Below are 47,460 nucleotides of genomic sequence, written 5' to 3' on the forward strand. Positions count from 1 at the left end.
GCGACAAGCTGGAAGGGCGCTGGTACCGCAACCATGAGCTGGAACTGGCCAAAGCGCAGCGCGCCCGAAAGAAAAAACGGGTCAAGGCGATCCACGCCAAGATCAAAAATCAGCGTAAAGACGCGCTGCACAAATTCAGCACCGAGATGGTGCGACAAAACGCCGCCATCTTCGTGGGCGACGTGGCCAGCGCCAAGCTGGTCAAGACCACCATGGCCAAAAGCACGTTGGACGCGGGCTGGGCCATGCTGAAAACCATGTTGGAACAAAAGAGCCATCAGGCCGGTGTGGTGTTCGAGGTCGTGAACGAAGCGTATTCAACCCAGACTTGCTCGTGCTGCGGGGCTATCCCCGCCAGCAGTCCGAAAGGTAGGGCGGGTTTGCGAATAAGGGAATGGACGTGCAGCGAATGCGGAGCGGTACACGACCGCGACGTGAACGCGGCCAAAAACATTCTCGCGGCGGGGCATCGCCGTCTGGCAGCAGGAATCCCCGTCCTTTAGGGCGGGGAGGATGTCAACTGTCCCTACCCATTACAATACTGTTTTTGGAGCCCACACATGCGCCTAATCGGTAAAGCGCTCACCTTCGACGACGTGTTGCTGGTGCCAGCGTACTCCCAGGTCCTGCCCAAGGACACTTCCCTCGCGACCCAGTTCACGCGCGACATCACCCTGAACCTGCCACTCGTGTCCGCCGCCATGGACACCGTCACCGAGGCGCGTCTGGCCATTGCCATCGCGCAAGAGGGCGGCATTGGCATCGTGCACAAGAACCTGACCGCGCAAGAACAGGCCGCCCAGGTGGCCAAGGTCAAGCGCTACGAGTCAGGCCTGCTGCGCGACCCCGTCGTCATCACCCCCGAGACCAGCATCTACCAGGTGATGCAGCTGTCCGAGGAGCTGGGCGTCTCCGGCTTCCCGGTGGTGGAGGGCGGCAAGGTGGTCGGCATCGTCACCGGGCGCGACCTGCGCTTCGAGACCCGCTACGACCTGCCGGTGCGCGAGATCATGACGCCGCAGCACCGCCTGGTCACGGTGCCCGATGGCACCACGCCCGAGGCGGCCAAGGCGCTGCTCAACAAGCACAAGCTCGAGCGCCTGCTGGTGGTCAACGAGAGCTTCGAGCTCAAGGGCCTGATCACGGTCAAGGACATCACCAAGCAGCTCAACTTTCCCAACGCCGCGCGCGACAGCTCGGGCCGCCTGCGCGTGGGCGCAGCGGTGGGCGTGGGCGCCGGTACCGAGGAACGCGTGGAACTGCTGGTCAAGGCCGGTGTGGACGCAATTGTGGTGGACACCGCCCACGGCCACAGCAAGGGCGTGATCGACCGCGTGCGCTGGGTCAAGCAGAACTACCCGCAGGTGCAGGTGATTGGCGGCAACATCGCCACCGGCTCGGCGGCGCTGGCGCTGGTCGAGGCCGGCGCCGATGGCGTCAAGGTCGGCATTGGCCCGGGTTCCATCTGCACCACCCGCATCGTTGCCGGTGTCGGCGTGCCGCAGATCATGGCCATCGACAGCGTGGCCACCGCGCTCAAGGGCACCGGCGTGCCGCTGATTGGCGACGGCGGCATCCGCTATTCGGGCGACATTGCCAAGGCCCTGGCCGCAGGCGCCAGCACGGTGATGATGGGCGGCATGTTCGCTGGCACCGAAGAGGCGCCGGGCGAGATCGTGCTGTTCCAGGGCCGCAGCTACAAGAGCTACCGTGGCATGGGCTCGATCGGTGCCATGCAGCAGGGCAGCGCCGACCGCTACTTCCAGGAATCCAGCACCGGCAACCCCAATGCCGACAAGCTGGTGCCCGAAGGCATTGAAGGCCGCGTGCCTTACAAGGGTTCGGTGGTGTCGATCATCTTCCAGATGGCCGGCGGCATCCGTGCCTCCATGGGCTACTGCGGCTGTGCCACCATTGCCGAGATGCACGACAAGGCCGAGTTTGTCGAGATCACCTCGGCCGGCATCCGCGAAAGCCATGTGCACGACGTGCAGATCACCAAGGAAGCACCAAACTACCGCGCCGACTGATTCCGCGTCAACCTTTTTGGCCTAAAAAAACCTCCGTCTGATGTCATCGGCGGAGGTTTCCTCGTTTTTATGATCGACTCTCAAAACTTTCGCACATTGCTGGTTCACTTGGGCTTTGAGCAGGATCACAGCTCCGTGACCACGCTGTGGCGCAAGCGGCTGGGGCCAGACGGCGCGCTGGCGCTGGCGGTTGATTTTGGCAAGGAAGAAATCATTTACGCCGAGGCGCAGGGCCTGAACGTCCACCAGCGCCAGACCTGCAATTTTGCCGCCGCTGAAAACGCGGTGGTGTTCGAGTGTGTGTACCGCCTGTTGGACAAAGGCTACAAACCCGAGCACATTGAGCTCGAACCTGAATGGTCGCTGGGGCACGGCAGCAAAAGCGGACGGGCCGATATTCTGGTGCGTGACCAGCAAGGCGCGGCGCTGCTCATCATCGAGTGCAAGACCACAGGCCGCGAATTTAACAAGGCCTGGAAAGACACCCTGGCCGACGGCGCACAACTGTTCAGCTACGTGGAGCAGGAAAAAGCCACCCAGTTCATCTGCCTGTACGCCAGCGAATGGGATGCCAAAGCTGGAACACTGCACACCTTCCAGGAGATAGTATCGGTCAAGGACAACCCGCAAATTTTGCAAGACAACCCTGGTGCATTGTCGTTTGCTGCCGCCAGCAATGCCCGAGAACGTTTCAAGGTTTGGAAAGAGACCTACGCCCAAGAATCGACCCAAACCGGTATTTTTGAAGGCAACATCCTGCCTTACCAGATTGGCAAGAACAAGTACACGCTGGCCAACGACACCAAACCGCTCAAAGCCATCGATATCAAGGGCGCCTACCACCGCTTCCGTACCGTCCTGCGCAAGCACAACGTCTCGCGGCGCGAGAACGCCTTTGAGGTTCTCGTCAATTTGTTCGTCTGCAAAATTGTCGATGAAACCGAAAACCCGAACGACCTCAAGTTCTACTGGAAAGGCATTGCCTACGACAACTATTTCGATCTGGTCGATCGCTTGCAGTCGCTCTACAAGACGGGCATGAGCCGTTTTCTGGGGCAGGACATTGTCTATGTCAGCAACGACGACATCGAAAACGCCTTCTGGCCGGTCAAGAACCAGCGCAGCGCCGTCCGGGAAGAAATCCGGCGCCTGTTCCGGCAACTCAAGTTTTTCAAGGGGCTGGATTTTGAATTCATCAAGGTCTTCAACCAGACCTATTTTGACAAGAACGCCAAGATCCTGATCGAAATCATCCAGATGTGGCAAGGCTTGCGCCTGACGGGCAGCAGCCAGAACCAGTTTCTGGGCGACATGTTCGAGTATTTCCTCGACAACGGCATCAAGCAAAGCGAAGGTCAGTTTTTTACCCCGGTGCCGATTTGCAAGTTCATTGTGTCGGCCTTGCCGCTGGAACGGCTCATCGCCGACAGCCACGAACCCTTGCGCGCGATCGACTACGCCTGTGGTTCCGGGCATTTTTTGACCGAATACGCGGCCCAGTTGCCCGCATTGCTGCACAGCGTCAAGCAACAAGACGATGCCCGGCCCTGGTTCAGCCAGATCTACGGCATTGAAAAAGAAGACCGACTGGCCAAGGTGGCCAAGGTCTCGGCGTTCATGTACGGCTTCAACGACGTTCACATTCTGGACGCCGACGCGCTGGTGCAACACCCCGACATTGCCGAGGAAGGCCACGATGTGCTGGTGGCCAACCCGCCGTTTGCGGTGGAAGATTTTCTGCAAACCGTGCCGGAACAGGAACGCCAACGCTACACGCTGCTGGACAGCGTGAACGACCTGGGCAACAAGAACGTGCAGTGCTTCTTTCTGGAACGCGCGCAGCAGTTGCTCAAGCCCAGCGGGGTGGTGGGCGTGATTGTGCCCAGCTCCATCTTGAGCAACACCGACGGCATGCACGTGGCCACGCGCCAGATCCTGCTCCAGTATTTTGATTTTGTGGCCATCACCGAGCTGGGCGGCAGCACGTTTGGCAAGACCGGCACCAACACGGTGGTGCTGTTCCTGCGCCGCAAGCCGCAACGCCCGGAACCGGCGCTGCACTTCAGCAACCGCAGCCTGGACTTTTTTGACGACTGGGCCAGGGAGCTGGCGCAAGAACACAGCGGCGAATACCTGGACTTGAACGACGTGCGCCACTACTGCGCCCACGTGGGGCTGGAGTTTGAAGCCTACCAAGGCCTGCTGCGCAACGCCCCCGAGGTGGCCTTGCTGGACACCGAACCTTTCAAGGACTACCGGCGCGCCTTTGACGAGAGCAACCACACCAAGAAACTGCGCGCCAGCAAGGACTTTGGCAAAAAGCCCGCGCCGGAACAAGAGGCCGAATTGCACACGCGGTTCGTGGCCTATTGCCGCCAGCAGGAACAGACCAAGCTGTACTACTACCTGCTGGCGCACCGCAACCCCACGCCGGTGCTGCTGATCAAGGGGCCGAGCGACAACAAGGAACAGCAGCAGTTTCTGGGCTACGAATGGAGTGGGGCCAAGGGGCAGGAAGGCATACGTTACGCGGGCGGCGATTCGGTGCACAACATTGTGACCCCGCTGTTTGACCCCCAGAGCCGCGACAACACCGAAAAACTCAGCTACCTGGTGCGGCAGAATTTTGACGGCCAGCCGGTGGTGGTGCCCGACAGCCTGCAAGCCTATGTCACACAGACGCGGCTGGTGGATTTGCTGGAATTTGGGCGGGTGGAGTTTGATGCAGCCATCTCTTTGAGTTCAAAAAATTCATCTATTTCTGTTGAAACTCAATGGCCGCTGATCAAGATAGGAGATATTTTTGAAACTGCTTCCGGTGGAACTCCACTATCTACAGAGAGTCAATTCTACAAAGATGGAAAGATTCCTTGGGTCAACAGTGGAGAAGTTCGATCAGGTTTAATTATTAGCACGGAAAACCACATTACAGAACTTGGGCTTAAAAATTCATCTGCAAAAATATTTCCAAAAAACACTGTTTTGGTTGCCATGTATGGTGCCACAGCAGGTCAGGTTGGAATTCTTGGCATCGAGGCATCAACCAATCAAGCTGTTTGCGGAATTTTTCCGAACGAAAAGGTTTACTCAGTATATCTGTTTAATTTTTTATCAACTCAACTAGACCAACTTCTTGGACTAAGATCAGGTATTGCTCGATTAAATTTATCTCAAGAAAAAATTCGGAATTTTAGAATTCCCGTTCCTCCACTGAACATTCAGCAACAAATCGTCGCTGAATGCGAGGCCGTGGACAAGGCGGTCGAACAGGCCCAGACCGACATCCAGAACGCCCAACAGGCCATTGCCGACGCATTCGCCACAGCGGCACAGGCCGCGCACCGCGAAGTGCGGCTAGCCAATGTGGAGCTGTTCGACATTTTCATTGGCAAGCGTGTCCTCAAAAGCCAGATCACCAGCGACACCTCGGCCACGCCGGTGTACAGCGCCAACGTGCTTAGCCCGTTTGGTTACACCCACAACCGCTTGATCGAAGACTTTTCCCGTGCGTCGGTGCTGTGGGGCATTGATGGCGACTGGATGGTCAACCTGATCCCGGCCAACGCACCGTTTTACCCCACCGACCACTGTGGCGTGGTGCGCGTCAAAGCCGGGGCCGATATTCACCCGCGCTACCTGGCCATGGCGCTGGAGCAGGAAGGCCGTCGGGTACGGTTCAGCCGCAGCAACCGCGCCAAGACCGAAGCCATCAGGAGCCTGAAACTGCTGATCCCCGATCTGGATTTGCAGCAAAATCTTGACACCGTGGCCACCCAGGCCGAAGCCGCCATCGCAGCGGCCCAGACTATCATCGACGCCGCACCGGCCCAGAAACAGGCCATCCTCCAGAACTACCTTTAACTGCTCGCAACACACCCATGAACCACCAGAAAATCCTCATCCTCGATTTCGGCTCCCAGGTCACGCAACTGATTGCACGCCGTGTGCGCGAAGCCCATGTGTACTGCGAAGTGCATCCGTGCGACGTGACCAGCGACTGGGTGCGCGACTACGCTGCCGATGGCCAGCTCAAGGGCGTGATTTTGTCGGGCAGCCACGCCAGTGTGTACGAGGTGGACGACCGTGCGCCCGATGCCGTGTTCGAGCTGGGCGTGCCAGTGCTGGGCATCTGTTACGGCATGCAGACCATGGCCACGCAGCTGGGCGGCAAGGTGGAAGGCTCGCACACGCGCGAGTTCGGTTACGCCGAAGTGCGTGCCCACGGCCAGAGCGGCTTGCTGGATGGCATTGTGGACTTCCACACGCCCGAAGGCGACAACATGCTCAAGGTGTGGATGAGCCACGGCGACAAAGTGACCGCACTGCCGCCGGGCTTTGAAGTGATGGCCTCCACCCCCAGCTGCCCGATTGCGGGCATGGCCGACGAAGCGCGCAAGTTCTACGCGGTGCAGTTCCACCCCGAAGTCACGCACACCGTCAAGGGCCGCGAGCTGCTGGAACGCTTTGTGCTGGACATCTGCGGCACGCGCGCCGACTGGGTGATGCGCGACCACATCGAAGAGGCCGTGGCCAAGATCCGCGAGCAGGTGGGCGAGGAGGAAGTGATCCTCGGTTTGTCCGGCGGTGTGGATTCGTCGGTGGCTGCGGCGCTGATCCACCGCGCCATTGGCGAGCAGCTGACCTGCGTGTTTGTGGACCATGGCCTGCTGCGCCTCAACGAAGGCGACATGGTGATGGACATGTTCGCGGGCAAGCTCAACGCCAAGGTGATCCGCGTCGACGCCAGCGAGCTGTTCCTCGGTCAGCTGGCCGGCGTCACCGACCCGGAGAAGAAGCGCAAGATCATCGGCGGCCTGTTCGTTGATGTCTTCAAGGCCGAGGCCGCCAAGCTCAAGGCCGCCGGCAATGGCGCCAAGGGTGCCACCTTCCTGGCCCAGGGCACAATCTACCCGGATGTGATCGAGTCGGGCGGCGCCAAGAGCAAGAAGGCCGTCACCATCAAGAGCCACCACAACGTCGGCGGTCTGCCCGAACAGCTCGGCCTCAAGCTGCTGGAGCCGCTGCGCGACCTGTTCAAGGACGAGGTGCGCGAGCTGGGCGTTGCGCTGGGCCTGCCGCACGACATGGTGTACCGCCATCCCTTCCCGGGTCCGGGCCTGGGCGTGCGCATTTTGGGCGAGGTCAAGCCCGAGTACGCCAAGCTGCTGCAGCGTGCCGACGCGATCTTCATCGAGGAGCTGCGCTCCACCATCGACCCGGTCAGCGGCAAGAGCTGGTACGACCTGACCAGCCAGGCCTTCACGGTGTTCCTGCCGGTCAAGAGCGTGGGCGTGATGGGCGATGGCCGTACCTACGATTATGTGGTGGCACTGCGCGCGGTCTGCACCAGCGACTTCATGACCGCCGACTGGGCCGAGCTGCCGTACAGCCTGCTCAAGCGTGTGTCGGGCCGCATCATCAACGAGGTGCGTGGCATCAACCGCGTGACCTACGATGTGAGCTCCAAGCCGCCAGCGACGATCGAGTGGGAATGATTTGAGCCCAGACGATGTCTGGATGCGGCTGGCGCTGGAACAGGCGCGCCAGGCGCAGCAACGCGGTGAGGTGCCCGTGGGCGCGGTGCTGGTGCGGGGTGGCGAGGCGCTGGCGCTGGGCCACAACCAGCCCATTGCCAGCCACGACCCCACTGCCCACGCCGAGATGCTGGCCTTGCGCGCCGGAGCGCAGCGGCTGGGCAACTACCGACTGGAGGATTGCGAACTGTACGTGACGCTGGAGCCGTGCGCCATGTGTGCGCAAGCCATGCTGCACGCGCGCTTGAAGCGGGTGGTGTTTGGTGCCACCGAGCCCAAAACCGGTGCCGCTGGTTCGGTGCTGGACCTATTCGCCTTGCCCCAACTCAACCACCAGACGGCGGTGCAGGGCGGGGTGTTGGCCGATGAATGCACGGCGGTACTGCAAGGTTTTTTCAGGGAACGACGCCAGCAGGCGCAGCAGCAGGCCCAGCCCTTGCGTCAGGATGCCTTGCGCACGCCCGAGGCACGCTTTGCGCCGGTGTGGGAAGCGTGGCCCCATTGGCAGCCGCACCGCCAGTACCAGCACAGCTTGCCCGCGCTGGAGGGCTTGCGCTGGCACACGCTGGACATACCCCCCTGCGCACAAGGGGATCATGGCGTCGGCACGCCAGCGGTGCCGGTGTGGCTGGCGCTGCACAGCCCGGACGGCTGGTGGCCACAATGCGCGGTCTGGGCACAACAGCAAACCCAAGCCGGTAGCCGGGTGCTGCTGCCGGATCTGATCGGCTTTGGCCAGAGCGACAAGCCCAAGAAATGGCGCTGGCACACGCTGGAACGCCACGCCCACATTCTGGTGCAGTGGTTGCAGCAACTCGGGCTGGACACTCCCGGCGCGGTGCGCTTGGCGGTGGCACCCGGACAGTGGCAATTGGCGCGTACCTTGCAGGCGCTGTTGCCTAACAGCATCGCCGGGGCGGTGGCCATCCCTACCCGGCAACTGTGGCAGGGTTGCCCGCCAGCGTGGCACCACCTGCCGTACCCCGACGCCGGGCACCGTGCGGCCCAGCGCGCCTGGCAGCTGGCAGGGTGGGGCACCGATGCGCCCACTGGTCAATAATCCATCCATGGCACACATTTACATTTATTCGCCCAGCGGTGCTGTGCGCGACAAGGCGGGCTTCAAGCGCGGCGTCAAACGCCTGCAAGCGTTGGGGCACGAGGTGGAAATCGACCCCGATGCGCTGGCCAGCCACACCCGCTTTGCGGGCGACGACGCTACGCGCCTGGCCGCCATCGAGCGCGCAGCCCGCAGCGGTGCCGATTTGGCCATGACCAGCCGGGGCGGCTATGGCCTGACGCGCCTGCTGCCGCAGCTGCCCTATGCCGCGCTGGACACTGCGGTCAAGCATGGCACCCAGTTCATTGGCCTGAGCGATTTCACCGCGCTGCAGCTGGCGCTGCTGGCTCAGACCGGCACGGCCACCTGGGCCGGCCCCGCGTTGCTGGAAGACTTTGCCTGCCCGGCAGATGAAGAACCCGACGAGATCATGCAAGCGTGCCTGGACGACCTGCTGCAAGGCGTGGGCGAGGGCACGGGCTGGCGCCTGCCGCTGTCGGACTTGCGCGCACACCCGCAGCTGGTGCAGGAGGAGGGCTGGAGCATCGACCAGGCCACGCTGTGGGGGGGCAACCTGTCGGTGCTATGCGCGCTGCTGGGCACGCCGTATTTTCCGCAGATCGAGGGTGGCATCCTGTTTGTGGAGGACGTGAACGAGCACCCCTACCGCATCGAGCGCATGCTGACCCAGTTGCTGTACGCGGGCGTGCTGGCGCGGCAGCAGGCAATTGTGCTGGGCCAGTTCAACCGCTACCAGCTCACGCCGCACGACAAGGGCTACAAGCTGGCCACGGTGGTGGACTGGCTGCGCAGCCAGCTCGACATTCCAGTGCTGACCGGCTTGCCATTTGGCCACGTGCCGACCAAGGTGGTGCTGCCCGTGGGCCTGCCGGTGCAACTGCTGGTGCAAGGGCGCGACGCGCTGGTGTTCTGGGGCGACTGAAGCCGCCCCCCTTTGAAAACGTCCGTCAGGCGGCTGGCGCTGGGGTACTGGCCGCTTCGCTTGCTGCCACTGCCACTTGGGCCTGGATGTGCGCCAGCGACTCGTCCACCTGGTCGATCAGCAGCAGGCACAAGTCGCCCGGTTGCAGGCGCGCCAGCGCGTGGTCGATGGCGGCAAACTCGCCCCGGATCTCGCTGACGCGCTGGATTCTGGGGGCGCCTTGCAGGCCTTCGCGCAGCAGTTGCAGCACTTCGCCGTCGCTGCGGCCACGCTGGCAGGCGTCCTGGTACAGCACCACTTCGTCAAACACCTGGCCCAGGATGCGGGTCTGTTCGCGGATGTCCTCGTCACGGCGGTCACCGGCACCGCTGATGACGGCCACGCGCTGGCGTGCGGGCATGCGCTGCACTGCGTCGCTCAGGGCCTGGATGGCGTCGGGGTTGTGGCCGTAGTCGGCGATCAGTGTCGCGCTCCGGTACTGGAACAGGTTGAAGCGCCCGGGCACCGCCTGCATGTCGCTCACGAAGGCCTGCAAGCCGTCACGGATGACGTGCCACGGCAGGTCCAGTGCCCACACCGCGCCAATGGCGGCCATGGCGTTGTCCACCTGGAAGCCGACGGCACCGTTGTGCGTCAGCGGGATGTACTTGAGCGCAATCCGCACTTCCATATCACCTTCAGCGGCCACCACGTCGCCGTTGTCCACGAACACCACGCGCTGGCCTAGCGCACGGTGGGTGGTGATGACGGGGTGGCAGGCGTCCTGGCCAAAGTAGGTGATGCGCCCGGGGCAGTGCGCCGCCATTTTCACGACTTCGGGGTCGGTGGCGTTGAGCACCGCCATGCCGCTGGGCGCGACGTTGGTGACGACCACGCGCTTGAGCACGGTCAGGTCTTCCAGCGTGGTGATGTAGTTCAGGCCCAGGTGGTCACCGCTGCCGACGTTGGTGACGACGGCCACCTGGCAGCGGTCGTAGGCCAGGCCTTCGCGCAGCAGGCCGCCGCGTGCGGTCTCGAACACGGCAGCGTCCACGTCCGGGTGCAGCAGCACGTTGCGCGCGCTGCGCGGGCCGCTGCAGTCGCCGCTGTCGGTCTGGCGGCCATTGACGTACACACCGTCGGTGTTGGTCATGCCCACGCGCAGGCCTTGCTGGCGCAGCAGGTGCGCAATCAGGCGCACGGTGGTGGTCTTGCCGTTGGTGCCGGTGACTGCCACGACGGGGATGCGCCCATCGTCGCCCGCCGGGAACATGTGCTGGATCACGGCCTCGCCCACCGCGCGGCCCTTGCCGAACGACGGGCTGATGTGCATGCGCAGGCCCGGTGCGGCGTTGACTTCGACAATGCCACCTTGTTGCGATTCCAGCGACTGGATCACGTTGTCGCACACCACGTCCACGCCGCAGATGTCCAGGCCGACCATTTGCGCGGCGGCCACGGCGCGCGCCGCCACGTCGGGGTGGACGTCGTCGGTCACGTCGGTGGCGCTGCCGCCGGTGGACAGGTTGGCGTTGTTGCGCAGCACCACGCGCTGGCCCTTGGCGGGCACGTCGTCGGGCATGAGGCCTTGCTCACGCAGGCGTTCCAGCGCAATGTCGTCGATGCGGATGCGCGTCATGGGGGTGGCATGGCCATCGCCCCGGCGCGGGTCGGTGTTGACCTGGGCCACCAGTTCCGCCACGGTGTGCTGGCCATCGCCCATCACCAGCGGCGGGTCGCGCCGGGCGGCGGCCACCAGTTGCTGGCCCACCACCAGCAGGCGGTAGTCGGTGCCGGGCAGGTAGCGTTCCACCATCACCTCGTCGCGGAACTCCAGCGCGGTGTGGTAGGCGGCCGCCACCTGTTCCTGCGTCTGGATGTTGACGGTGACGCCCTTGCCCTGGTTTCCGTCGCGCGGCTTGACCACCACGGCGCCACCGATTTCCTGCGCAGCGGCCCAGGCGTCGTCGGCGCTGTGTACCGGGCGGCCCAGTGGCACCGGCACCCCGGCGGCGTGCAGCAGTTTCTTGGTCAGCTCCTTGTCCTGGGCGATGCCTTCGGCAATGGCGCTGGTGGTGTCGCACTCGGCGGCCTGGATGCGGCGCTGCTTGCTGCCCCAGCCAAACTGCACCAGGCTGCCCTGGGTCAGGCGCCGGTAGGGGATGTTGCGCGCCACGGCGGCTTCCACGATCGCGCCGGTGGAGGGGCCCAGGCGCACGTCTTCGTCCAGTTCGTGCAGCTGGGCCACGGCGGCGGTCACGTCAAAGCTGCCCCCATCAGTTACGGCTTGTAACAATTGGGTGGCCAGCTGCAGCGCCAGGCGCCCGACGTCTTCCTCGGAGTATTCAACCACCACCTGGAACACACCGTTCTCGGGCGCGGCGGTGGTGCGGCTGAAGCTGACCAGGCAGCCGGCCTGGATCTGCAACGCCAGCGTCACCAGCTCCAGCGCGTGCGCCAAACTGTGGATGCTCTGGCCTTGCCGCAGGGGCAGGGCGCCCAGCTCAGGGAACACCGCGTACAGCCGTTCGTTGAAGCTGGGGTCGTGCGCCAGCAAATCACATTCGGCGGGGGCGCACACCACCACCGCTTCCACGGCGGTGTGGCGCGACCACAGGTTGGGGCCCCGAAGGGCGCGGATGCGGGAAACGTCCATGATGAGACGGAGCCTTGATAAAGGGGTGAACAAAAAACGGGGGTCAGACCGACGGAAACACCAGCGCAGCGGTTTCCATGCCGGCGCGCACCAGCGGCAGCGCAACGTCCAGCGCCAGTGCAGCGGCCACGGCGGCCAGCACGGCGGGCAGCGGTGCGTGGTGCTGCAGCAGGCTGCTGATCATGGGGTGTTGCAAGTCCAGCACCGAGGTGATGGTCTGCTCCTGCCGCAGCACCACTTGTTGCTGGTGGACGCAGACCATGCGCTGGCCGTTGTCGTGCCAGACACCGGTGGTCTGGTCATGCTGGCTGTAGTGGATCACGTCGCCATCGCACAGCTCGGCCAGACCCAGGCAGATGGGGTCGTCGGCGTTGAGCACCGCGCAGCCATCGGGCAGCACCACATCCACCTGGGTGCGCAGCACGTTGCGCATCTGCTCCTGGGTCAGGATGTGGTGATCCTCCAGGCCGGCTGGCGCTGGCACGCCGGTCACGACGCCCACGCGGCAGCGGTCGTAGGCCAGGCCGGTGTCCAGGATGGTGCGGGCGGAGTTCTCCAGCACCACGGTGTGGACGCTGCGGTTCATCAGCATGCGCTGGCCCGCTTCCCATTCCGAGGTGCGGCCGGTTGGCAGACGCTGCATGTGCAGGAAGGTACCGTTCTGGCACGCCACCCCGGTGTGGCGCCCTGCGCGGTGCAGCAGCCAGCCCAGCAGCATGGCGGTGGCCGCCGTGTGCTCGCCACCGGTGATGCCCACCACCGGGATGCGGCCATCGTCGCTGGGCCCCAGCAGGTGTTCCACAATCGCCTCGCCCACTGGACGCGGCTGGCCCACGGCGGGCTTGAGGTGCATCAGCAGGCCCGGCCCGGCGTTGATTTCTACAATGGCGCCACCCTGGGCGTGCAGGGGCTTGGAAATGTCGCACGCCACCAGATCGACCCCGGCAATGTCCAGCCCCACCACGCGGGTGGCCAGCGCGGCCATTTCAGCCACCTCGGGGTGGACTTCGTCGGTGATGTCGTGCGTCATCACGCCAGTGCGCTGCACCAGCACCTGGCGCCCGGCATCGGGGACGCTGTCCTGGGTCAGACCCTGGCGTTGCAGTTCCAGCATCACCAGTGCGTTTTCGGGCAGGCGGATGGTATCGAGCGGGAATTCCTCTTCCTCGCCCCGGCGCGGGTCGGTGTTGAGGTCGCGCTCGATCAGCGCCATCACGGTGTGGACGCCATCGCCGGTGATGAAGGCTTGCTCGCCGCGCGCGGCCGCTACCAGCTTGCCTCCCACCATCAGCAGGCGGTGTTCCTGGCCTGGGATGAAGCGTTCCACCATCACCTCCGAGCCTTCGCTGTCGGCCAGGGTGTAGGCGGCTTCCACGGCGGCCTGGGTCTTGAGGTCGAGCGACACGCCCCGGCCATGGTTGGCGTCGCTGGGCTTGACCGCCACCGGCAGGCCGACCTCCTGCGCCACTTCCCAGGCCTGGCTGGCGCTGGTGACCACCTGGCCCTCCGGCACCGGTACGCCGCAGGCGGCCAGCAGGCGCTTGGTCAGATCCTTGTCGCGCGAGATGCTCTCGGCAATGGCGCTGGTGCGGTCGGTCTCGGCGGTCCAGATGCGGCGCTGCTTGGCGCCATAGCCCAGCTGCACCAGGTTGCCGCTGGTCAGGCGGATGGCGGGCACGCGGCGCTGTGCGGCGGCGGCCACGATGCTGGCGGTGCTAGGGCCCAGCGCGTGGGTGTCGATCAGCGCCTTGAGCCGCTGCACGCAGGCCGTCACGTCAAAAGCCTCGTCGCGGATGGCGGCCATCACCAAGTCGCGCGCGCTGTGCAGCGCCTGGCGGCCCACTTCTTCCTGCTGGGTGCGGATCACCACCTTGTACACGCCGCGCTGCTCGGTCGAGCGCGCTTTGCCAAAGCCCAGCGGCATGCCCGCCTGGGTCTGCAGCTCCAGCGCCACGTGTTCCATGATGTGTCCAGGCCAGGTGCCGTCGCACAACCGCTCCACAAAGCCGCCCCGGTAGCCCACACCGCAGTGGTGTTCCACCAGGCCTGGCAGCCAGGCCAGCAGGCGCTCGTTGAAGCCGGGCAGGGTGTGCGACGGGCAGTCCTCCAGCGCACCAATGTCGATCAGTGCCTCCACCGCCGGGCGGTACGTCCAGATATTGGGCCCCCGCAGGTAATTCATGCGCAGAATGTGGATATCGTGGTGGCTCATGGACGGAGGAACGGAAGTGGGGTGAGGCTCAAAAGTACAATGACCGCGACCTGCAACGGTGGCGTGATTTTCCCCCCAGTTATTTGTTGCCATTTCGCACCGACTGAAAATATTTGCAACATGTTGTCAACACACACAACGGCCATCTGGCCGGATGGCTTTCCCCAGGTCTGGCAAACCAGCTTGCTCAAGGCTTGGGCCAACACCTCGGTGCGGGGCAAGGTGCAGGCGTGGCTGGAACTCGACCTCAACGCCGAGCTGTATTTCCAGCCCGGCCTGCTGGTGCTGACCGACACCCACCTGTGGGCGTGGCATGAGCACAATGCGCGCCCGGAGTGCTGGCCGCTCGATGGCCCGGGCCTGCACCTGCACAGCAGCGACCACAACGGCGTGGGGACGTTGGAGCTGCTGCAAGGCCAGGAACGCCTGGGCGTGTGGCGTTACACGCTGGGCCAGCACATCCAGGCTGGGCGGCTGCTGGAGCAGTTCGAGAACCGGCGCGAGCACCTGATCGACGGTGCGCCGTTGCAGCTGGCCTCGGTGGCGCTGTGCCCGCAGTGCAAGGCGCCGCTCGATCCCGACAGCGACGAGTGCGAGACCTGCGCCGCCACCGTGCACCGGCCGCCTTCCACCTGGACGCTGTTGCGCCTGTGGCGCTTTGCCCACCCGTACCGCTGGCAGCTGCTGGCAGGTTTTCTGCTGACGCTGGCCTCGACCGCCGCCACACTGGTGCCGCCGTACCTGACCATGCCGTTGATGGACGAGGTGCTGATCCCGTACCAGAACGGGCAGGCCATCGACACCGACCTGGTGGCCTGGCTGCTGGCGGGCCTGCTGGGCTCGGCGCTGGTGGCTTGGAGCCTGGGTTGGGCCAAGACCTACCTGCTGGCGCTGGTGTCCGAGCGCATTGGCGCCGACCTGCGCACCAGCACCTATGAACACCTGCTCAAGCTGTCGCTGGAATACTTTGGTGGTCGCCGCACCGGCGACCTGATGGCGCGCATCGGCTCCGAGACCGACCGCATCAACGTGTTCCTGTCACTTCATCTGCTGGACTTTGCCACCGATGTCATCATGATCGCGATGACGGCGGCGATCCTGTTCTCCATCAACCCCACGCTGGCGCTTGCCACGCTGGTGCCGCTGCCGTTCATTGCCTGGCTGATCCATGTGGTGCGCGACCGGCTGCGCACCGGCTTCGAGAAAATCGACCGCGTGTGGTCGGAAGTCACCAGCGTGCTGGCCGACACCATCCCTGGCATCCGCGTCGTCAAGGCCTTTGCGCAGGAAGCGCGCGAGGCACAGCGTTTCCGTGCCGCCAACCAGCACAACCTGGAGGTCAACGACCGCCTCAACCGCCTGTGGTCGCTGTTTTCGCCCACGGTGTCGCTGCTGACCGAGATTGGCCTGCTGGTGGTGTGGGCGTTTGGCATCTGGCTGGTGTCCAAGGGCAACATCAGCGTGGGTGTGCTGACGGCGTTTCTGGCCTACATCGGGCGCTTCTACAGCCGACTCGATTCCATGAGCCGCATTGTGTCGGTGACGCAAAAAGCCGCTTCGGGCGCAAAGCGCATTTTTGACATCCTGGACCACGTGTCCAGCGTACCCGAAGCCGCCAATCCGGTGCCCGTGCCCAAGATCACCGGCCATATCGAGATCCGCCACGCGGGCTTCCGCTATGGCAACCGCGCCGTCATCAAGGACTTGAGCCTGACCATCCAGCCCGGCGAAATGGTGGGCTTGGTGGGCCACAGCGGTTCAGGAAAAAGCACTCTGGTCAACCTGATGTGCCGTTTCTACGATATAGCCGAGGGCGCTATCCTGGTCGATGGCGTGGACATCCGCCAGATGGCGGTGTCGGACTACCGCCGCCATATCGGCCTGGTGTTGCAGGAGCCATTCCTGTTTTTCGGCACCATTGCCGAGAACATTGCCTACGGCAAGCCCGACGCCACGCGCGAGGAAATCGTGGCCGCAGCACGGGCCGCCCACGCGCACGAATTCATCCTGCGTCTGCCGCAGGGCTACGACTCACTGGTGGGCGAGCGCGGGCAGGGCTTGTCGGGCGGGGAGCGCCAGCGCATTTCAATTGCGCGTGCGTTGCTGATCGACCCGCGCATTCTGATCCTGGACGAAGCCACCTCCAGCGTGGATACCGAGACGGAAAAAGAGATCCAGAAGGCGCTGGACAACCTGGTCAAGGGTCGTACCACGATTGCGATCGCGCACCGCTTGTCCACGCTGCGCAAGGCCAACCGGCTGGTGGTGATGGACAAGGGCCACAAGGTGGAAGAGGGCAGCCACACCGAGCTGATGGCGCGTGAAGGCGCGTACTGGCGCTTGTACCAGGCGCAACAGCGGCAGGCTGAGACCGATCACAATCTGTTGGCAGAAGAGGAGAGCAGATCATGAGCGTGCAACGTCTCGTCAAGACACCTCGGGGCTTGCTGGCCTTGTGGACTGAGGATGGTTCTCATTACGAAAATGTGATACCTGTACGAGCTTTTCCCATCCAGGCACCGGACGATGGCGGCATTTCGCTGGTCAGCGATGATGGCCATGAACGGGCCTGGATTCCGAAGCTGTCTGACTTGCCGGTGGAAGAGCGTTTTCTGGTTGAAGAGGCCTTGAATGCGCGCGAGTTCATGCCGGTGATCCAGCAGCTGCTGGGGGTATCTTCGTTTGCAACGCCGAGCACTTGGCACGTGTTGACAAACCGGGGCCAAGCGCATTTCATCCTGAAAGGTGAAGAAGACATCAAGCGGCTGAATGCCAATACCTTGTTGGTACTGGATTCACACGGCGTGCAGTTCCTGATCACGGATCTGCACAACTTCGACAAGCAAAGCCGCAAATTGTTGGATAGGTTTCTCTGATTGTGAAATGCCCTTTTGGGCTTGGATAAAAATTCAACATAATATACATCGTAGAATTAAATGAATGGGTGCAGTATCACGCTAAAACCGCCTGTATCTGAGCGGGTTACGGTGTCTTACCAAGCGCCCTTGGGCAGTCTGGCCACAATGGCGCGTTGCAGTTGCTGCACATCGCGGTCGCGCCCTGCTTCGCGGGCAAAGTCCAGTGCCGTCAAGCCTTGCTGGTTTTTCAGTTGAGGATCGGCGCCCGCTTGCAGCAGCAGCGTCACCGCATCGGACAAGCCGTAGCGCGCCGCCATCATCAGGGGCGTGGTGCCGTTGGGCGATTCGGCGTCGATGTAGGCGGAATGTTCCAGCAGTAGGCCGATGATGGCCAGGGCCGCGTCGCCGGTGTGGGAGGCGGCGTAGTGCAGCGCAGTCCAGCCGGGACGGTTGGGCTGGGCGCCCTGCTCCAGCAAGGTCTGCACCAGTGCGGTGTGGCCACGCACCGCGGCCAGCATCAACGGGGTTTCGCCACGGGTATTGGCTTGCTCCAGGTTGATGCCGGGCTGGCGCACCAGCCAGGTGGCGATGTGCAGCGCGTCGTGCTGGATGGCCAGGCACAGCACGGGGTTGCGCTGGGCGTCGTGGGCGTTGGCGGAAAAGCCTTGCCGCACCAGTTGCTGTACCTGCGGCAGATGATCCACCCGCAGGGCTTGCAGGAAGTCGTCCAGCGGTGCGGCGTTGGCAGGCGGCATGGCAACCACCGCCAGCGCCAGCGCCAGCCAGACGCTGGTACAGCCAATGCGCCAGCGGTACCGCACCCGCTCACCCATTGGGAGCGACAGCACAGGCGTTGTGCCCATCATGCAGCAGGCTCCAGCGGGGTGTTCATGCCACTGAACAGCTGCAGGGTGTTGGCGTAGGTGGCGTGGGCCACCTCTTGCAGCGGCAGGCCCTTGAGTTCGGCCAGGTGTTGCGCCACGTGCGGCACCCAGGCCGGGGTGTTGGTCTTGCCACGGTGCGGCACAGGGGCCAGGTAGGGGCTGTCGGTTTCGATCAGGATTCGGTCCAGCGGCACCATTTTGGCCACTTCTTTCAGTTCCACAGCATTGCGGAAGGTCAGGATGCCGGAAAAAGAGATGTAGAAGCCCAGATCGAGCGCGGCGCGGGCCACGGCGGCGCTTTCGGTGAAGCAGTGGAACACGCCACGGGCCACAGCGCCCTGCCCTGCGCCGCCGCTCTGGCTGCCAAAGCCGCCCGCCTCGCGCAGGATGGCCAGCGTATCGTCGGACGCGCTGCGGGTGTGGATGACCAGTGGCAGGTCGGTGGCGCGGGCGGCGGCAATATGCACACGGAAGCGTTCGCGCTGCCACGCCATGTCGGCCACGGTGCGCTCGCCCAGGCGGTAGTAGTCGAGGCCGGTTTCGCCGATGCCGACAATGCGCGGGCGTTGCGCCAGGGTGATGAGTTCGTCCACCGTAGGCTCGCGCACGCCTTCGTTGTCGGGGTGGACGCCGACGGTGGCCCACAGGTGGGGATGCTGATCGGCCAGGGCATAGACCTGCTCAAAGTCTTCCAGCGTGGTGCTGATGCACAGGGCGCGCTCGACATGGGCGGCGCGCATGGCGGCCAGGATCTCGGGCAGCTGGGATTGCAGCTCGGGGAAGTTGAGGTGGCAGTGGGAATCGATGAATGGCATACAAAAAACGGTATCAGACGGTTTGGGTGGGACGGTCGGACGTGAGGTGGGCGCCCAGGGTTTCCTCGATGCGCAGCTTGAGCTGGCGCGACTTGTCGTCGGACGGGAAGCGCACGCCTATGCCCTGGGTGCGCGCGCCGGTGGCCCCAGCCGGGGTGATCCATGCGACTTTACCGGCAATGGGGTAGCGTTGCGGGTCGTCGGGCAGGGTCAGCAGCACGTACACGTCCATGCCCAGGCGGTAATCGCGCGCCGAGGGTACGAAGATGCCGCCTTCGGCAAACAGCGGGATGTAGGCGGCGTAGAGCGCGCTTTTTTCCTTGATGGAGAGCTGGATGACGGTGGGGCGCGCTGGGGCCGCCATGGACGGCGGCGCGGACAGGCTGGGGCCGTTGAGGTCGGGGGGCAACAGGGTCATCGCCATGCGGATGGAAGCGGAATCAGCCGGGAGTGTGCCAGAGCTGGGCGGTGCGGCTGGCCCAGGCTTCCTGCATCAGGGCGGCGCTGAAGGGGTGTTCCAGCGTGCTGGCGGCCTGGCGCAGCCACTGCACCCACGCCAGCAAGGCGGGCCACGGCGGCGCGGTGGGCAGGTCGGCAGCGTCAAAGAAGCGCGGCGCAGCGCCCGCGCGCGCACACATCAGGTCGTGGCAGAGTTTTTGCAGCACGTCCATCTGGCGCGCTGGCCCCCAGGTCTGCATGGCCGAGAAATCACCCCCAGCCAGGGCGCGCGGCAGCTGGTGCCAAAGCTGCGCGGGCAGGTTGAGCTCTAGCCACTGCCAGGCGGCGTCGGGGCGGTGGCCAGCGGCCTGCCACCAGATGGCGATGTCGCCGCTGCGTTGCGGGGCCTGGCTGGCGGCGAGCCAGTGCAAGGCTTCGGCGGTGTCGGGCCAGTGCAGGGTGTGGCTCAGACAACGGCTGCGGATGGTGGGCAACAGGCTGTGCGTGGCCTCGGTGGCGAGGATGAAGCGCACCTCACCCGGCGGCTCCTCCAGCGTCTTGAGCAGGGTGTTGGCGGATTCGAGGTTGAGGGCCTCCGCCGGGTACACCAGTACCACCTTGGTGTTGCCGCGCGAGCGCGTGGTCTGGGTGAAGGCCACGGCCTGGCGGGTGGCATCGACGCGGATTTGCTTGCTGGCCTTGATTTCCTTCTTGTCGATCTTGTCTTGCGTGCGCTCGTCCAGCGGCCAGCCGAGTTCCAGCGCCAGCACCTCGGGCATAAGCACATGCAGGTCGGGGTGGGTGCGCACGTCGATGGCGTGGCAGCTGGGGCAGTGGCCGCAAGCGCCCTGTTCGCTGGGTTGCTCGCACAGCCAGGCGCGGGCCAGCGCCAGCGCCAGCGGGTATTGGCCCAATCCGGCCGGCCCCGCCAGCAGCAGGGCATGGCCGCGCTGTTGCAGCAGTTGCGCAAGCTGGCGTTGCAGCCAGGGGGCCAGCGGTGCGTCGGTCATGCCAGCCACCCGCTGCGTTGGCAGGCTTGTTGCACTTGAGCCCATACGTCGGGCAGGGGCAGTTGGGCGTTGATGCGGGCAAAACGGCCAGGGTCGGCTTGCAGGCGGGCTGCGTACCCAGCGGCAACGCGGGCAAAGAATTCGGTCGGCAGGGCCTCGAACTTGTCGGGATCGCGCGCACCGGCCAGGCGGGCGGCGGCCACCGCCGGCGGCACATCAAACCACAGCGTCAGGTCGGGCTGGCGCACGGTGGCGCAGGCGGGCACGGTTTGCACCCATTGCTCCAGTGTGGCCAGCGTACCCAGGTCAAAGCCACGGCCATGGCCCTGGTAGGCAAAGGTGGCGTCGGTGAAGCGGTCGCACAGCACCACGTCGCCACGGGCCAAGGCAGGTTCGATGACTTGCAGCAGGTGGTCGCGCCGCGCGGCGAACATCAGCAGGGCCTCGCTGAGGGGGTCCATGGCGTCGTGCAGCAGCAGGGTGCGCAGTTGCTCGGCCAGCGGGGTGCCGCCGGGCTCGCGCGTCAGGGTGACGCTGCGGCCTTGGGCGCGCCACAAGTCGGCCAGGGCACCAATGTGGCTGGATTTGCCCGCGCCGTCTATGCCTTCAAAAGTGATGAAAATTCCGGTCGGTGCAGCTGTTGTTGTGGTCATGGGTTGTCGGGTCAATCAGGAGGCTGCGCCCTCAACGGCGCAGGATGTAGCGTTGCACCGCCGCATTGTGTTCTTCCAGCGTGGCGCTGAAGTGGCTGGTGCCGTCACCACGCGCCACAAAGTACAGCGCCTTGGTGTCGGGGGCGGGTTGTACCGCCGCCTTCAGGGCCGCCGCACCGGGCATGGCAATGGGCGTGGGCGGCAGGCCGGCACGGGTGTAGCTGTTGTAGGGGGTGTCGGTCTGCAAGTCCGTCTTGCGCAGGTTGCCATCGAAGCGTGCGCCCAGGCCGTAGATGACAGTCGGGTCGGTCTGCAGGCGCATGCCGATGCGCAGGCGGTTGACGAACACGGCCGCAATCTGGGCGCGGTCGCCGGGGTGGCCGGTTTCCTTTTCGATGATGCTGGCCAGGATCAGCGCCTGCTCGGGCGTTTGCAGCGGCAGGCCGGGCTGGCGCTGCTCCCATGCGGCTTGCAGGCGCTTGTCCATCGCGGCAGCGGCCTGGCGCAGTATGGCCGAGGCGTTGCCGCCTTGGGTGTAGAGGTAGGTGTCCGGGAAGAAGCGCCCTTCCGGGTGCCCCGCCGGGCGGTCGATGGCGGCCAGCCACTGCTGCGGGTCGTCGGGCAGATCGAAGCGCAGGTGCGGCGCCTGGCGCAGGGCGCGCTGCACCTGTCGGATATTCCAGCCTTCAATCAGCGTCACGCGGTAGCGGATCTGGTCGCCACGCGCCAGCTTGTCCAGCAGCTCAGGGGGCGTGATGCCGGGCTTGAGTGCATAGGTGCCTGGCTTGATGGATCCCGACCGGCCCGAGAACAGCAGCCAGAAGTACAGCAGCGTCTCGGGCGCCTGCACCCCGTCCTGGCGCAGCGCACGCACCACGCCACGCACCGAGCTTTTGGGCGGGATCTGCACCTCCAGCACGTCCTGGCGCTCGGGCAACGCCAGCGCCAGCGGCTGCTGCGGCCACCAGTACACCCCTGCAGCCGCGCACAGCACACCCAGCAGCGCCAGCGCGCCCACCCATTTGATCACTCCACGCCACACGGTTATACGTCTCTGAGAAAATAAAACCGACGATCATAATGGAGCTGCCATGCCCGACCACACATCCCCCACGCCCGACACCCCCACCCCTGCCCCCCTGCCCCACGGTGTTGCCCGGCTGACGCACTGCGGCGTGATCCGCGCCCAGGGCGCCGATGCCGCCACCTTCCTGCACGGACAACTGACGCAGGACTTTGCCCTGCTGGGCGACGACGAGGCGCGCCTGGCCGCCTTTTGCAGCGCCAAGGGCCGCATGCAGGCCAGCTTCATCGGCCTGAAACACGCGCCGGACGACATCTGGCTGCTGTGCCCGATGGATGTGTTGGCTCCCACACTCAAGCGGCTGCAGATGTTCGTGCTGCGCGCCAAGGTCAAGCTCAGCGACGCCACCGCGCAGACCGTGGTGTACGGTGCGGTGGGCGATGCCGTGCCCGCTGATCTGTCCACCAGCGCCAGCTGGAGCCGCCACGAGGCCGCGCCGTGGCACTGGGTACGCCTGCCGGACGCCGAACAGCTGCCCCGCGCACTGGCCATCGCCTGCACCGACCCCGGTGAAGACCTGCCCGCCCCCGCTGGCCCAACCCTGACCGCCGACTGGTGGCACTGGCTGGACGTGCGCAGCGGCGTGGGCAGCGTGGGCACCGCCGTGGCCGACCACCTGGTGCCGCAGATGCTCAACTACGAATCGGTGGGCGGGGTCAACTTCAAGAAAGGTTGCTACCCGGGCCAAGAGGTGGTGGCACGCAGCCAGTACCGGGGCATTCTGAAGCGCCGCGCCTATCTGGCCCACAGCGCCGCGCCGCTCAACGTGGGCGATGAAGTCTTCCACGCCAGCGACCGCGAGCAGCCGTGCGGCATCGTCGTCAACGCCGCGGCGCATCCGCTGGGCCACGGTTTTGATGCCATCGTGTCGATGCAGACCAGCGCCAGCGACGGCCAGCCCCTGACCCTAGCCAGCCCCGACGGCCCCACACTGCAACTGCAAACCCTGCCCTACGCCCTGCTGGCCGATATCTGAATTTTTGACCTGACCCCATGCTGCCCCACCAACTCGAACTGCTCTCCCCCGCACGCGATGCCGACATCGGCATAGAAGCCGTGAACCACGGTGCCGATGCCATCTACATCGGCGGCCCCTCGTTTGGGGCCCGCGCCAGCGCGGAGAACTCGGTGCAGGACATTGCCCGGCTGGTGCGCCACGCCCACCGCTACCACAGCCGGGTTTTCGTGACGCTCAACACCATCTTGCGCGACGATGAACTCGAACCCGCCCGCAAGCTCATCCACCAACTGTACGACGCAGGGGCCGACGCGCTCATCGTCCAGGACATGGGGCTGCTGGAGCTGGACTTGCCGCCGATCCAACTGCACGCCAGCACGCAGACCGACATCCGCAGCCCAGAGAAAGCGCGTTTTTTGCAAGACGTGGGCCTGAGCCAGATGGTGTTGGCGCGTGAACTGACACTGCCACAGATCGCCGCCATCCGCGCCGCCACCGACCCGGCACGCTGCAACCTGGAATTCTTTGTCCACGGCGCTTTGTGCGTGGCGTACAGCGGCCAGTGCTACATCAGCCACGCCCACACCGGGCGCAGCGCCAACCGGGGCGATTGCAGCCAAGCCTGCCGCCTGCCCTACGAAGTCAAGGACAGCCAAGGCCGTATCGTGGCACACGACAAACATGTGCTGAGCATGAAGGACAACAACCAGAGCGACAACCTGCGGGCGCTGATCGACGCTGGCGTGCGCAGCTTCAAGATCGAAGGCCGCTACAAGGACATGGGCTATGTGAAAAACATCACCGCCCACTACCGCGTGCTGCTGGACGAAATCCTGGAAGAACGCCCCGAACTGGCGCGGGCTTCCAGTGGCGAATGCACCTTCTTCTTCCAGCCCGACCCGAACCAGAACTTCAACCGCGAATTCACCGACTACTTTGTGCAAGGCCGCAAGGAAGACATTGGCGCGTTTGACTCCCCCAAAAACCCCGGCCAAGCCATAGGCTGGGTGACCAAAGTCCACCCCGACAGCGTGGAATTGGAACTGCACGACGCCAGCACCGTGCTGCACAACGGCGATGGTCTGTGCTATTACGACCTGCACAAAGAGCTGGTCGGCCTGCAAACCAACCGCGTCGAAGCCCTCAAAGGCCAAGGCCGCTGGCGCATCTTCCCCAAAGACCCGATGGCGGGCTTCAAGGACTTGCGCGCGGGCGTGGAAGTCAACCGCAACCGCAGCATGGAATGGGTGCGCACACTGGAAAAGAAATCCGCTGAACGCCGCATGGGCGTGTGGATGAAATTGCACGAAAACAACCCTAACAGCTTGACCCTGCAACTGACCGACGAAGACGGCCACAGCGCGCAAGCCAGTGTGAGCGTGGTACTGCAAGCCGCCAAAGACCCCAGTCAAGCCGACACCAAACTGCGCGAACAACTGGGGCGATTGGGCGACACCTTGTTCCAGCCGCTGGACATTGCACTCGAACTGTCGCAACCGTGGTTTGTGCCCGCATCGGTGCTGAACCAACTGCGGCGCGAGGCGGTGGAAGGGCTCGAAACGGCCCGTGCTGCTGCCCTGCCCCGTCTGCCACGCGCACAGCCCGTAGAGCCCCCAGCACCCTACCCCGAGGACACCCTGAGCTACCTGGCCAACGTGTACAACCACAAGGCGCGCGACTTCTACGCCAAACACGGCGTGCAGGTGGTAGCCGCCGCCTACGAAAGCCAGGAAGAGGAAGGCGAAGTCAGCCTGATGATCACCAAGCACTGCGTGCGCTACTCCTTGAGCCTGTGCCCCAAGCAAGCCAAGGGCGTGACGGGCGTGCAAGGCACGGTACGCGCCGAGCCGCTGCAACTCATCAACGGCAAGGAAAAGCTGACCTTGCGCTTTGACTGCAAACCGTGCGAAATGCACGTGGTGGGCAAGATCAAGCGCAGTGTGCTCAATCAGACCCCGGCGGTGCCGATGCAGTTCTACAAGACGCGGCCCACCGCACAGACCACAACCGTGGCATAACGCCGCGCGCCAGCTGGGCTGGTGGCTGATTGCCCCCAAATGGCACAAAAAAAGGGCTGGTTAACACCAGCCCTTGTGCTTTAGGCCCTAAATTTAGACCCTAAATCAACCCACCCACTTGCGGGCGTTGCGCCAGATGCGCATCCAGGGGCTGAGCGCATCGATGCCGCCGCTTTGGGCGTAGTCCGTCCAGCTCATCTGGATGTTGCGGAACACACGCTCGGGGTGCGGCATCATGGCGGTGAAGCGCCCGTCGGCGGTGGTGACGCTGGTCAGGCCACCGGCGCTGCCGTTGGGGTTGAACGGGTATTGCTCGGTCGGCAGGCCGAAGTTGTCCACGTAGCGCATGGCGGCAATGGCCTTGGTGGCATCGCCACGGTGCTTGAAGTTGGCGTAACCTTCGCCGTGCGCCACCGCAATCGGCAAGCGGCTGCCCGCCATGCCTTGCAGGAACAAGCTGGGCGAATCCAGCACTTCCACCATGCTCAGACGGGCCTCAAAGCGTTCGCTCTGGTTGGTGGTGAAGCGCGGCCAGTCCTGCGCGCCGGGGATGATGTCGGCCAATTCGGCAAACATCTGGCAGCCGTTGCACACGCCCAGGCCGAAGGTGTCCTGACGGGCAAAGAAGCCCTGAAATTGCTCGGACAGCACCGGGTTGAAGGTGATGCTGCGTGCCCAGCCGATGCCAGCGCCCAGCGTGTCGCCGTAGCTGAAACCACCACAGGCCACCACGCCCTTGAAGTCTTGCAACTGGGCGCGGCCCGTTTGCAGGTCGGTCATGTGAACGTCGTAGGCCTCAAAACCGGCTTCGGTGAAGGCGTAGGCCATCTCAACGTGTGAGTTGACCCCTTGCTCGCGCAAAATAGCCACCTTGGGCCGCGACAGGTTGAGGAACGGCGCGGCCACGTTGTCCGCCGGGTCGAAGGTCAGGGCCACGTGCATGCCGGGGTCGTTGGGCACACCGGCGGCGGCGTGTTCGGCATCGGCACAGGCCGGGTTGTCGCGCTGCTGGTTGATTTTCCAGCTCACGCTGTCCCACACCTGGTGCAAATCGAACAGGGTGGCACCAAACAGCTTCTTGGCATCGCGCCACACTTGCAGTTCGCCCTTGCCCACGTCGATGCTGGAGCTCAGCGGGCGGGTCTTGCCCACGAAGTGGCTGTGCGCGCTCAGGCCGTGCTCGCGCAGGGTCTGCATCACGTCGTTGCGCTCAGAGGTGCGCACTTGCAGCACCACACCGAGTTCTTCGTTGAACAGGGCCTTGAGGGTCAGTTCCTCACGGCGGGCGCTGACCTGCTGCGCCCAGTTCTTGGCATCGCCCGTGTCCATGCGGCTGTCGCTGATGCCGTCGCCTTCGGTTACCAGCATGTCCACGTTCAGGCTCACGCCCACGTGGCCGGCAAAGGCCATCTCGGCGGCAGTGGCCAGCAGGCCACCGTCGCTGCGGTCGTGGTAGGCCAAGATGCGGCCCTGCGCGCGCAGGGTGTTGACGGCGTTGACCAGGTTCTTGAGGTCTTGCGCGTCGTCCAAATCGGGCACACGACCACCGGGCTGGTTGAGCGTTTGCGCCAGGATGGAGCCGCCCATGCGTTTTTCGCCCTTGCCCAAGTCGATGAGCACCAGCGTGGTGTCGTCCTCTTGCGCGTTGAGCTGCGGGGTCAAGGTGCCGCGCACATCGCTCAGGGTGGCAAAGGCGGAAATGATCAGACTGACCGGAGAGGTGACTTTTTGGGTCTGGCCGTCGTGCTGCCATTGGGTACGCATGGACAGCGAGTCCTTGCCCACCGGAATGCTGATGCCCAGCGCCGGGCACAATTCCATGCCCACGGTCTTGACCGTGTCGTACAGCGCCGCATCTTCACCGGCTTCGCCGCAAGCGGCCATCCAGTTGGCGCTCAGCTTGACGCGCTCCAGCTCAATGGGCGCGGCCAGCAGGTTGGTGATGGCTTCGGCCACGGCCATGCGGCCCGAGGCGGGCGCGTCAATGGCGGCCAAGGGCGTGCGCTCGCCCATGCTCATGGCCTCACCGGCAAAACCTTGGTAGTCGGCCAGCGTCACCGCCACGTCGGCCACCGGCACTTGCCACGGGCCAACCATCTGGTCGCGGTGGCTCAAACCGCCCACGGCGCGGTCGCCAATGGTAACAAGGAAGCGCTTGGAAGCCACCGTGGGGTGGCTCAACACGTTGATGACGGCCTGTTGCAGTTCCACGCCGCTCACGTCCAGCTCAGGCACGTTGCGCGGCACGCGCTGCACGTTGCGGTGCATTTTGGGCGGTTTGCCCAGCAGCACGTCCATCGGCATATCGACCGGGCTTTCAGCGCCCTGGTCTTCCAGCACCAGTTGGCGTTCTTCGGTGGCGACACCCACCACGGCAAACGGACAACGCTCGCGTTCGCAGAAGGCCTGGAATTGCTCCAGCGACTCGGGCGCAATCGCCAGCACGTAGCGTTCTTGGCTTTCGTTGGACCAAATTTCCTTCGGGCACAGGCCGGACTCTTCCAGCGGCACGGCACGCAAATCGAAGCGTGCGCCCCGGCCCGCGTCGTTGGTCAGCTCGGGGAAGGCGTTGGACAAGCCGCCCGCACCCACATCATGGATGGCCAGAATGGGGTTGGCCGCGCCTTGCTGCCAGCAGTGGTTGATGACTTCCTGGGCGCGGCGCTCGATTTCGGGGTTGCCACGTTGCACCGAGTCAAAGTCCAGATTGGCCGCGTTCACGCCAGTGGCCATGGAACTGGCCGCGCCACCGCCCATGCCAATGCGCATGCCGGGGCCGCCCAACTGGATCAGCAGCGTACCCGCCGGGAATTCGATTTTCTTCGTCTGTTGCGCGTCAATACCGCCCAAGCCGCCCGCGATCATGATGGGCTTGTGGTAGCCGCGCTGCACGGTGTCCACGTCGCTGGTGATGGTCTGCTCGTACTCGCGGAAGTAACCCACCAAGTTGGGACGACCAAATTCGTTGTTGAAAGCCGCGCCACCCAGTGGGCCTTCGGTCATGATCTGCAACGGGCTGGCAATGTGCTCAGGCTTGCCACCGGGTTGATCCGACCAGCCGCCCCAGAGTTTGGACACGGTAAAGCCGGTCATGCCCGCCTTGGGCTTGGAGCCGCGCCCGGTGGCACCTTCGTCGCGTATTTCACCGCCCGCGCCAGTCGAGGCACCGGGGAACGGCGAGATGGCGGTCGGGTGGTTGTGGGTTTCCACCTTCATCAGCACGTGTTGCAACGCCTGTTCCTTGGTGTAGGCCGGGCTGGCAGCGCCAGCGGCCTTGGCCACAAAGCGTTCAATCGGGTTGCCTTCCATTACCGAGGCGTTGTCGGAGTACGCCACCACCGTGTGCTGGGGGGCCAGCTGGTGCGTGTTGCGGATCATGGCAAACAGGCTCTTGTCTTGCGCCACGCCGTCGATGGTGAACTCGGCGTTGAAGATCTTGTGGCGGCAGTGTTCGCTGTTGGCCTGCGCGAACATCATCAGTTCCACGTCGGTGGGGTTGCGGCCCAAGCCTGTGAAAGCGTTGACGAGGTAGTCGATCTCGTCGTCGGCCAGCGCCAGCCCCCAGTCGCGGTTGGCTTGTTCCAACGCGGCACGGCCACCGGCCAGCACGTCCACGTGCGCCATCGCGGCCGGGGTCAGCTCGTTGAACAGGTGGTGGGCGTCGGCGCGGCTGGCGACGGCGTTTTCCGTCATGCGGTCGTGCAGCAGCGCGGCCACTTGCTGCCATTGCTCGGCGGTGAGCGTGGGCTTGCCGCTGAAGATGTCGGTCAGATGGTCCTTGAGCCGGATGTGGTACTCGACCAGGCGCTCAACGCGGTGGACGCTGAGGCCACAGTTGTGCGCGATGTCGGTGGCCTTGGAAGCCCAGGGCGACACAGTGCCAAAACGCGGCGTGACCACCACCCGGACGCTGGTGCTGTTGCAACCCTCTTCCAGATACGGCTCGCCATACGTCAGCAGTGCCGCCAGTTTGGCGCGATCGGATTCGCTGGGGTCGGTATCCGAAGCCACCAGATGCACGTAGCGGGCAAAGATCGCGTCGATACGGTCGTGAATAGCTTGCAAACGGGGCAAGAGCTGCTGGACGCGGAACGCGCTGATGGCATTGCTGCCTTCAAACTGGGTGATGTGCTGGGTCACGGTGTGGCCTGAAGTGGGAGGGAGGAAAAAATAGCCCTGATTTTAAGGCCGGGCTCAGTGCAAGGCGCGGTAAATGGCCTCGGCCAGTTCGCTGGAAATGCCTTCGATGCTGCACAAATCGGCCACGCTGGCGTTGGCCACACCGCGCACGCTGCCAAAGCGTTGCAGCAAGCGGGCACGTTTTTTGGGGCCGATGCCGGCAATGTCCTCCAGACGGCTGCCGCCAGTGCGGGCCTGGGCACGGCGCGCCCGCATGCCGGTGATGGCAAAGCGGTGCGCCTCGTCGCGGATCTGCGCCACCAACATCAGCGCGGCGGAGTCGGCCCCGAGGTACACCTTGTCGCGGCCATCGGCAAACACCAGTTCCTCCAGCCCCACTTTGCGGCCCTCGCCTTTTTCCACCCCCACCAAGCGTTCCAGCCCCAAGCCCAGCGCCTCGAACACCTCGCGCGCCACGTTGACCTGGCCTTGGCCGCCGTCGATCAGCACCACATCCGGCCAACGGGCACCAGCGCCAGCGGTGGTATCGGCCTGCGCCAACTTGCCATAGCGGCGTTGCAGCACTTGGCGCATGGCGGCGTAGTCGTCGCCGGGGGTGATGCCGTCGATGTTGTAGCGCCGGTATTGCGCGCTTTGCATCTTGTGGCCCTCAAACACCACGCAGGAGGCCACCGTGGCCTCGCCAGCGGTGTGCGAGATGTCGAAACACTCAATGCGCAGTTGCTCCAGCGCGTCGTCGGGCAGATCGAGCGCCTGCGCCAAGGCACGGGTACGCGCCTGTTGCGAGCCTTCCTCCGCCAGCAGGCGCGCCAGTTGCAAGCTGGCGTTGTGCTGGGCCATCTCCAGCCACGACCGGCGGTGTTCGCGCGGGTGGAACACCGGGTGGAGCTTCATGCCGCTTTGCTCGCCCAGCAGCGCCAGCAAGGCGGCATCGACCGGCGCACCCAACACCAGCACCGGCGGCGGGGCCGACTGGGTGTAGTGTTGCGCCATGAAGGCCTCCAGCACGCGCTGTGCCACCGGCACCGGCGGGGTGTCAAGATTGGCCAGTGTGGCACCATCTTCGACCTGCGCCGGAAAATACGCCCGGTCGCCCAGATGCCGCCCGCCGCGCACCATCGCCAAATTGACACAGGCGCGCCCGCCCTGCACTTGCACCGCCAGAATGTCCACGTCCTGGTCGCCCGTGTTGTCCATCGCCTGTTGCTGCCACACCTGCGACAGCGCGCTGATCTGGTTGCGCACTTCGGCTGCGCGCTCGAACTCCAGCCGCTCGGCGTGGGCCAGCATGCGGGTTTCCAGCTCGGTCAGCACGGTGGGGCTGTCGCCGCGCAAAAAGGCCGCCGCCTGGCGCACGTCGGTGGCGTAGTCGGCGGGGCTGATGAGATCGACACACGGGCCGGAGCAGCGTTTGATCTGGTACAGCAGGCACGGGCGGCTGCGGTGGTTGAACACGCTGTCCTCGCACGTGCGCAGCCTAAACACCTTTTGCAGCAACTGCACCGCCTCTTTGACCGCCCACGCACTGGGGTAAGGGCCGAAGTACTGGTGTTTTTTCTCCACCGCGCCCCGGTAGTAGCTGATGCGGGGCCACTCGCCCGCGCTCAGGCGCAGGTAGGGGTAGCTTTTGTCGTCGCGGAACAGGATGTTGTAGCGCGGGTGCAGCGTCTTGATGAGGTTGTTTTCCAGCAGCAGCGCCTCGGCCTCGGAGCGCACCACCGTGGTTTCGAGCCGCACGATCTTGCCGACCATGTGCCCGATGCGGGTGCCGTCGTGGTTCTTCTGGAAATAGCTGGACACGCGCCGCTTGAGGTCGCGCGCCTTGCCCACATAGAGCAAACCGCCATCGGCGGCAAAGTAGCGGTACACCCCCGGCAAAGCAGGCAAGGCGGCCACGGCTTGCAGGAGTTCGGGCGGGTGGCTGGCGGTGTTCGTCGTCATCGTGCCCTCCCTTTGGGGGCAATGGTGTCTGCCACCGCCTCGAACCGCTGAAAAAAAGCCTCGAAGCTGGGCAGGGTACGCAGTGCCTCCCAGTCGGTGGGGTGATCGCTGCACCAATCGGCCAGTTGAGCCGCACTCTGGCGGCTGCCAAAAAAATCTTCCAATTGCGCCTTGGCCGATTGCGGCGAGTCGTCGTTGCCCGAAATGTCCTCCAGCCGCGCGTGGGAATGCCGCCCGGTTTGCGTGGCGCACAACAACCACGCTTCCGATTTGGGCTTGGGCAGCATGGGCACACCGCCCTCGAACGCGGCGGCGGCAAACCCGCTTTCCATGCTGCTCCACTTGGTTTGCCACTGCTGACCCGGTGCGCTGCGGGTGCCATCGGCATCGCGGAACAGCACCGCCATGACCGGCGTACCATCTTGCGCGGCCAACTCCAGCGCCAGCAAGCCCAAATGCAAGGCGTTGTTGAAATACAACCCGGTTTCCATCGCCTGCTTTTTGCCGCGCAAGGGCTGCATGCGCTTGCCCGCTGCATTGAGCTTGGCGCGCTGGTTGAGGGCGGTTTCGCTCACATACACCACCGCACCGGGCGTTTCCAGCAAGTTGTAGTGCAGCCGCTCCTGCCACAACCGTGCCAGCCAGACCGCCATCGGGCCGGGGTTGAAGTCCTCACCCTCGCATTGGCCCTGCGCGTTGTTGCACGCGCCCAGGTCAGAGGGGCCTTCACCGCTGATGAGCAGCTTCATGCCGCCCCCTTGGCACCGCTGGCCTCTTCCTCCTGACGGTCCAGCGCCATGCACTCCTGTGTCAGCAGCTTGAGATCGGTGTCCACAAACGCATCGCCCGGCCCCATGCCTTGCAGTTTGGTTGCCATGCGCGGCACGTCAAAAAAGCGCCGGATACGGGTTTCGCCCGCTGGGGTCTTGTACGCCAGCAGCACCGCGCGGCGGGCCACATCGTCGGGCAGGTAATTCAGCAGCAACGGGCTGTGGGTGGTGACGAGCAGTTGCTGCGGGCTTTGCAACAGGGTGTCCACCAGCGTTTCCACCATTTCTTGGTTGATGCCGTTTTCCAGTTCGTCCAACAACAGCATGGAACGGCCCGCATCGGCCTGCGTCAACACGGCCAGAATGCGCAACAAGCCATCGTTGAGGTGCAAGGCTTCGGTTTCCAGCCGCTGCTCGCCAAACTGTTCAAACACGGAGAGCTTTTTCCAGCCCGAACGCTGCGAGGTAATTTTGAAATCGGCCAGCGCCGGGTAGAACTTTTGCAGCAACGCCACCAGCCGGGTCTTGGCTTCGCCCTTGATGTTGTCGAGGTAGGCGGAAAGCTTTTCGCCCCCGGCACCGATGTCGTGCTCGCTGGCGCGGGCGGTCTTGCGCAACAGGTGGGGCGAGAGCAACTCCAGCGAACGCACGCTGCGCAAGGCGTTACGCAATTCCAGCAACGGTTCGGACAGTTCAGCGTCCTTTAGCGCAGACAGGATAGAACCCTCATAGGCAAAGGCAATGTGCTGCTTAGGCCCATCCCCAAGAGAAAACTCATCCCCGTTTAAGCGCAACGGAAAGTGAATATGGACACTATTTTTATTTGATTCCAAATACTTAAAATATTCATAATGGCATATTAATTCATTTCGATTAAATATCCCACTCCATTGCAACAACGCGCCAGTGCTGGTACGAAAGTCCACCCGCAAACTGATATTACGCCCCTTGCGCAGCTTGCAATTCAAATCGCTGGCTTTCCACTGGCGGCGCTCCAGCCAGCCAGACACATCACCGCGCATGAGCTGCGACAGAAAATCCAGCGCCTGCAACACCGTGCTTTTGCCCGCACCGTTCATGCCCACCAAGCAGTTGAACTGGCCCAGCGGGATGTGAACCTCGGCGAGCGACTTGAAGTTGGTGATGCTCACGAATTCAATCATGGTTTTTGACCCCAGCGACGGTGGTAGAAGGCGCAGCGGCGTGGCCGCGTTCGAGGTTCAGCGCCAGCAGACGCTTGAGGATGTCGTCGTCGGGCGTGGCGGGGGTGTAGTCGGGCCAGCCGTAGGCGGCGGCGACGGCTTTGTCCAGCGCCTGATGGGCCATCGTCAACCACGCTGGGCGGGCGTTGTAGAGGTTGGTGAGGGTGCGTTTTTTCAGGTCGGCCTCAAAGCCGGGTTTGGCCACGGGGCGGGCGGGGAAGCCGGCCTGTTGCTCCTGCGGCGTGATGACCCATTCGACCCACTCGGGCGGATTGAGCCAGTTGTCGCGCAGTTGGTGCAGGTGGCGGGCGGCTTGGGCGATCTGTTGGGCGTGGGCGTGCTCAACAGCGCCAGCGGGCGGGCCGTCTGGCCCCCAGCCTTCTTGGGTGTCGCGCGGGGTCAGGCCAGCGGGGAACGGGAAGGTTTCAAAGCAGGTGGTGGGGGTGTAGCGCGGGTCGTTGCCCACACCGAGCCACGTACACATGCGCAGCGACCAGAGTTCGTGGAAACGGGAATGGAGGGTGCCGAAGGTGGTGTCGTCGGCACGAGCGATGACAACACACAGGTTTTCTGGTATCTGCTTCTCGTGCATCCAAACAAACATCCGGTGTTTGGCCACCATTGCAGTGGCAATAAAGCGCCCCAGGCCCTTGACCGATTTCTTGAGTGCTGGGCGTGGATCGCCAAAACACCACCAATGGGTACGGTGCCAGTCCCTTCGCACCTCCAAACGGGTCGGCTTGACGTGGGTTTGCACATGCTCGAACGGCAGTTCAAACAAGGAGGCTTCGGCTTCGCTCATCTTGTTGAAATCCACCACCCAAGTGTCTGACGGGCGGCGAGTCACGTCCAGGCCATTGGCCCACGGGCGCACCACTTCGCTGTTCGGCTTGCTGTTCGGGTTGGGCAAAAGCAGCCACGCACGGGCCGTATCACCGGGAATATCGAAGGGGCCGTTCTTCTGCGTACCGATAAACGAGGCGTTTGCGTTTTCTGGCAAACGCACGGCCTGCGTCAAGTCGAGGTGGTTGTCTGCACTGGTGGCAGCGGTCAAGTCGGCATTGATGCGGTGAACCTGCTGTCCATCCAAGAAAATCGGCTCGTCTGCGACAGGCTTGGCAAACGCGATCAGCGAAACCCGCACCGCTGCGCCATCGTTGACCCAAGGCTGATCACTCCACGCATTGACAATCGCGAGTGTCTCCGCAATGTCATCCAGCACCTTGCGGTTCGCGCCGCCACGAATGCTGTTGGTGGACACCAGCCCTGCACGTTGCAGTTTGCCCGCCAAAATCTGCTGCTGGGCCTTGTGGAACCAATAACACACCAAGTCGGCCCCACCCGGAACGCGGTTGGCGTAGAGTTTGCGCAGACGGTTGGTGTAATCCTCGCCCAGTTCCCGAATCATTTTGCGGTCGCCCAAAAACGGCGGGTTGCCCACAATCACGTCCGCAGCGGGCCAAGCGGATTCCGTGCCGTCGGGGTTGAGCAGTGCGTCGCGGTGGGCAATGCCGTCCAGCGGTTTCAGGATGGGGTCGATGGCGTGCGGGTAGCCGTTGCGGCGGCACCACTGGATGTCGCCAATCCAGACGGTAACGCGCGCCAGTTCGGCGGCAAATTCGTTGATTTCCAGCCCCAAAATGTTGTGCGGGCCGGTCTGCATGGTCAGCTCGGCGGGCAGGCCCAGCTCCGTCGCCTCCAGGTGGGCGCGTTTTTCGATGTTGCGCAGCGCCTCCAGCGCCAAATACAAAAAGTTGCCCGATCCGCAAGCGGGGTCCAGCACGCGGAACTGGTTGAGCCGCTGCAAGAAGGCGTAAAACAGCTCTTGCGCCTTTTTGAGCGCGTCGTTGGGGCGGGTCTTGCCCTTGCCGCGTGCGGCCAGCGTAGAAAATTTGGGGGCCAACTCGGCCATCTGGGCGTACACGGCCTGCCATTCGCGGCTCAGGGGTTCCGTCACCAGCGGCGTGATGAGTTTGGCAATGGTGCTGGTGTCGGTGTAGTGCGCACCCAAAGGCGCACGGGCGGCGGGGTCGAGGCCGCGCTCGAACAGGGTGCCGAAGATGGTGGGGTCAATCGCACGCCAGTCCATGCCCGCCGACGACTGGTGCAGCGCCTGCACGTCGGCCAGCGTCAGGGCGGGCACGGCAATGGTCTTGAACAAGCCGCCGTTGAACCACGGGATGTCAAAGTCGCCGTACTCGCCCCCGCGCTTTTGCATGGCAATGAAGAGTTTTTCGATACGGCGCGTGGCCTTGGCCGGGTCGCTGCGGACGTTGGTCAGCAAGTTGGTGAAGATGCTGTCGGGCAGCAGTTGTTCGTCTTCGGCAAACATGCAAAACAGGCACTGCACCAGAAAATGTGCGACCGCCTGCCCGTCCAGCCCCCGGCGGCGCATGGCATCGGCCATCTGGGCAAAACGGCCAGCGGCTTCGGCGGTGATGGCGGCGTTGGATTTTTCGGGCCGCAGCTTGAGCGGGTCGGTGAACACCCAGCGCAGCCACTGGCGCTTGTGGGGGTCGGCCAGTTCGTCGATGCGGATTTCGCGCGGTTCATCCGGGTAGCCCGTGAAGGCGGTGTGGATGACGATGCGCTCGCGGTCGCACACCACCAGCAGCGGCGGGTTGTCCAGTTGCAGCGCGTAGTCGGTCAGTTGCTTGAGCGCGGCGTTGAGGTCGCGCCCCGGCTTTTTGTTTTCCCAACCAAAGTGGCCGCGCTTCCACACGTCGGCCCAACCATCACCACCGCCGGTTTTTTTGGCTCCGCGCTCAAAACAGTAGTTGTCGGGGTCGCGCGGTTTGGGCACGCCCAGCAGGTCGCACAAGTCGTCAAAGTGGGCCTGTGCGCCGGCGCGCTCGGTGAGCGGGTTGTTTTTCCAGGTGGCGATGAATTGTTCGGGGGTCATGGAGTGGGATGGTAGCGAAAGACCGCGCTCACATTTATGTAGTTACAATAAAATTCATGGACATCGAATTCGACCCAGACAAGCGCAACAAGACACTGGCCGAGCGGGGGCTGGATTTCGCACGGGCAGCGGAGGTCTTTGCAGGTCGGCACTTCACGGCACAAGACCAGCGCGAAGACTACAGCGAGCCACGCTACATCACCGCAGGCACACTGGATAGCCGCATGGTGGTCATGGTGTGGACACCGCGCGGCGAGGCACGCCGCATCATCAGCATGAGAAAGGCAAACGAACGTGAACAAGCCAAATTCGGCCACCGCCTGGGTGGATCCTGACGACGCGCCGGAGCTGTCCGATGCGTTTTTTGAGGCCGCCGACGAGTATGTGGGCGACAAACTGGTGCGCCGAGGACGGCCCAAGGCCAGCCAGACCAAGCAGGCCTTGACGGTGCGCTACGACGTGGACGTGATTGAGGCCTTCAAGGCCACCGGCACGGGCTGGCAAACCCGCATGAACGCGGCGCTGCGGGACTGGCTCAAGACGCACTCCCCGGCCTGAGCCTGAGCCAACGACGGGCAGCGGCGACCAGCGCCAGCGTCGCCCATCAAGAGATGGTTGTCTTGAGGAAGGCCTTGAGCTGTTTCACGTCCTGGCACGCCACCAGCAGGTGCTTGAGTTCCTGGATACCTTGGCGCGCCAGCGCCAGCTCGTATTGCAGCCAGGGGCGGATTTTCTTGGGCGTCCAGCGGCCCGTGGTGTGGGGGCCAAACTGCATCTCGAAGTCCATTTCGCGGAAGGCCACCTCGTCCTTGAGCTCCTTGAGCTGTTCTTTCAGGATCTGGGTGTAGTGGCGCAGGCGCTCGGGGGCCAGATTGGCCAGGTGTGCGGCGTCGATATGTTCCAGCTCCAGTTGCAGCTCCAGCAGTTGCAGCAGGTTCTTGTTGGCGTAGGCGTCGTTGACGCGCTGCATGAGCGCGGTCTTGCGTTCGCGCTCGGCAGGGTCGGGCTCGCGGTCGGGGTGCAGCGCGCTGGCCAGCTTGCGGTACACCTCGCGGATGGACAGGCTGATCTGCTGCTCTTCTTGGGCTTTGGCTGCCTCTTTGGCCAGGGTCTTGGCGGACTTCTTGCGCGGCTTGGGCTGCTGGTGGGCAGCGCCAGCGGTGTCGGCATCGGGCTGGGCTGCACCTTCGGCGGCCAGCTTGTCGGCCATGGCACGGGCCATGACCTGCTGCAATTCCTGAAAGGTCGAATCAATGTGGATGCTGTCGTCCAGCGGCACGCCAAACTCGGCCTCGAACATGGCCTTGAAGCTCTCGAAGCCCTGACGGTCGGAGGCGTCCAGCTCGCCCGGTTCCATGTCGGCGTGGAACTCGAAAATCGCTTTCAGCTCCGCATCGTCGCCAGCTTGCAGCATTTCGCCTTCGGCCAGCTGGGCAATCAGCTCGGACAGGTCTTCGCGGTCGCGCCGCGTCAGGCCCTTTTGCGGGTGCATGCCGTGCAGCAGGTGGATGAAGCGCACGCGCAGCTCACTGCACTGCTGGGCCAGCGGCTTGAGCTCGGTGGCGTACTTCTGGCGGAAGGAAACGGTGGCGTCCTCCCACTCCTGCAGCAGCTTGCGCTGGGTCTCGATCTTGTTGAGCAGCTGGTTGAAGCTTTTTTGCTCCTTGCTCAAGGGCGCCCCGCTGGGGGCAATGGCCAGGGACTGCATGGCGCGGGAGGTGGACATAAACGGTAACGGCAAGACAACAGCCAAAAGTGGCAATTGATTTTATGCCGCTGCGGCACAATGCCAGCCCACGCCACCACCGCACGCCCCACCCATGCCCGCCTTGCCCGCTACCTCCAGCCCCGCCGCCCACGCCACCCCGCCCGCGCGGGTGTGGGACGTGTTCTGCCACGTCATCGACAACTGGGGCGACCTGGGTGTGTGCTGGCGGCTGGCGGCACAGCTGGCGCAGCGCGGGCAACAGGTGCGGCTGTGGGTGGACGACCCCGCCCCGCTGGACTGGATGGCCCCCGGCGCGCGCGCAGGCGGTGTGGCGGGCGTGAGCGTCCACCTCTGGCCGCGCACCGACGCCCACGCCCCGCCGCCCGACATGCCACCGGGTGATGTGCTGGTGGAAGCCTTTGGCTGCGAGATCGCCCCGGCATGGGTGGCGCGCTTGCACCCCGACACCCATGCCAGCGGACGCCAGCGCGTGTGGCTGAATCTGGAGTACCTGAGCGCCGAAAGCTACGTGGCGCGCTGCCACGGCCTGGCCTCGCCGGTGATGAACGGGCCGCTGCGTGGGCGCAGCAAATGGTTCTTCTACCCCGGCTTCACGCCCGACACCGGTGGCCTGTTGCGTGAACCCGACTTGCTGGCGCGGCAGGCGGCGTTCGACCGGGGTGCGTGGCGTGCAGGGCATGGCATAGCGGCAGGGGCGCTGGCGGTGTCGTTGTTCTGCTACGAACCCGCCGCGCTGGCGCAGGCGCTGCAACTGCCCGCGCTGGCGCACGCGCACTGGCTGGTGGCGCCGGGCCGGGCACAGGCGGCCATGCAGCAAGCCTGCACCCGCTTGGCGCAAGTGGCCACCGTGCAGCAGCACGCCCTGGCCCACGTGCCGCAACCGGCGTTCGATGAACTGCTGTGGGCCTGTGATGTCAACTTCGTGCGCGGCGAGGACTCGCTGGTGCGCGCGCTGTGGGCGGGCCAGCCCTTCGTCTGGCACATCTACCCGCAGGACGACAACGCGCACCACGCCAAGCTCGACGCCTTTCTGGACTGGCTGCAAGCCCCGCCCAGCCTGCGCGCGTTTCACCACGTCTGGAACGGTGTGCGGCCCGGCCCGCTGCCCGACATCGACCTGCCAAGCTGGACAGCATGCGCGCAAACGGCACGCCAGCGGCTGCTGGTGCAGGACGATCTGGTGACGCAACTGTTGCGGCTCGTCACCCAAAAAAGGTAAAATTCGAGGTTTTTCACACCCTACCCCTTGCCGCCGCGTGCCCCCTGCTGGCGCGCTGCCACAGCGGTACTTTTACCCAAACACCATGAAAATCGCTCAAGAAATCCGCGCCGGCAACGTCATCATGCACGGCAAAGACCGATGGTCGTCCTCAAGACCGAATACGCCCGTGGCGGCCGTGGCGCGGCCACCGTGCGCATGAAGCTCAAGAGCCTGATCGGCAATTTCGGCACCGAAGTCGTGTTCAAGGCCGACGACAAGATCGACAACGTGATTCTGGAAAAGAAAGAGTGCACCTACTCCTACTTCGCCGACCCGATGTACGTCTGCATGGACACCGACTACAACCAGTACGAAGTCGAGGCCGAGAACATGGGCGACTCGCTCAACTACCTCGAAGACGGCATGACCGTGGAAGTGGTGTTCTACGACGGCAAGGCCATCTCGGTCGAACTGCCCACCACCGTGGTGCGTGAAATCACCTGGACCGAACCCGCCGTCAAGGGCGACACGTCCGGCAAGGTGCTCAAGCCCGCCAAGATCGCCACCGGCTTTGAAGTGCCGGTGCCGCTGTTCGTGGACCAGGGCGACAAGATCGAGATCGACACCCGCACCGGCGAATACCGCAAGCGCGTCTAAGCCGCATGGCCACACGGTTACAAAAAGCTCCCGACTGGGAGCTTTTTTTTCGCCAAAATGCTGTCATGTGCCACCGTTAAGCTGCGCCCCATGAACCACAACCCCAGCGACAACCACACCCACGACCTGCAAGCGCGCCGCCTGGCCGACGCGGTGGTGGAGATGCACCTGATGGCCGACGAGGCCGGCCAGCGCCCGCGCCTGCAGCCCGACGCCTACCGGCTCGCCTTTGCCGACAACGAGTTCCTGCTGCGGCGCGAGTCGCGCGGCATCCGCATGCAACTCGAACTGCTCAAGCCCGACCTGGAGCACCAGGCGCACGGCATCGAGAACACCATCGTGGTGTTTGGCAGCGCGCGCTTCCGCGAGGCCAGCCAGGCCGAACAACTGCTGGCCCAGGCCCAGGCGCAGGACGAACCGGTGGCCATCCGGCAGGCACAGCGCCTGGTGCGCAACGCGCACTACTACGACAAGGCGCGCCGCTTTGCGCAACTGGTGGCCGAGTACAGCCTGACCTGTCCCAAGAAGGACCAGCTCTACATTGCCACCGGCGGCGGCCCCGGCGTGATGGAAGCCGCCAACCGGGGCGCGCACGACAAGGGCGTGCTCAACGTGGGGCTCAACATTCTGCTGCCACACGAGCAAAGCCCCAACCCCTACATCAGTCCGGAACTCAACTTCAAATTCCATTACTTTGCAGTGCGTAAGATGCACTTCATGATGCGGGCCAAGGCGCTGGTGGCGTTTCCGGGCGGCTTTGGCACGCTCGACGAGCTGTTCGAGGTACTGACGCTGGTGCAGTGCAAGAAGGCCAAGCCGGTGCCGATCTTCCTGTTCGGCAGCGACTACTGGAAGCGGCTCATCAACTTTGACGTGCTGGTGGAAGAAGGCGCCATCTCCGCCGAGGATCTGGCGTTGTTCCGCTACGTGGACGAGCCGGAAGCGGCCTGGGAGGGCATCAAACGGTTCTACGACCTGCCCGACACCTGCCCGTGCGAAGAGGAAAAAGCCAACGCCGGTCACGAAACTGGAGGCACTGCGATGCCACCGCCCGGCACCCACATGGCACTCTGATTTGGCCTCACGGCCTCAAGCAACTGCCCGGCTGCCTTCGGGGACATCCGGGCAGCACACGTCAGCGCCAGCCGCCGCCCAGGGCCTTGAACAGCGCGACCCGGTTCTGCGCCAGCGCCAGCCGGGTTTGCAGCAGCGTCTGCTGGGCCGCAAACACGCTGCGCTGGGCGTCCAGCAGCTCCAGCTGGCTGGCCACACCTTGTTTCAGGCGCAGCTCCGACAGGCGCAGGCGTTGCGCCTCGGCCTGGGCCAGCTGCTGCTGGGCCTGCAACTGGTCGGCCAGCGTGGCCTGGCCCGCCAGCGCATCGTTGACCTCGCGGAACGCGGTCTGGATCGCTTTTTCGTACTGCGCCAGCGCCACCTGCTGCCCCGCTTGCGCCGATGCGAGACCGGCCTGGTTGCGCCCGGCATCAAAGATGGGCAGCAGCGCCTGCGGCGCCAGCGTCCAGCCCCAGGTGCCGCTCTTGAACAGACCCGACAGCTCGCTGCTGGCCGATCCCATGCTGGCGGTGAGCGAGATGCGCGGGAAAAACGCCGCCCGGGCCGCGCCAATCTGGGCGTTGGCGGCCACCAGCTGCTGCTCGGCAGCGCGCACATCGGGGCGTTGCAGCAGCACTTGCGACGGCAAACCCACCGGCACCTCGGCCAGCGCGCGCACGGCCTGCGCTTCGGTGGTGGCCACCGCTTCGGGCCGGGCCGCAGGTTGCAGGGCCTGGTCCAGCGGTTGCCCCACCAGCAGCGCCAGCGCGTTGACGTCCAGCTGGCGCAGGCGTTGCTGCTGGGCCAGCGTGGCACGCGCCGTGGCGGCCAGCGATTCGGCGGCGCGCAAGTCCAGCGCCGACGCCGCGCCGTGCTCGTGGCGCAGCCGGATCAGGCGCAAACCTTCCTCGCGGCTGGCCAGGGTCTGGCGCGTGAGTTCCAGCTGGGCCTCGTTGGCCTGCAAACTCAGCCACGTGCTGGCCACCGAGCCCACCAGACTGGTCTGCAGCGCCTTGCGCGTTTCCTCGCTGGCCAGAAACTGCGCCAGCGCCGCTTCCTTCAGGCTGGCGATACGGCCAAACAAGTCCGCCTCCCAGCCGCTGACCAGCAAGCCAGCGGTGTAGGTGGACTTGATCGGTTCGTCCTCGCCAGCCGTCTGGCGGCTGCCGGTGACGCCCGCGTTGACGGTGGGCCAGCGGTCGGCCTGGCGGATCTGGTACTGCGCGCGCGCCTGCTCAATCTGCAGCGCGGCCACGCGCAGATCGCGGTTGTTGACCAGTGCTTGCTCGATCAACGCTTTGAGGGTGAGTTCGCGCACAAAATCCTGCCACGCCAGCGGCTCGGTGGCGGCGGTGCCGTCGGCCGCCGGGGTGGCACTGGCTTGCACGGGCCAGGCGCTGGGCAGGGCCACCTCGGGGCGCTGGTAGGTGGGCAGCTGCGAGCAAGCGGCCAACCACGCCGAGGCGGCCAGCGCCGCACCCGTGCGCCAGCGGGGCCGGGCCCGCAGCGGGCCGGAGTCGGCGGCCACGTCAGCACCAACCGGGGAGAGTGAAATGGGGGTCATGTTGGCAGTTCCTCAGGCTTTGTCGTGCGGGTGCAAACCCAGGTGTTCGGCTTGCTGGTGGTGGACGGGCAGCTGGCGTGCGCTATCCTTGAACAAGGTGCGCACCACCACAAAAAACACTGGCACCAACACCACCGCCAGCACCGTGCCAGTGATCATGCCACCAATCACCCCCGTGCCAATGGCACGCTGACTGGCCGAACCTGCGCCAGAAGCCAGCGCCAGCGGCAACACCCCCAGCGTAAACGCCAGTGAGGTCATGATGATGGGGCGGAAACGCAAGTGCGCCGCCTCCAGCGCCGCTGCCACAATGCTCTTGCCCTCGGCCTGCAAGTCCTTGGCAAACTCGATGATCAAAATGGCGTTCTTGGCCGACAAACCGATGATGGTGATGAGCCCGACCTGGAAGTACACGTCGTTGGCGTAGTTGCGCAACCACGTGCCCAGCAGCACCCCCAGCACCCCCAGCGGCACCACCAAAATCACGGCAAACGGAATCGTCCAGCTCTCGTACAGCGCGGCCAAGCACAGGAACACCGCCAGAATGGCAAAAGCGTACACGATCATGGCCTGCGAACCGGCGAGTTTTTCTTCACGCGACTGGCCCGTCCACTCGTAACCTATGCCTTGCGGCAACTGGGCCACGATCTTCTCGATCTCGGCCATGGCCGCGCCGGTGCTGTAACCCGGCGCCGCACCACCGCTGATGCGCATCGACGAATAACCGTTGTAACGCACCGTCTGCATGGCACCGCTGATCCAGCGCGTGGTGGCAAACGCACCCAGTTGCACGGTCTGGCCCTTGCTGTTGAGCACATGCAGCTTGAGCACATCCTCGGGCTGCATGCGCGCCGGGGCATCGGCCTGCACCACCACGCGCTGCAAGCGGCCCGCGTTGGGGAAGTCGTTGATGTAGCTCGAACCCAGCGCGGTGGAGATCACACTGTTGATGGCGTCAAACCCCACGCCCAGGGCTTGGGCCTTGTCGCGGTCGATGTCGATTTGCAACTGCGGTGCGTCTTCCAGCCCGTCCGGGCGCACTTGGGCCAACACGGGGTTCTTGGACGCCATGCCCAACAGCTGGTTGCGTGCGGCCAGCAACGTCTCGCGGCCCAGCCCGGCGCGGTCTTGCAGGCGCAGGCTGAAGCCCGACGACGAGCCCAGCTCCGGAATCGGCGGCGGGCTGAGCGGGAAGATGAACGCATCGCGCACGCCCATCAGCGCGCCAAACGCCCGCCCGGCCACGGCTTCCGCCGACTGGCCGGGGCCGGTGCGTTCGCTCCAGTCCTTCAGCGTCACAAAAGCCAGACCGGCATTTTGCCCCTGGCCACTGAAGCTGAAGCCCAACACGCCCACCATGCTCTGCACCTCGGGCTGCTGGAGCATGAAGCCTTCCACCTGCTCCATCACGGCGCGGGTGCGCTCTTGCGTGGCGCCGGGCGGCAGCTGCACGTTCACCAGCAGGTTGCCCTGGTCCTCGTTGGGCAGGAAGGACGTAGGCAAGCGCATATACACCACACCCGCCACGCCGATGATGGCCACGTACACCAGCAGCGAACGGCCCGCGCGCGGCAACAGCTTGGCCAACCAGCCCTCGTAGCCCTTGGCGCTGCGGGCAAAGCTGCGGTTGAACCAGCCAAAGAAGCCGGACTTCTCGTGGTGGTGCCCGGCCTGCACCGGCTGCAGCAGCGTGGCGCACAACGCGGGCGTGAGCGACAGGGCAAAGAAGGCCGAGAACGCGATCGACACCCCCATCACCGCCGCAAACTGGCGGTAGATGTTGCCCACCGAACCGCTGAAGAACGCCAGCGGTACAAACACCGAGATCAGCACCACGGTGATGCCCACAATCGCACCCGAGATCTGCCCCATCGCCTTGCGCGTGGCCTCGCGCGGCGAGAGTCCTTCCTCGCTCATGATGCGCTCGACGTTTTCGACCACCACAATCGCGTCGTCCACCACAATGCCGATCACCAGCACCATGCCAAACATGGTCAGCACGTTGATGGAAAAGCCCAGCGCCAGCAGCGCGGCAAAGGTGCCCAGCAGCGCCACCGGCACCACAATGGTCGGAATCAGGGTGTAGCGCCAGTTCTGCAGGAACACGAACATCACCAGGAACACCAGCGCCACCGCCTCCACCAGCGTCTTGACGACCTGCTCGATGGAAATCTTGACAAAGCGCGAGCTGTCGTACGGAATCGTCCACTTCACGCCCTCGGGGAAGTAGCGTTCCAGCTCCTGCATCTTGGCGCGCACCGCGTCGGCAGCGGCCAGCGCGTTGCCACTGGGGGCCAGCTGCACGCCCATGCCGGCAGCGGGCTTGCCGTTAAGGCGCGCGCTGGTGGCGTAGAGCTGCCCGCCCAGCTCGATGCGGGCCACGTCCTTCAGGCGCACGGTGGAGCCGTCAGGGTTGGCGCGCAGCACAATGCGGCCAAACTGTTCCACGCTGGCCAGTTGGCCATCCACCACCACGGTGGCGGCAATGCTCTGCCCAGCCACGTTGGGCAGGCTGCCAATCTCACCCGCCGACACCTGCGCGTTTTGCGCGCGGATGGCGGCGTTCACGTCCGCCGCGCTCAGGTTGTAGCCCAGCAGCTTGGCCGGGTCGATCCAGACCCGCATGGCGCGCTCGCTGCCAAACAATTGCACTTGGCCGATACCGGCCACACGTTGCAGTTCAGGCACCACGTTGCGCGAGGCGTAGTCGCCCAGCGCCACAGGGTCCCAGGCCGGGTTGTCGGACGACAGCATGGCAAACAGCAAAAAGTTGCTGCGCGACTTGTCCACCCGCACGCCCTGCTGCGTCACCGCCGAGGGCAGGCGCGGCGCGGCGCGCGAGAGGCGGTTTTGCACGTCCACCTGCGCCAACTCCGGGTTGGTGCCAGTCTCGAAAGTCAACGTGAGCGTGCCCGTGCCGTTGGCTTGCGCCACCGACTCCATGTAGATCAGCCCCGGCGAGCCGTTCATCTCGCGCTCGATGACGGACAGCACACTGTCTTCCAGCGTCTGCGCCGCCGCGCCAGGGTAGGTGGCCGATACCACAATCGCGGGCGGGGCCACGGTGGGGTATTGCGCAATGGGCAACTGGGTGATAGACAGCGCGCCCAGCACCATCACGAACAGCGCCACCACCCACGCAAAAATGGGGCGCTCAATAAAGAACTTGGCCATGCTCAGTTCCCTTGCTTGGTGACGGAAGCGGCCTTGTCACCGGCAGGAGCTGCCTTGGCGTCTGCCGGAGCTGCGGCAGCAGCTGGCGCAGCTCCAGCCGCCTGCGGCTGCCACGGCACCGGCTTGACCACGGTGGCACCGCGCAGCTTCTGGAAGCCATCCACCATCACCTGCTCGCCAGCCTGGAGGCCATCCACCACAACCCACTGGCCGTTCTGCTGGCCCGTGATCTTGAGCGGACGCGGCGCAAACTTGCCATCGCTGGCCACCACCAGCGCGGTATCGCCCTGCGGCGTGCGCGTCACGGCCTGCTGCGGCAGCAAAATGGCGTTACTGGCCTGGGCCTGCTCCAGCTTGACCCGCACGTACAAGCCCGGCAACAGCCTGCCACCGGGGTTGGGCACCGCCGCGCGCAGCGTGACCTGGCCGCTGGTGCTGTCCACCGTCAGATCGGTGAACAGCAGCTTGCCGGGGTGCGGATGTTCGGTGCCATCTTCCAGCACCACCTTGATCTGGGCCGCGCCACCGCGCTTGAGCTGGCCCGATTCCAGCGAACGGCGCAGCTTGAGCGCCTCGCTGGCGGGCTGGGTAAAGTTGACGTACATTGGGTCGATTTGTTGCACCAGCGCCAGCGGGGTCGGTTCCCCTTGGCCCACCAGCGCACCTTCCGTCACCAGCGCGCGGCCTATGCGGCCTGCAATCGGTGCGGTCACGTTGGCGTAACCCCGGTTGATGGTGGCGGTCTGCACCGCCGCGCGGGCCAAGCCTACATCGGCCAGGGCCTGCTTGTGGGCGGCATCGGCGTTGGTAAATTCTTGTTGGCTGATGGCTTTGTCGGCCAACAACGGACGGTAACGCTCCAGCAAGGCGTGGGCTTGGGCCACATTGGCCTGGGCCTTGGCCAGTTGCGCCTGGGCACTGGCCAAAGCCGCGTCGTAAGGTGCGGCATCGATGCGGAACAAGGCCTGCCCCGCCTTCACATCGGCCCCTTCGTCAAACAAACGTTCTTGCAAGATGCCCGCCGCACGGGCGCGCACCTGCGCCACGCGCGAGGCCTCCAGCCGCCCTGGCAATTCATTGACCAGGCCCACGTCGCCCGGCTGCACCGTGACCACCCCCACCTGGGGCGGCGGCATGGCACCCCCGGGGCCAGCGGGCTGGTCGGCACCGCCACAGGCGGTCAAGGCCACAACGGCGGGCAAGGCCCACCACACACGCAGCGCCAGCGCACGCGGGCGCACGGCAGAATTGGAACGGTTCATAAATAGAGCGAGAAGAGAAAATGGCAGGCGCACGCCGATCGGGACGCAAGTCCCGTAATATACATACAATTGTGAATGTATGTCATACCTGAGGAGATTGTGTGGCCCGACGCACCAAAGCCGAAGCCTTGCAGACGCGGCACAAACTGCTCGACGCGGCGGAGGCCGTGTTCTTGCGCCAGGGGGTGTCGCGCACCTCGCTGGCCGACATTGCCACCGAGGCCGGGGCCACGCGCGGCGCCATCTACTGGCACTTCAAGGACAAGACCGACCTGTTTGACGCCATGATGGAGCGCGTGACGCTGCCGCTGGAAGAGGTGCTGCAGGCCGCCTCCAGCAGCGCCGCACAATCCAACGGCGAGGACAGCCTGCAGCGCATGTGCCAGCTGATGCGGGCCGCGCTGCACAAGACCGTGCACGACCCGCAGACGCGGCGTGTGTTCGAGATCGCCACCCACAAGGTGGAATACACGCCAGAACTGCAAGCGCTGGCGCAGCGGCGGCTGGCGGTGTTCCAGGGCATGGTGGCCGTGACCGAGCGGGCGTTGGGCCACGTGGCCGCAGCACGCCAGCGCCCGCTGCCCATGCCCGCACACGCGGCCGCGCTGGGCCTGCACATGCTGGTGGACGGGCTGATCAACCTGTGGCTGCTCGATCCACAGGGTTTTGATCTGGAAACCACGGGCGCGCAAGCCATAGAAAACTACCTGCGCGGCCTAGCCCGGATATTTCA

32 protein-coding genes and 1 pseudogene are annotated in these 47,460 nt (G+C 64.6%); 16 read left to right on the forward strand and 17 right to left on the reverse strand.

What is annotated here, in order from left to right; genetic code table 11:
- The 6 genes from CON76_RS04305 to CON76_RS04330 form a co-directional block, all read left to right on the forward strand.
- A partial coding sequence (locus tag CON76_RS04305) for an RNA-guided endonuclease InsQ/TnpB family protein (RefSeq protein ID WP_145995328.1) occupies window positions 1-503 on the forward strand: 503 nt, incomplete at its 5' end.
- A 57-nt stretch (window positions 504-560) separates the two neighbouring features.
- Entirely contained in the window at window positions 561-2,030 is a 1,470-nt protein-coding gene (guaB, locus tag CON76_RS04310; RefSeq protein ID WP_101102128.1) for an IMP dehydrogenase, read from the forward strand.
- Between the two features lie 69 nt (window positions 2,031-2,099).
- A complete protein-coding gene (locus CON76_RS04315; protein ID WP_101102129.1) occupies window positions 2,100-5,891 on the forward strand; it encodes a restriction endonuclease subunit S in 3,792 nt (1,263 codons plus the stop codon).
- 17 nt (window positions 5,892-5,908) lie between these two features.
- The gene (gene guaA / locus CON76_RS04320; protein WP_101102130.1) at window positions 5,909-7,525 is read left to right on the forward strand and encodes a glutamine-hydrolyzing GMP synthase; all 1,617 of its coding nucleotides are present in this window, start codon (window positions 5,909-5,911) and stop codon (window positions 7,523-7,525) included.
- A gap of 1 nt (window position 7,526) precedes the next feature.
- The gene (gene tadA, locus CON76_RS04325; RefSeq protein WP_240592764.1) at window positions 7,527-8,624 is read left to right on the forward strand and encodes a tRNA adenosine(34) deaminase TadA; all 1,098 of its coding nucleotides are present in this window, start codon (window positions 7,527-7,529) and stop codon (window positions 8,622-8,624) included.
- Between the two features lie 7 nt (window positions 8,625-8,631).
- Complete coding sequence (locus tag CON76_RS04330; protein WP_101102132.1) at window positions 8,632-9,567, forward strand: LD-carboxypeptidase; 936 nt, start codon at window positions 8,632-8,634, stop codon at window positions 9,565-9,567.
- A 25-nt stretch (window positions 9,568-9,592) separates the two neighbouring features.
- Here CON76_RS04330 and cphA read toward each other — a convergent pair whose 3' ends face one another.
- Window positions 9,593-12,202, reverse strand: a complete 2,610-nt coding sequence (cphA, locus tag CON76_RS04335) for a cyanophycin synthetase (protein ID WP_101102133.1) — start codon at window positions 12,200-12,202, stop codon at window positions 9,593-9,595.
- Window positions 12,203-12,245: 43 nt separating this feature from the next.
- On the reverse strand, window positions 12,246-14,414 hold the full coding sequence (locus tag CON76_RS04340) for a cyanophycin synthetase (protein ID WP_101102134.1): 2,169 nt from the start codon (window positions 14,412-14,414) through the stop codon (window positions 12,246-12,248).
- Between the two features lie 120 nt (window positions 14,415-14,534).
- Here CON76_RS04340 and CON76_RS04345 point away from each other — a divergent pair, with 120 nt between their 5' ends.
- Both CON76_RS04345 and CON76_RS04350 read left to right on the forward strand, forming a co-directional pair.
- Window positions 14,535-16,826, forward strand: a complete 2,292-nt coding sequence (locus tag CON76_RS04345; protein ID WP_101102135.1) for a cyanophycin metabolism-associated ABC transporter — start codon at window positions 14,535-14,537, stop codon at window positions 16,824-16,826.
- Window positions 16,823-17,290: a cyanophycin metabolism-associated DUF1854 family protein gene (locus CON76_RS04350; RefSeq protein WP_101102136.1), complete on the forward strand. Its 468-nt coding sequence runs from the start codon at window positions 16,823-16,825 to the stop codon at window positions 17,288-17,290. The genes CON76_RS04345 and CON76_RS04350 overlap by 4 nt, the downstream gene beginning before the upstream one ends.
- 116 nt (window positions 17,291-17,406) lie before the next feature.
- On the opposite strand, the gene CON76_RS04355 is transcribed toward CON76_RS04350, so the two are convergent.
- The 6 genes from CON76_RS04355 to mltG form a co-directional block, all read right to left on the reverse strand.
- Window positions 17,407-18,138 (reverse strand): ankyrin repeat domain-containing protein, encoded by a 732-nt coding sequence (locus CON76_RS04355; protein WP_101102137.1) that lies wholly within the window; start codon window positions 18,136-18,138, stop codon window positions 17,407-17,409.
- The gene (locus CON76_RS04360; protein ID WP_101102138.1) at window positions 18,135-18,971 is read right to left on the reverse strand and encodes a TatD family hydrolase; all 837 of its coding nucleotides are present in this window, start codon (window positions 18,969-18,971) and stop codon (window positions 18,135-18,137) included. Before CON76_RS04360 ends, CON76_RS04355 begins: the two co-directional genes overlap by 4 nt.
- 13 nt (window positions 18,972-18,984) lie before the next feature.
- Window positions 18,985-19,335 carry a PilZ domain-containing protein gene (locus CON76_RS04365; RefSeq protein WP_101102158.1) on the reverse strand — a complete coding sequence of 117 codons (351 nt, stop codon included), beginning with the start codon at window positions 19,333-19,335 and terminating at the stop codon, window positions 18,985-18,987.
- Between the two features lie 76 nt (window positions 19,336-19,411).
- Window positions 19,412-20,419 carry a DNA polymerase III subunit delta' gene (locus tag CON76_RS04370; RefSeq protein WP_101102139.1) on the reverse strand — a complete coding sequence of 336 codons (1,008 nt, stop codon included), beginning with the start codon at window positions 20,417-20,419 and terminating at the stop codon, window positions 19,412-19,414.
- Window positions 20,416-21,072 (reverse strand): dTMP kinase, encoded by a 657-nt coding sequence (tmk, locus tag CON76_RS04375; RefSeq protein ID WP_101102140.1) that lies wholly within the window; start codon window positions 21,070-21,072, stop codon window positions 20,416-20,418. The genes CON76_RS04370 and tmk overlap by 4 nt, the downstream gene beginning before the upstream one ends.
- A gap of 31 nt (window positions 21,073-21,103) precedes the next feature.
- Window positions 21,104-22,114, reverse strand: coding sequence for an endolytic transglycosylase MltG (gene mltG / locus CON76_RS04380; protein ID WP_420812905.1), 1,011 nt, complete (start codon window positions 22,112-22,114; stop codon window positions 21,104-21,106).
- A 49-nt stretch (window positions 22,115-22,163) separates the two neighbouring features.
- On the opposite strand from mltG, the gene ygfZ reads away from it, so the two are divergent.
- A complete protein-coding gene (gene ygfZ, locus CON76_RS04385; protein ID WP_101102142.1) occupies window positions 22,164-23,132 on the forward strand; it encodes a CAF17-like 4Fe-4S cluster assembly/insertion protein YgfZ in 969 nt (322 codons plus the stop codon).
- A 17-nt stretch (window positions 23,133-23,149) separates the two neighbouring features.
- Window positions 23,150-25,132: a peptidase U32 family protein gene (locus CON76_RS04390; protein WP_101102143.1), complete on the forward strand. Its 1,983-nt coding sequence runs from the start codon at window positions 23,150-23,152 to the stop codon at window positions 25,130-25,132.
- 105 nt (window positions 25,133-25,237) lie between these two features.
- On the opposite strand, the gene purL is transcribed toward CON76_RS04390, so the two are convergent.
- The 5 genes from purL to CON76_RS04415 are packed head-to-tail and all read right to left on the reverse strand — an operon-like array spanning window position 25,238 to window position 36,087.
- The gene (purL, locus tag CON76_RS04395; RefSeq protein ID WP_101102144.1) at window positions 25,238-29,272 is read right to left on the reverse strand and encodes a phosphoribosylformylglycinamidine synthase; all 4,035 of its coding nucleotides are present in this window, start codon (window positions 29,270-29,272) and stop codon (window positions 25,238-25,240) included.
- Between the two features lie 54 nt (window positions 29,273-29,326).
- Complete coding sequence (gene uvrC, locus CON76_RS04400) at window positions 29,327-31,213, reverse strand: excinuclease ABC subunit UvrC (protein ID WP_101102145.1); 1,887 nt, start codon at window positions 31,211-31,213, stop codon at window positions 29,327-29,329.
- The gene (locus CON76_RS04405; protein ID WP_101102146.1) at window positions 31,210-31,962 is read right to left on the reverse strand and encodes a hypothetical protein; all 753 of its coding nucleotides are present in this window, start codon (window positions 31,960-31,962) and stop codon (window positions 31,210-31,212) included. The genes uvrC and CON76_RS04405 overlap by 4 nt, the downstream gene beginning before the upstream one ends.
- Entirely contained in the window at window positions 31,959-33,146 is a 1,188-nt protein-coding gene (locus tag CON76_RS04410; RefSeq protein WP_101102147.1) for an AAA family ATPase, read from the reverse strand. The genes CON76_RS04405 and CON76_RS04410 overlap by 4 nt, the downstream gene beginning before the upstream one ends.
- Window positions 33,139-36,087, reverse strand: coding sequence for a class I SAM-dependent DNA methyltransferase (locus tag CON76_RS04415; RefSeq protein ID WP_101102148.1), 2,949 nt, complete (start codon window positions 36,085-36,087; stop codon window positions 33,139-33,141). The genes CON76_RS04410 and CON76_RS04415 overlap by 8 nt, the downstream gene beginning before the upstream one ends.
- Window positions 36,088-36,143: 56 nt before the next feature.
- Between CON76_RS04415 and CON76_RS04420 the strand changes: the two genes are divergently transcribed.
- On the forward strand, window positions 36,144-36,422 hold the full coding sequence (locus CON76_RS04420) for a BrnT family toxin (protein WP_101102149.1): 279 nt from the start codon (window positions 36,144-36,146) through the stop codon (window positions 36,420-36,422).
- A 13-nt stretch (window positions 36,423-36,435) separates the two neighbouring features.
- Window positions 36,436-36,645 (forward strand): BrnA antitoxin family protein, encoded by a 210-nt coding sequence (locus tag CON76_RS04425; RefSeq protein WP_420812906.1) that lies wholly within the window; start codon window positions 36,436-36,438, stop codon window positions 36,643-36,645.
- Between the two features lie 46 nt (window positions 36,646-36,691).
- Here the strand turns inward: CON76_RS04425 and CON76_RS04430 are convergent, their stop codons facing one another.
- Window positions 36,692-37,813: a J domain-containing protein gene (locus CON76_RS04430; RefSeq protein ID WP_101102151.1), complete on the reverse strand. Its 1,122-nt coding sequence runs from the start codon at window positions 37,811-37,813 to the stop codon at window positions 36,692-36,694.
- 94 nt (window positions 37,814-37,907) lie between these two features.
- Here CON76_RS04430 and earP point away from each other — a divergent pair, with 94 nt between their 5' ends.
- The 3 genes and pseudogenes from earP (at window position 37,908) to CON76_RS04445 (ending at window position 40,748) form a co-directional block, all read left to right on the forward strand.
- A complete protein-coding gene (gene earP, locus CON76_RS04435) occupies window positions 37,908-39,035 on the forward strand; it encodes an elongation factor P maturation arginine rhamnosyltransferase EarP (protein ID WP_101102152.1) in 1,128 nt (375 codons plus the stop codon).
- A gap of 85 nt (window positions 39,036-39,120) precedes the next feature.
- Window positions 39,121-39,674 (forward strand): annotated as a pseudogene (gene efp, locus CON76_RS04440) (elongation factor P).
- Window positions 39,675-39,764: 90 nt separating this feature from the next.
- Window positions 39,765-40,748, forward strand: a complete 984-nt coding sequence (locus CON76_RS04445) for an LOG family protein (protein WP_101102153.1) — start codon at window positions 39,765-39,767, stop codon at window positions 40,746-40,748.
- Window positions 40,749-40,809: 61 nt separating this feature from the next.
- Here CON76_RS04445 and CON76_RS04450 read toward each other — a convergent pair whose 3' ends face one another.
- From CON76_RS04450 to CON76_RS04460, 3 genes are read right to left on the reverse strand one after another with little or no spacing between them, the layout of a single operon-like run.
- On the reverse strand, window positions 40,810-42,291 hold the full coding sequence (locus CON76_RS04450) for an efflux transporter outer membrane subunit (protein ID WP_101102154.1): 1,482 nt from the start codon (window positions 42,289-42,291) through the stop codon (window positions 40,810-40,812).
- A gap of 12 nt (window positions 42,292-42,303) precedes the next feature.
- Window positions 42,304-45,465 (reverse strand): efflux RND transporter permease subunit, encoded by a 3,162-nt coding sequence (locus CON76_RS04455; protein ID WP_101102155.1) that lies wholly within the window; start codon window positions 45,463-45,465, stop codon window positions 42,304-42,306.
- 2 nt (window positions 45,466-45,467) lie between these two features.
- Window positions 45,468-46,727 carry an efflux RND transporter periplasmic adaptor subunit gene (locus tag CON76_RS04460; protein WP_101102156.1) on the reverse strand — a complete coding sequence of 420 codons (1,260 nt, stop codon included), beginning with the start codon at window positions 46,725-46,727 and terminating at the stop codon, window positions 45,468-45,470.
- 101 nt (window positions 46,728-46,828) lie between these two features.
- Here CON76_RS04460 and CON76_RS04465 point away from each other — a divergent pair.
- On the forward strand, window positions 46,829-47,460 hold a 632-nt coding region (locus tag CON76_RS04465), incomplete at its 3' end, for a TetR family transcriptional regulator (protein ID WP_101102157.1).

This window comes from Macromonas bipunctata (assembly GCF_002837135.1).
Classification (GTDB): Bacteria; Pseudomonadota; Gammaproteobacteria; order Burkholderiales; family Burkholderiaceae_C; genus Macromonas_A; species Macromonas_A bipunctata.

Coding starts and splice junctions, on each gene's coding strand:
- CON76_RS04430 (WP_101102151.1), bottom strand. CDS start 37,813: ATGTCCACCTCCCGCGCCATGCAGTCCCTGGCCATTGCCCCCAGCGGG.
- CON76_RS04370 (WP_101102139.1), bottom strand. CDS start 20,419: ATGACCGACGCACCGCTGGCCCCCTGGCTGCAACGCCAGCTTGCGCAA.
- CON76_RS04355 (WP_101102137.1), bottom strand. CDS start 18,138: ATGATGGGCACAACGCCTGTGCTGTCGCTCCCAATGGGTGAGCGGGTG.
- uvrC (WP_101102145.1), bottom strand. CDS start 31,213: ATGACGACGAACACCGCCAGCCACCCGCCCGAACTCCTGCAAGCCGTG.
- cphA (WP_101102133.1), bottom strand. CDS start 12,202: ATGGACGTTTCCCGCATCCGCGCCCTTCGGGGCCCCAACCTGTGGTCG.
- CON76_RS04350 (WP_101102136.1), top strand. CDS start 16,823: ATGAGCGTGCAACGTCTCGTCAAGACACCTCGGGGCTTGCTGGCCTTG.
- CON76_RS04315 (WP_101102129.1), top strand. CDS start 2,100: ATGATCGACTCTCAAAACTTTCGCACATTGCTGGTTCACTTGGGCTTT.
- CON76_RS04405 (WP_101102146.1), bottom strand. CDS start 31,962: ATGAAGCTGCTCATCAGCGGTGAAGGCCCCTCTGACCTGGGCGCGTGC.
- CON76_RS04410 (WP_101102147.1), bottom strand. CDS start 33,146: ATGATTGAATTCGTGAGCATCACCAACTTCAAGTCGCTCGCCGAGGTT.
- guaA (WP_101102130.1), top strand. CDS start 5,909: ATGAACCACCAGAAAATCCTCATCCTCGATTTCGGCTCCCAGGTCACG.
- tmk (WP_101102140.1), bottom strand. CDS start 21,072: ATGACCACAACAACAGCTGCACCGACCGGAATTTTCATCACTTTTGAA.
- guaB (WP_101102128.1), top strand. CDS start 561: ATGCGCCTAATCGGTAAAGCGCTCACCTTCGACGACGTGTTGCTGGTG.
- earP (WP_101102152.1), top strand. CDS start 37,908: ATGCCCGCCTTGCCCGCTACCTCCAGCCCCGCCGCCCACGCCACCCCG.
- CON76_RS04455 (WP_101102155.1), bottom strand. CDS start 45,465: ATGGCCAAGTTCTTTATTGAGCGCCCCATTTTTGCGTGGGTGGTGGCG.
- CON76_RS04420 (WP_101102149.1), top strand. CDS start 36,144: ATGGACATCGAATTCGACCCAGACAAGCGCAACAAGACACTGGCCGAG.
- ygfZ (WP_101102142.1), top strand. CDS start 22,164: ATGCCCGACCACACATCCCCCACGCCCGACACCCCCACCCCTGCCCCC.
- CON76_RS04345 (WP_101102135.1), top strand. CDS start 14,535: ATGTTGTCAACACACACAACGGCCATCTGGCCGGATGGCTTTCCCCAG.
- CON76_RS04330 (WP_101102132.1), top strand. CDS start 8,632: ATGGCACACATTTACATTTATTCGCCCAGCGGTGCTGTGCGCGACAAG.
- CON76_RS04340 (WP_101102134.1), bottom strand. CDS start 14,414: ATGAGCCACCACGATATCCACATTCTGCGCATGAATTACCTGCGGGGG.
- CON76_RS04415 (WP_101102148.1), bottom strand. CDS start 36,087: ATGACCCCCGAACAATTCATCGCCACCTGGAAAAACAACCCGCTCACC.
- CON76_RS04460 (WP_101102156.1), bottom strand. CDS start 46,727: ATGAACCGTTCCAATTCTGCCGTGCGCCCGCGTGCGCTGGCGCTGCGT.
- CON76_RS04360 (WP_101102138.1), bottom strand. CDS start 18,971: ATGCCATTCATCGATTCCCACTGCCACCTCAACTTCCCCGAGCTGCAA.
- CON76_RS04390 (WP_101102143.1), top strand. CDS start 23,150: ATGCTGCCCCACCAACTCGAACTGCTCTCCCCCGCACGCGATGCCGAC.
- CON76_RS04450 (WP_101102154.1), bottom strand. CDS start 42,291: ATGACCCCCATTTCACTCTCCCCGGTTGGTGCTGACGTGGCCGCCGAC.
- CON76_RS04445 (WP_101102153.1), top strand. CDS start 39,765: ATGAACCACAACCCCAGCGACAACCACACCCACGACCTGCAAGCGCGC.
- CON76_RS04365 (WP_101102158.1), bottom strand. CDS start 19,335: ATGGCGGCCCCAGCGCGCCCCACCGTCATCCAGCTCTCCATCAAGGAA.